The 55557-nt window shown below is 67.2% G+C and carries 52 protein-coding genes and 1 pseudogene (1 of these 53 only partly in view); 15 read left to right on the forward strand and 38 right to left on the reverse strand.

Going from position 1 to position 55557, the window contains the following annotated elements; all coding sequences use genetic code 11:
• Window positions 1-93 precede the first annotated feature (93 nt).
• Genes lipA through ACVOKU_RS14180 form a run of 3 tightly spaced genes read right to left on the reverse strand, consistent with a single transcriptional unit; the run spans window position 94 to window position 2099 of the window.
• Window positions 94-1104, reverse strand: coding sequence for a lipoyl synthase (gene lipA, locus ACVOKU_RS14170; RefSeq protein WP_346475747.1), 1011 nt, complete (start codon window positions 1102-1104; stop codon window positions 94-96).
• A gap of 18 nt (window positions 1105-1122) precedes the next feature.
• Window positions 1123-1833 carry a lipoyl(octanoyl) transferase LipB gene (lipB, locus tag ACVOKU_RS14175; protein WP_053519632.1) on the reverse strand — a complete coding sequence of 237 codons (711 nt, stop codon included), beginning with the start codon at window positions 1831-1833 and terminating at the stop codon, window positions 1123-1125.
• A complete protein-coding gene (locus tag ACVOKU_RS14180) occupies window positions 1821-2099 on the reverse strand; it encodes a YbeD family protein (RefSeq protein WP_053519645.1) in 279 nt (92 codons plus the stop codon). The genes lipB and ACVOKU_RS14180 overlap by 13 nt, the downstream gene beginning before the upstream one ends.
• A 274-nt stretch (window positions 2100-2373) precedes the next feature.
• Between ACVOKU_RS14180 and ACVOKU_RS14185 the strand changes: the two genes are divergently transcribed.
• Window positions 2374-3432 (forward strand): lipid A deacylase LpxR family protein, encoded by a 1059-nt coding sequence (locus ACVOKU_RS14185; RefSeq protein WP_481560231.1) that lies wholly within the window; start codon window positions 2374-2376, stop codon window positions 3430-3432.
• A gap of 95 nt (window positions 3433-3527) precedes the next feature.
• Here the strand turns inward: ACVOKU_RS14185 and ACVOKU_RS14190 are convergent, their stop codons facing one another.
• The 9 genes from ACVOKU_RS14190 to ACVOKU_RS14230 form a co-directional block, all read right to left on the reverse strand.
• Window positions 3528-4745 carry a D-alanyl-D-alanine carboxypeptidase family protein gene (locus ACVOKU_RS14190; protein WP_481560232.1) on the reverse strand — a complete coding sequence of 406 codons (1218 nt, stop codon included), beginning with the start codon at window positions 4743-4745 and terminating at the stop codon, window positions 3528-3530.
• Window positions 4746-4843: 98 nt separating this feature from the next.
• A complete protein-coding gene (locus ACVOKU_RS14195; RefSeq protein ID WP_481560233.1) occupies window positions 4844-6106 on the reverse strand; it encodes a septal ring lytic transglycosylase RlpA family protein in 1263 nt (420 codons plus the stop codon).
• Window positions 6103-7248 (reverse strand): lytic murein transglycosylase B, encoded by a 1146-nt coding sequence (gene mltB, locus ACVOKU_RS14200; RefSeq protein WP_053519636.1) that lies wholly within the window; start codon window positions 7246-7248, stop codon window positions 6103-6105. The genes ACVOKU_RS14195 and mltB overlap by 4 nt, the downstream gene beginning before the upstream one ends.
• Before the next feature lie 234 nt (window positions 7249-7482).
• On the reverse strand, window positions 7483-7671 hold the full coding sequence (locus tag ACVOKU_RS14205) for a hypothetical protein (protein WP_481560234.1): 189 nt from the start codon (window positions 7669-7671) through the stop codon (window positions 7483-7485).
• A 105-nt stretch (window positions 7672-7776) separates the two neighbouring features.
• Window positions 7777-8889 carry a rod shape-determining protein RodA gene (gene rodA / locus ACVOKU_RS14210; protein WP_481560235.1) on the reverse strand — a complete coding sequence of 371 codons (1113 nt, stop codon included), beginning with the start codon at window positions 8887-8889 and terminating at the stop codon, window positions 7777-7779.
• Complete coding sequence (gene mrdA / locus ACVOKU_RS14215; RefSeq protein WP_481560236.1) at window positions 8886-10964, reverse strand: penicillin-binding protein 2; 2079 nt, start codon at window positions 10962-10964, stop codon at window positions 8886-8888. The genes rodA and mrdA overlap by 4 nt, the downstream gene beginning before the upstream one ends.
• Window positions 10965-10967: 3 nt before the next feature.
• Complete coding sequence (mreD, locus tag ACVOKU_RS14220) at window positions 10968-11453, reverse strand: rod shape-determining protein MreD (protein WP_053519639.1); 486 nt, start codon at window positions 11451-11453, stop codon at window positions 10968-10970.
• Window positions 11450-12517, reverse strand: a complete 1068-nt coding sequence (gene mreC, locus ACVOKU_RS14225) for a rod shape-determining protein MreC (protein WP_481560237.1) — start codon at window positions 12515-12517, stop codon at window positions 11450-11452. The genes mreD and mreC overlap by 4 nt, the downstream gene beginning before the upstream one ends.
• 121 nt (window positions 12518-12638) lie before the next feature.
• Complete coding sequence (locus ACVOKU_RS14230; protein ID WP_005411077.1) at window positions 12639-13685, reverse strand: rod shape-determining protein; 1047 nt, start codon at window positions 13683-13685, stop codon at window positions 12639-12641.
• 283 nt (window positions 13686-13968) lie between these two features.
• Between ACVOKU_RS14230 and ACVOKU_RS14235 the strand changes: the two genes are divergently transcribed.
• The gene (locus ACVOKU_RS14235; protein ID WP_128989981.1) at window positions 13969-14907 is read left to right on the forward strand and encodes a carbohydrate kinase family protein; all 939 of its coding nucleotides are present in this window, start codon (window positions 13969-13971) and stop codon (window positions 14905-14907) included.
• 131 nt (window positions 14908-15038) lie between these two features.
• On the opposite strand, the gene ACVOKU_RS14240 is transcribed toward ACVOKU_RS14235, so the two are convergent.
• The 4 genes from ACVOKU_RS14240 to ubiE all read right to left on the reverse strand — a co-directional run bounded on the left by ACVOKU_RS14240 (window position 15039) and on the right by ubiE (window position 19407).
• Window positions 15039-15659: an HAD family hydrolase gene (locus ACVOKU_RS14240; RefSeq protein ID WP_481560275.1), complete on the reverse strand. Its 621-nt coding sequence runs from the start codon at window positions 15657-15659 to the stop codon at window positions 15039-15041.
• Window positions 15659-16390 carry a hypothetical protein gene (locus ACVOKU_RS14245; protein ID WP_481560238.1) on the reverse strand — a complete coding sequence of 244 codons (732 nt, stop codon included), beginning with the start codon at window positions 16388-16390 and terminating at the stop codon, window positions 15659-15661. The genes ACVOKU_RS14240 and ACVOKU_RS14245 overlap by 1 nt, the downstream gene beginning before the upstream one ends.
• Before the next feature lie 91 nt (window positions 16391-16481).
• Entirely contained in the window at window positions 16482-18410 is a 1929-nt protein-coding gene (locus ACVOKU_RS14250; RefSeq protein WP_111186200.1) for a M1 family metallopeptidase, read from the reverse strand.
• Window positions 18411-18645: 235 nt separating this feature from the next.
• Entirely contained in the window at window positions 18646-19407 is a 762-nt protein-coding gene (ubiE, locus tag ACVOKU_RS14255; RefSeq protein WP_053520441.1) for a bifunctional demethylmenaquinone methyltransferase/2-methoxy-6-polyprenyl-1,4-benzoquinol methylase UbiE, read from the reverse strand.
• An 80-nt stretch (window positions 19408-19487) separates the two neighbouring features.
• On the opposite strand from ubiE, the gene ACVOKU_RS14260 reads away from it, so the two are divergent.
• From ACVOKU_RS14260 to ACVOKU_RS14280, 5 genes are all read left to right on the forward strand, one after another.
• Window positions 19488-19940 (forward strand): nucleoside deaminase, encoded by a 453-nt coding sequence (locus ACVOKU_RS14260; RefSeq protein WP_128989975.1) that lies wholly within the window; start codon window positions 19488-19490, stop codon window positions 19938-19940.
• Window positions 19941-20138: 198 nt separating this feature from the next.
• On the forward strand, window positions 20139-20399 hold the full coding sequence (locus ACVOKU_RS14265; protein ID WP_481560239.1) for a hypothetical protein: 261 nt from the start codon (window positions 20139-20141) through the stop codon (window positions 20397-20399).
• Window positions 20400-20473: 74 nt separating this feature from the next.
• A complete protein-coding gene (locus ACVOKU_RS14270; protein ID WP_111186202.1) occupies window positions 20474-20800 on the forward strand; it encodes a hypothetical protein in 327 nt (108 codons plus the stop codon).
• Window positions 20801-20869: 69 nt separating this feature from the next.
• A complete protein-coding gene (locus tag ACVOKU_RS14275; RefSeq protein ID WP_111186203.1) occupies window positions 20870-21292 on the forward strand; it encodes a low affinity iron permease family protein in 423 nt (140 codons plus the stop codon).
• A 204-nt stretch (window positions 21293-21496) separates the two neighbouring features.
• Window positions 21497-21949, forward strand: a complete 453-nt coding sequence (locus tag ACVOKU_RS14280; RefSeq protein WP_481560240.1) for an REP-associated tyrosine transposase — start codon at window positions 21497-21499, stop codon at window positions 21947-21949.
• Window positions 21950-22149: 200 nt separating this feature from the next.
• On the opposite strand, the gene smeF is transcribed toward ACVOKU_RS14280, so the two are convergent.
• The 3 genes from smeF to smeD form a co-directional block, all read right to left on the reverse strand.
• Complete coding sequence (gene smeF, locus ACVOKU_RS14285; protein WP_481560241.1) at window positions 22150-23535, reverse strand: multidrug efflux RND transporter outer membrane subunit SmeF; 1386 nt, start codon at window positions 23533-23535, stop codon at window positions 22150-22152.
• A 97-nt stretch (window positions 23536-23632) separates the two neighbouring features.
• Window positions 23633-26755 (reverse strand): multidrug efflux RND transporter permease subunit SmeE, encoded by a 3123-nt coding sequence (smeE, locus tag ACVOKU_RS14290; protein ID WP_053520172.1) that lies wholly within the window; start codon window positions 26753-26755, stop codon window positions 23633-23635.
• 12 nt (window positions 26756-26767) lie between these two features.
• Window positions 26768-27949 (reverse strand): multidrug efflux RND transporter periplasmic adaptor subunit SmeD, encoded by a 1182-nt coding sequence (smeD, locus tag ACVOKU_RS14295; RefSeq protein WP_065175174.1) that lies wholly within the window; start codon window positions 27947-27949, stop codon window positions 26768-26770.
• Window positions 27950-28169: 220 nt separating this feature from the next.
• Here smeD and ACVOKU_RS14300 point away from each other — a divergent pair, with 220 nt between their 5' ends.
• Window positions 28170-28829 (forward strand): TetR family transcriptional regulator, encoded by a 660-nt coding sequence (locus ACVOKU_RS14300; RefSeq protein ID WP_481560242.1) that lies wholly within the window; start codon window positions 28170-28172, stop codon window positions 28827-28829.
• Window positions 28830-28885: 56 nt separating this feature from the next.
• On the opposite strand, the gene hslU is transcribed toward ACVOKU_RS14300, so the two are convergent.
• The 8 genes from hslU to ACVOKU_RS14340 all read right to left on the reverse strand — a co-directional run bounded on the left by hslU (window position 28886) and on the right by ACVOKU_RS14340 (window position 36368).
• The gene (gene hslU, locus ACVOKU_RS14305) at window positions 28886-30259 is read right to left on the reverse strand and encodes an ATP-dependent protease ATPase subunit HslU (RefSeq protein ID WP_053520175.1); all 1374 of its coding nucleotides are present in this window, start codon (window positions 30257-30259) and stop codon (window positions 28886-28888) included.
• Window positions 30260-30347: 88 nt separating this feature from the next.
• Complete coding sequence (gene hslV / locus ACVOKU_RS14310; protein WP_053520176.1) at window positions 30348-30899, reverse strand: ATP-dependent protease subunit HslV; 552 nt, start codon at window positions 30897-30899, stop codon at window positions 30348-30350.
• A gap of 182 nt (window positions 30900-31081) precedes the next feature.
• The gene (xerC, locus tag ACVOKU_RS14315; RefSeq protein ID WP_053520177.1) at window positions 31082-31954 is read right to left on the reverse strand and encodes a tyrosine recombinase XerC; all 873 of its coding nucleotides are present in this window, start codon (window positions 31952-31954) and stop codon (window positions 31082-31084) included.
• A 16-nt stretch (window positions 31955-31970) separates the two neighbouring features.
• Complete coding sequence (locus ACVOKU_RS14320; RefSeq protein ID WP_065175177.1) at window positions 31971-32645, reverse strand: DUF484 family protein; 675 nt, start codon at window positions 32643-32645, stop codon at window positions 31971-31973.
• The gene (gene dapF, locus ACVOKU_RS14325) at window positions 32642-33493 is read right to left on the reverse strand and encodes a diaminopimelate epimerase (RefSeq protein WP_481560243.1); all 852 of its coding nucleotides are present in this window, start codon (window positions 33491-33493) and stop codon (window positions 32642-32644) included. Before dapF ends, ACVOKU_RS14320 begins: the two co-directional genes overlap by 4 nt.
• Window positions 33486-33731, reverse strand: coding sequence for an LPS translocon maturation chaperone LptM (lptM, locus tag ACVOKU_RS14330; protein WP_481560244.1), 246 nt, complete (start codon window positions 33729-33731; stop codon window positions 33486-33488). The genes dapF and lptM overlap by 8 nt, the downstream gene beginning before the upstream one ends.
• Window positions 33732-33815: 84 nt before the next feature.
• Complete coding sequence (locus ACVOKU_RS14335) at window positions 33816-34238, reverse strand: YbaN family protein (protein WP_053520181.1); 423 nt, start codon at window positions 34236-34238, stop codon at window positions 33816-33818.
• A 54-nt stretch (window positions 34239-34292) separates the two neighbouring features.
• Window positions 34293-36368, reverse strand: a complete 2076-nt coding sequence (locus ACVOKU_RS14340) for a S9 family peptidase (RefSeq protein WP_481560245.1) — start codon at window positions 36366-36368, stop codon at window positions 34293-34295.
• Between ACVOKU_RS14340 and ACVOKU_RS14345 the strand changes: the two are divergent.
• Together ACVOKU_RS14345 and ACVOKU_RS14350 are read left to right on the forward strand one after the other, a co-directional pair.
• Window positions 36346-36411, forward strand: a pseudogene (locus tag ACVOKU_RS14345) (hypothetical protein); the annotation flags it as partial. The gene ACVOKU_RS14340 and the pseudogene ACVOKU_RS14345 overlap by 23 nt on opposite strands.
• Before the next feature lie 146 nt (window positions 36412-36557).
• Window positions 36558-37742, forward strand: a complete 1185-nt coding sequence (locus ACVOKU_RS14350) for a pyridoxal phosphate-dependent aminotransferase (RefSeq protein ID WP_481560246.1) — start codon at window positions 36558-36560, stop codon at window positions 37740-37742.
• Between the two features lie 74 nt (window positions 37743-37816).
• On the opposite strand, the gene ACVOKU_RS14355 is transcribed toward ACVOKU_RS14350, so the two are convergent.
• On the reverse strand, window positions 37817-39913 hold the full coding sequence (locus tag ACVOKU_RS14355; RefSeq protein ID WP_481560247.1) for a prolyl oligopeptidase family serine peptidase: 2097 nt from the start codon (window positions 39911-39913) through the stop codon (window positions 37817-37819).
• A 68-nt stretch (window positions 39914-39981) separates the two neighbouring features.
• Window positions 39982-40302 carry a hypothetical protein gene (locus ACVOKU_RS14360; RefSeq protein WP_481560248.1) on the reverse strand — a complete coding sequence of 107 codons (321 nt, stop codon included), beginning with the start codon at window positions 40300-40302 and terminating at the stop codon, window positions 39982-39984.
• Between the two features lie 128 nt (window positions 40303-40430).
• Here ACVOKU_RS14360 and ACVOKU_RS14365 point away from each other — a divergent pair, with 128 nt between their 5' ends.
• Window positions 40431-41033, forward strand: a complete 603-nt coding sequence (locus ACVOKU_RS14365; RefSeq protein ID WP_053519815.1) for a lipocalin family protein — start codon at window positions 40431-40433, stop codon at window positions 41031-41033.
• 84 nt (window positions 41034-41117) lie between these two features.
• Here ACVOKU_RS14365 and ACVOKU_RS14370 read toward each other — a convergent pair whose 3' ends face one another.
• From ACVOKU_RS14370 to ACVOKU_RS14380, 3 genes are all read right to left on the reverse strand, one after another.
• Window positions 41118-41807 carry a methionine ABC transporter permease gene (locus ACVOKU_RS14370; RefSeq protein WP_481560249.1) on the reverse strand — a complete coding sequence of 230 codons (690 nt, stop codon included), beginning with the start codon at window positions 41805-41807 and terminating at the stop codon, window positions 41118-41120.
• Window positions 41804-42811 (reverse strand): methionine ABC transporter ATP-binding protein, encoded by a 1008-nt coding sequence (locus ACVOKU_RS14375; protein ID WP_053519817.1) that lies wholly within the window; start codon window positions 42809-42811, stop codon window positions 41804-41806. The genes ACVOKU_RS14370 and ACVOKU_RS14375 overlap by 4 nt, the downstream gene beginning before the upstream one ends.
• Before the next feature lie 152 nt (window positions 42812-42963).
• The gene (locus ACVOKU_RS14380; RefSeq protein WP_065175182.1) at window positions 42964-43860 is read right to left on the reverse strand and encodes a DMT family transporter; all 897 of its coding nucleotides are present in this window, start codon (window positions 43858-43860) and stop codon (window positions 42964-42966) included.
• 119 nt (window positions 43861-43979) lie between these two features.
• Between ACVOKU_RS14380 and ACVOKU_RS14385 the strand changes: the two genes are divergently transcribed.
• Window positions 43980-44462, forward strand: coding sequence for a YajQ family cyclic di-GMP-binding protein (locus ACVOKU_RS14385; protein WP_053519819.1), 483 nt, complete (start codon window positions 43980-43982; stop codon window positions 44460-44462).
• Window positions 44463-44497: 35 nt separating this feature from the next.
• Here ACVOKU_RS14385 and ACVOKU_RS14390 read toward each other — a convergent pair whose 3' ends face one another.
• The 3 genes from ACVOKU_RS14390 to ACVOKU_RS14400 form a co-directional block, all read right to left on the reverse strand.
• Window positions 44498-45595 (reverse strand): helix-turn-helix domain-containing protein, encoded by a 1098-nt coding sequence (locus tag ACVOKU_RS14390; protein ID WP_481560250.1) that lies wholly within the window; start codon window positions 45593-45595, stop codon window positions 44498-44500.
• A gap of 116 nt (window positions 45596-45711) precedes the next feature.
• Complete coding sequence (locus ACVOKU_RS14395) at window positions 45712-46839, reverse strand: NAD(P)-dependent alcohol dehydrogenase (protein ID WP_481560251.1); 1128 nt, start codon at window positions 46837-46839, stop codon at window positions 45712-45714.
• Window positions 46840-46856: 17 nt separating this feature from the next.
• A complete protein-coding gene (locus ACVOKU_RS14400) occupies window positions 46857-48323 on the reverse strand; it encodes a benzaldehyde dehydrogenase (protein ID WP_481560252.1) in 1467 nt (488 codons plus the stop codon).
• A 193-nt stretch (window positions 48324-48516) separates the two neighbouring features.
• Between ACVOKU_RS14400 and ACVOKU_RS14405 the strand changes: the two genes are divergently transcribed.
• Entirely contained in the window at window positions 48517-49083 is a 567-nt protein-coding gene (locus ACVOKU_RS14405; RefSeq protein ID WP_164150708.1) for a DUF1415 domain-containing protein, read from the forward strand.
• The gene (locus ACVOKU_RS14410) at window positions 49080-49883 is read left to right on the forward strand and encodes an SDR family oxidoreductase (protein WP_481560253.1); all 804 of its coding nucleotides are present in this window, start codon (window positions 49080-49082) and stop codon (window positions 49881-49883) included. The genes ACVOKU_RS14405 and ACVOKU_RS14410 overlap by 4 nt, the downstream gene beginning before the upstream one ends.
• A gap of 83 nt (window positions 49884-49966) precedes the next feature.
• On the opposite strand, the gene ACVOKU_RS14415 is transcribed toward ACVOKU_RS14410, so the two are convergent.
• Window positions 49967-51997, reverse strand: a complete 2031-nt coding sequence (locus tag ACVOKU_RS14415) for a M3 family metallopeptidase (RefSeq protein WP_481560254.1) — start codon at window positions 51995-51997, stop codon at window positions 49967-49969.
• Between the two features lie 169 nt (window positions 51998-52166).
• On the opposite strand from ACVOKU_RS14415, the gene ACVOKU_RS14420 reads away from it, so the two are divergent.
• Window positions 52167-52571: a hypothetical protein gene (locus ACVOKU_RS14420; protein WP_481560255.1), complete on the forward strand. Its 405-nt coding sequence runs from the start codon at window positions 52167-52169 to the stop codon at window positions 52569-52571.
• Window positions 52572-53038: 467 nt separating this feature from the next.
• Here the strand turns inward: ACVOKU_RS14420 and ACVOKU_RS14425 are convergent, their stop codons facing one another.
• Both ACVOKU_RS14425 and ACVOKU_RS14430 read right to left on the reverse strand, forming a co-directional pair.
• The gene (locus tag ACVOKU_RS14425) at window positions 53039-54151 is read right to left on the reverse strand and encodes a PLP-dependent cysteine synthase family protein (protein ID WP_481560256.1); all 1113 of its coding nucleotides are present in this window, start codon (window positions 54149-54151) and stop codon (window positions 53039-53041) included.
• 97 nt (window positions 54152-54248) lie between these two features.
• On the reverse strand, window positions 54249-55557 hold the 3' portion of the coding sequence (locus ACVOKU_RS14430) for a 2Fe-2S iron-sulfur cluster-binding protein (RefSeq protein WP_481560257.1). Its footprint extends 503 nt past the window's final position; only the last 1309 of its 1812 coding nucleotides appear in the window; its start codon lies off the right edge, out of view; the stop codon is at window positions 54249-54251.

Consider the following 55557-nt stretch of genomic DNA (forward strand, 5'->3'; position numbering starts at 1 on the left):
CTCGGGGCTTCTCCCCCCCCAAGGGGCGCCCCCCGCCCCCGCCCGGTCGGCGCCGGCCCACCCCCCCCCCCGCCCTCCCCCCGGCGCTACCGGTCAGGAAACGCCGGCGCCCTTGGCCTGCACGTCGGCGTGGTACGAGGAGCGCACCATCGGGCCGGAGGCGACGTGGCTGAAGCCCAGCTCATAGCCGTAGTCTTCCAGCGCCTTGTAATCCTCGGGCGTCCAGTACTTCAGCACCGGGTGGTGGTGCGCGGTCGGCTGCAGGTACTGGCCGATGGTGATCATGTCCACGTCGTGGGCACGCAGGTCACGCATCGTCGCCTTGATCTGCTCGAAGTCCTCGCCCAGACCCAGCATGATGCCGCTCTTGGTCGGCACCTGCGGGTGCTGGGCCTTGAAGTTCTTCAGCAGCGTCAGCGACCACTGGTAGTCCGCGCCCGGGCGCACGTTGCGGTACAGGTCCGGCACGGTCTCGATGTTGTGGTTGAACACGTCCGGCGGGTTCTGCGCGAGGATGTCCAGCGCGCGCTCCATACGGCCCTTGCCGCGGAAGTCCGGGGTCAGCACTTCGATGCGGGTACCCGGCGACTTCTCACGGATGGCGGTGATGCAGTCGACGAAGTGCTGGGCACCGCCGTCGCGCAGGTCATCGCGGTCGACACTGGTCACCACCACATACTTCAGGCCCATGTCGGCCACCGTCTGGCCGAGGCTGGCCGGCTCGTTGGCATCCGGCGGCTTCGGCCGGCCGTGGGCGACGTCGCAGAACGAGCAGCGGCGGGTGCAGACCTCGCCCAGGATCATGAAGGTCGCCGTACCGTGGCCGAAGCACTCATGGATGTTCGGGCAGCTGGCTTCCTCGCAGACCGTCACCAGGCGGTTCTCGCGCAGCTTGGCCTTCAGGTTCTGGACCGCGTTGCCCGAAGGAATGCGCACGCGGATCCAGGAAGGCTTGCGCAGCACCGGCGCATCGGCGAACTGAACCGGCGAACGGTTGATCTTGTCCCCGCCCAGCTGCTTGACGCCGGCCTGCAACGGCGCGGCGGTCGGAAGGTCGCCCTGCACGATCTGCAGGGGAATGGTGCGGGCAGTGGTTTCAGTCATGGCAGTTCCGGGGAGCGGTCACGCGGCCGCAGAGAGATCAGGCAGTTCGGGCACGTGCTGCAGCCGCAGGCCGAACTGGCGGGCCAGCTGTTCCAGCAGCACCGTCTTGACGGCATCCATCCCGGACGGCCCGCCCAAGTCTACCACCGAGGTCACCTGCAGCCCCTGGTAACCACAGGGGTTGATGCGGTGGAAGGGTTCCAGATCCATGGCCACGTTGAAGGCCAGGCCGTGGAAGGTGCAGCCACGGCGCACGCGGATACCCAGTGCGGCAATCTTGGCATTGCCAACGTAGACGCCCGGGGCGCCTTCGCGGCGTTCGGCACCGATGTTCCATTCAGCCAGCGTATCGATGATGGCCTGCTCGATGCGGCACACGTAGTCGCGCACGCCGATGCCCAGGCGCGGCAGGCGCAGCAGCGGGTAGATCACGATCTGCCCCGGCCCGTGGTAGGTGACCTGGCCGCCGCGGTCCACGTGCAGCACCGGGATCGCCCCCGGCGCCAGCACATGCTCGTCCTTGCCGGCCTGGCCGAGGGTGAACACCGGATCGTGTTCGACCACCCACAGCTCGTCGGTCGTCTCGTCAGCGCGCTGATCGGTGAAGCGCTGCATCGCCCGCCAGACCGGCTCATAGGCCTGGCGGCCAAGGTCGCGCACCAGCGCCGGACGCGGCGGGCGGTTTTCCGGAGCGGCGTCGGCCGGGCAGCTGTCGGCTACAGCGTCCACTTCACTTCCGGGTGATCGCGCAGCGCCCGATGGGCGGCGTCGTACTGTTCGCGGGTCTCGGCCTTGAACACCAGCCGGACCGACACGTACTTGCCATTGGACGAATGCTTCCAGCTGATGCGCTCGTTCACGACGTCGAGGCCTTCGGCCTGCAGCAGTCGGGGAAGCTCATGCTCCAGGCCGCGGTTGGCCGGGCCCATGGCGCTGAGCTCGAACTGGCCGGGGAACTGGAAGCCGTGGTCGGGGTTGTCGGACTTGATTTCCATGGACCCATTATCGGGCCGCAGGGCAACAAACCCAAGAGTATTCATCCAGGCCGACACGGACACCGGCAGGTCGCTGCGTTGCACCTGAATTCCCATTCAGCATCCTGCCGCGCGGGGCGCGACAGGCCCCCGGCGCCGGTTGTCGCCACGAGACAATGTCGTTTTCGGAACAGACAAGTGACCGGGACGCGCTCGTACCGTCACGCGGGCCGGGGTACCGTGTCGTTGCATACAACGACAGACGACCACCCCTTTCCCCATGAGCATTCCATCCATGCGTAGCGTCGCAGCCCTCGGGCTGTCCGGCCTGCTGGCCGCCGCCCTCCCCCTTGCCGCGCAGGCCGCCGAACAATGCGGCCCCGATGCGATGCGCGAGCACCCACCGCAGATCAATTTCCGCGTTGACAACGACCTGTTCGGCGGCCGCCACCAGGACCAGGGGTATACCAACGGGGCCGAACTGACCTTCGTATCACCGAACCTCGTCGATTACACCGACGATCCCTGCCTGCCGCGGCTGGCGCGCTGGGTCAACGGCTATCTGGAGCGCCTGCACCCGGGCCGGTTCGAACAGCAGAACATGATCTTCAGCATCGCCCAAGGCATCTTCACCCCGACCGACTTCACCCGGAAGGACCTGATCAAGGATGACCGCCCCTACGCGGGCGTGCTGATCGCCAGCTTCGGCTACAACGCGCGCAGTGGTGATCGACTGCAGACCACCCAGCTGACGCTGGGCGTTGTCGGTCCGTGGGCCCAGGGCAAGCAGGTGCAGAACGCCGTGCATGAGGTGCTGGGCGACGAGAAATTCCAGGGCTGGGACAACCAGCTGCACAACGAGCCACTGTTGATGCTGACCCATGAGCGGATGCGGCGTTGGCCGGGCGATGCCAGCGTCAACGCGGGCGGCTGGGGCTGGGACGCGATCAGCCACTACGGCGGCTCGGTCGGCAACCTGGCGACCAAGGCCAACATCGGTGGCGAGGTGCGCTTCGGCTGGAAACTGCCGGATGACTTCGGCAGCACGCCGCTGCGTCCTGCCGGCGAGAACACCGCGCCGACCCGCGGTGGCAGGCCGAGCGGCTGGTCATGGCACCTGTTCGCCACCAGCGATGCTGCCTGGGTGATCCGCGACATCACCCTGGATGGCAACACCTTCCGCAACAGCCACAGCGTCGACAAGCGCCACATCGTGGCCTACGGCGGCTACGGAATCGCGGTGATGCGCGGGCGCTGGAAGTTCGCAGCGACGCGCTACCACAGCACCCGCGAGTTCAATGGCCAGCGCGAGGCGCCGGTGTTCGGCAGCTTCACCATCAGCCGCTCGCTCTAGCACAGTGCGGACGCCCGGTCCGCACGCCGGGTGCAACGGAAAAGGCCGGCATGCGCCGGCCGTTTCCTTTTCACGTCAGCGCATGGCGCCGCGGATCATTCCGATTCCCACCACATCCAGAAGCTGTCCCACAGGCGCTTGAAGAAACCGGCCTGCTCGACGGCAGCCACCGCCACCAGCGGCGCTTCGGCCACCACCTTGCCGTCCAGGCTCACCTTCACCGTGCCGATCTGCTGGCCGGCCGTGAACGGCGCTTCCAGGGTCTTGGGCACATCGATGCTCGGCTTCAGGTCGTTGTAGCGGCCACGCGGCACGCTGACCAGCATCGGCTGGGCCACGCCCAGCTGCACCTTGTCACTGGTGCCCTTCCACACCTTGTGCTCGGCGACGGCCTTGCCCGGCTCATACAGGCGGTGCGTTTCGAAGAAGCGGAAGCCCCAGTTCAACAGCGCCAGGCTGTCATCGGCGCGCTGCTTCTCGGAGGCGCCGCCCAGCACCACCGCGATCAGGCGCTGGTCGCCGCGCTGCGCCGAACTCATCAGGCAGTAGCCGGCCTCGGAGGTGTGCCCGGTCTTGATGCCATCGACACTGCCGTCGCGCCACAACAGCAGGTTGCGGTTGGGCTGCTTGATGTTGCCGACCTGGAATTCCTTGATCTTGTTGTACGCGTAGGTTTCCGGGTAATCACGCACCATCGCCCGGCCCAGCAGCGCCAGGTCATAGGCGGTGCTGTGGTGGCCCGGGGCGGTCAGGCCGTGGGCGTTGACGAAGTGCGAGTTCTTCATGCCGATCTTGGCGGCGTAGCTGTTCATCAGCGAGGCGAAGGCTTCCTCGCTGCCCGCCACGTGCTCGGCCAGAGCGATCGCGGCATCGTTGCCGGACTGGATGGCCATGCCCTTTTCCATGTCTTCCAGGCGCGCGGTCTGGTTCACCGGGAAGCCGCTGTAGCTGCCGTCGGTACCCGCACCGCCTTCGCGCCAGGCGCGCTCGCTCATCATCACCTGGTCATCCGCTCGGACCTTGCCGTTCTTGACCTCGGCGGCGATCACGTAGGAGGTCATCACCTTGGTGATGCTGGCCGGCGCCAGCTGCTCGTGGATGTTCTCGCCCGCCAGCACCTGGCCGGTGGCGTAGTCCATCAGGATCCAGGCCTTGGACACACTCGGCACCGGGGCCGGTGGCGTGGCCACGGTGGCCGGAGCCGCAGCGGCGGCAGGTGCAGGTGCGGCCGGGGTCGGCAGCGGCGTCTGGGCAGAAGCCAGGCCCACCACCAGGGTGGCGGCCAGGGCGGTGGCGGCGGAACGGAAATTCATTGGACAGCGGGCTCCAGGGACGGCCGGGAATGGAGGGGGAACAGAATGGCCATTGTAGGCCGGGGTGGCCCGGGCCGGCAGCACCGACCCGGGCGGGATCAATCCTTGACGATCTGCGGCGATCCAAGGCCCAGACCGGCGATGCGGCCGACAAGTTCCGCGGCACTGGCATGGTCGCTGGCGGGTACGCGCAGACGGAAGAGCGTGCGGCCACCGGCGGCGATGTCGCTGATGGTCGCGCCGACGATGCCGGCCGCATTGAGCTGGCCCATCGCACGATTGGCATTGTCGCGGTTGGAGAAGCTGGCCACCTGCACCATCACCGCACCCACCACCTGCTGCGACAGCGTGGGGCTGCTGGCCGGTGCCGCCGAAGCGCGCGGCGCCGTGGCGGCGACCCTCGCCGGCGCGGCGGCAGGTGCCGCAGTGCGGACGGCCACTGCACTCGGCGGCAGGCTGCTGACCGCCACGTCCGGCAGCGTGCTGACCACCGCCTGCGTGGTGGCCGGCTGGCCCCGGGTCGGCGCCGCATCGGCAGGCAGGCGTTTGACCAGGCGGTCGATGTCACTGTCGGCCGCCGGGCGCGTGGCGGCAGCACTGGCCATCGTCGTCGCCGCACCGGCAGCGGCGGCGGCTTCGGCGGCCCGGCGCTCGCGGCGCGACGGCTTCTGCGCCAGCAGATTGCCCTCACCCGGCTGCAGCGCGCGCACCTCCACGTTGCCGGTTCCGCGCTGGGTGATGCCCAGGCGTACCGCAGCGGCATAGCTCAGATCGACCACGCGGCCATCGTGGAACGGGCCCCGGTCATTGACCCGCACGATCACCGACTCGCCGTTGTCCAGATTGGTCACGCGGGCGAAGCTGGGCAGCGGCAGCGTCTTGTGCGCAGCGGTGAACTGGTACATGTCGTAGACCTCCCGGTTCGAGGTCAGGCGGCCATGGAACTTGGCGCCGTAGTAAGACGCCGTACCGCGCTCGACATAATCGCGGGTATCGTCGAGCACCTTGTACGACTTGCCCAGCACCACGTACGGCGATTTGTTGCCGATGGCCGAGCGGGTTTCAGCCGTCACTTCCGGCTCGGGAATGCAGGCCACGTTCGGAATGTAGGTCGGCGTGCTGTCTTTCACGCCCGGCCGGTACAGGCCGCCGGCGGTGTAGTTGCCCCGCGTGTTCGGGTCTTCCTTGGCTGCCGCATAGGGCGATCCCTCCGGACAATGCGCCGGGCGCGTGCCCCTGCCCTGCACCACCGTACCGGAAGGCGTTCCACCGTGGCCGGCGGTGGCCGGCTTCTTCGGCGCGCTGCTGCAGGCGGCCAGCGCGAGGACGATCAATCCAGGGACCAGCCATCTGATGTTCATGCCGGGGGCAGCTCCTGTCCGGCAATGGCCTGCGACAACTGGAACACGGCCATCGCATACATCTTCGAGAGGTTGTAGCGGGTGATCGCGTAGTAGTTCTGGAAGCCCAGCCAGTACTGCTTGCCGGTGCTGCCCTCGAGGGTAACCGGAGTGGCCGTCGCACCCGGCTGTACCGGTGCGGCAGGCTGATAGCCACGCTGGGCCAGATCGGCCAGCGACCAGGTCGGTGCCCACTCGGTCGGATTGAATTCCTCGCGCCCCGGAGCGAGTGTCGCCGGCACGGCCACCTGCCCGCCCCGGACCCAGCCTCCCTTCTTCACGAAGTAGTTGGCAATGGAGGAGAACACGTCGTCGTAGCTGTTGAACAGGTCACGGCGACCGTCGCCGTTGCCATCCACGGCATAGTCCAGGTAGCTGGACGGCATGAACTGCCCCATGCCCATCGCACCGGCATAGCTGCCCTTGAGCGTGGTGATGTCGAGTTTCTCCTCGCGGCCCAGTTCAAACAGCTTGGCCAGTTCATCACGGAAGAACAGCTCGCGGCGCACCTCGCGTTCCAGCTTCTCAGGATCGCCGCTGCGCGGGTAGTAGAAGGCCAGCGTGTACAACGCATCGAGCACGCGGTGATTGCCGGCATTTCTGCCATAGCTGGTTTCCACGCCGATGATCGCCACGATCACCTCGGCCGGAACACCGGTGCGCTGCTGCACGCGATCCAGCTCGGCGCGGTGTTCGGCGAGGAAGGCACGGCCCCCCTCGATGCGCGCCTTGCTGATGAACATCGGCCGGTATTCGTTCCAGGGTTTCACCCGCTCGGCCGGGCGCGACATCGCGGCGATGATCGGCTGGCGCACCTGCGCCTGGTCGAGCACGCGACGGATCTCGTCAGGCTGGAGTCCGTAACGCTTGGCGGTATCGGCGATGAAGGTGGCGCGCGCGGTCTCGAACGGAACCGGCGTGAGATCGACCGGCGGCGCGGTGGCGGCGGTGGCTTCCGGCGCGGCCTCGGCCGGTCCCTTGGGCTTGCTGGCCGGATGGCGCGGCGTGCTGCTGGCCTGCGGTGAAGACGGTGGAGATGTCGGCTGGGTCGCGCAGGCGACCAGGCCGAGGGTAAGCATGCAGGCCAGAGTGCGTCGAATCATCGTCGCAGGTTAGCAGGTCATGGATGAATTAAAACCCCTAACACCATGAATCACAACGATTTGCTTGCAAGCAGTCGAAATTGTGAAAACGATGTGAGCGTTCCATCGCATTCAGTTGAGAGGTTGCCGGTTGCGTCCCCATCCCCGCAGACGCAACCGGCGACCGGATCCGGTCGATACGCGCGCGGCTGCCGCTCCCCAGTGGCAGTGCCCCGCGCGCCTGTATCCGTTGGATCAGTACTGCTTCCCGCCCGACGCCCCCTCGCGCTGCAACGATAGACGGCGCGCCGTGCCGAACGGGCCGCCATTGTGCAGGCCGTTTACGACAAGTCCATTGATCAAAATCAACGCAGTGTAAAAGTGTGAACCAGATAACGTTTTTTTAGGGCTTTGGTCGGCGGACCTGCTGTTGCGCGTCTTCATGGGAACGCTTCCATGAAGGGCCTTGCGCAAGCATTGGAGGGCCGCCGCCTTGCGCGAAACCGCAGACGTGCCGCAACCCGCACCGGCCGCGCGCTCCCGGAGGTACTAGCCGTAGCCGCCGTGCACGGGATTATGGCTGCGCACCGCCATCACCAGCCCGAAGCTGGCCAGCAGCGAGACGGCCGACGTACCGCCATAGCTGATCAACGGCATCGGCACGCCCACCACCGGCAACAGACCCGAGATCATTCCGCCATTGACCAGCACGTAGACAAAGAACGCCAGGCCGGTGGCACCGGCCAGCAGCCGCGAATAGGAGTCGCGCGACTGGCTGGCAATCCACAGGCAGCGCCCGATCACCACCAGGTACAGCGCCAGCACGACGGCCACGCCGATCCAGCCGAATTCCTCGCTCAACACCGAGAACGCAAAGTCGGTGGTCTGCTCGGGAATGAAGTTCAGGTGCGACTGCGAGCCTTCGCCCCAGCCCTTGCCGTCGAACCCGCCGGAACCGATCGCGATCTTCGACTGGATGATGTTCCAGCCCGCGCCCAGTGCATCCATTTCCGGGTCGAGGAACATCATGATGCGGTCCTTCTGGTAGGGCCGCAGCAGCCAGAACCAGGCCACCGGCGCAACCGCGGCCACGCCGCCCACGCCCAGCCCCACCCACCACCATGGCAACCCGGCCAGCAGCAGCACGAACACGCCGCTGGCGGCGATCAGCACGCCCGTGCCGAAGTCCGGCTGCAGCATCACCAGACCGGTCGGCACGCCGATGATGACCAGCGACACCAGCACCGTATTGATGCGTGGTGGCAAGGGCACCCGGTGCAGGTACCAGGCCACCATCATCGGCAGGCTCACCTTCAGCAGTTCAGCCGGCTGCAGGTAGAAGAACTTCAGGTCCAGCCATTGCCGGCCGTATTTGCCGGTACCGAGCACGAACACCGCCAGCAACGGGATCATCGAGATCGCGTAGATCATCGGCGTCGCCGAACGGATGCGCAGGATCGGTACCCGCGAGATGGCCCACAGCGCAGCCATGCCCACGGCGAAGCGGGCGCCCTGCGCCATCACCAGGCTGTCGCCGCCTGCACTCTTCAGCGTGGCCAGGCCGATCATCATCAGCGCGCCCAGGGCAAGGCACAGCACCCAGTCCAGCGTGCTGAAGAAGCGCCGCAGCATGTCCCCGGCCCATCGCAGGAAGGCCTTCATCGCGTCGCCTCCGCAGCCGCCGGTGGACGCGGCGCGACAGGCAGTGCCGGTGCCGGCGCAGCGGGTGTTCCCGGCTGCGGCTGGGGCTGCGGGACCGCAGCGCCGATCAGCACCGGATGCTCACCGACCTGTGCGGCGGCAGCATCCCCCGCCTGGCGGGCGCCCACGTCCTCGTTGTCGAAAGCGGTCGCACCGATGGCGGTGGTGCCGCGTTCGCTGTCCAGCGGCTGGATGCCATCGGGCATCTTGCCCAGCAGCCAGGCATCGAACACCTTGCGTGCGATCGGCGCAGCTGCCGAGCCGCCGTAACCACCGCCTTCCACCGCGATCGCCAGTGCGATCACCGGCTGATCGGCCGGCGCGAAGCCGACGAACAGCGCACGGTGGCGCAGGTGCATCGGCAGGCTCTTGGGATTCACCGCTGCCGTGCCACGGCGGCTGACCACCTGCGCGGTGCCGGTCTTGCCGGCCATCACGTACGGCGCCCCGGCCGCCACCCGCCAGCCGCTGCCGCCGGGCTGCATGGTCGCCATCATGCCTTCGCGCACGGCCTGCACGTTGTTCGGATTGGGGCTGACCGGCTTGCTGTCGCGTGCCGGCACCCCGGTCCACTCGCTGTCGAACCCTTCGCGCTGCTGGATGACCAGGTGCGGCGTGCGCAGCTGCCCGCTGGCCAGACCGCTGACGCCCCGCGCCAGCTGCAGCGGGGTGACCTTCCAGTCGCCCTGGCCGATGCTGATGTTGACCGTATCGCCGGGGTACCACGCTTCCTTGCGGGTCTTCCGCTTGTACGCCGGTGACGGCAGGATGCCGCCGATCTCGCCGGTCAGGTCGATGCCGGTCGGCTGGCCGAAACCGTAATAGTCCATGTAATGGTCGAAACGCTCGATGCCCAGATCCAGTGCCAGCCGGTAGTAATAGGTATTGACCGAATTTGAGATCGACTTGCGCAGGTCGGTCCAGCCATGGCCGCCACGGTTGGCATCGCCCCAGCCGCGGCTGGTGCCGGGCAGGTAGAACATGCCGGTGGACAGGATCTTGTCTTCCGGGCGGCGCACACCGGCGTCCAGACCGGCCAGTGCGATCAGCGGCTTGAGCGTCGAGCCGGGGGCCACGCCGCCCAGTACAAGGCGGTTGAACTGCGGGCGCGACGGATTGTCGTTCAACGCTTTGAAGTCGGCGTGGGAGATGCCGTTGACGAACAGGTTCGGGTCGTACGACGGCAGGCTGACCATCGCCAGGACCTCGCCCGTGCGCGGGTCCATCGCGACCGCCGAGCCTTCCTGGTCGCCGAAGGCGGCAACCATCGCCCGCTGCAGGTCGGCGTCGATCGACAGGCGCAGGTCGACACCGGACTGCGCGGCAACGCGGCCGATGGTGCGGATCGCACGGCCCTGCACGTTGGTCTCAACCTGCTCGTAGCCGACCTTGCCGCGCAGCTGCTGCTCGTAATAGCGCTCCAGGCCCGACTTGCCGATGTGGGTCAACGCGGCATTGCCCTCGCCAAGGATCTCCAGATCCTTGTCATCGACACGACCGACGTAGCCGATGATGTGCGCGAACAGATCGCCGTACGGATAACGACGGGTCAGGTAGGGCTCCAGCTCGACACCCGGGAAGCGCCAGCGATCGACGGCGAAGCGTGCCATCTCATCGTCGGTCATGCGCAGCTTGAGCGTGACCGGCAGGAACTTCCGGCGCGCCTTGCGCGACTTGTTGAACGCCTCCAGCTCTTCCGGACTGATCTCGATGATCTTTGCCAGTCCTTCCAGCGTGGCATCCATGTCCTTGACCTTGTCCGGGGTCACGTCCAGGCGGAAAGCCGGCACGTTCTCGGCCAGCAGGCGGCCGTTGCGGTCGTAGATCATGCCGCGCCCCGGCACCACCGGCCGCGGCTTGATGCGGTTGGCTTCCGAACGGGTGGCGTAGATGTCGTGGTCCAGCACCTGCAGCTTGAAGTACCAGCCGCCCAGCCCGAGCAGGCAGACCAGCACCCCCAGGAAACCCAGCGCCGCACGACGGCGGAACTGCTCGGCTTCGGCGTGCGGGTTCTTGACCTGGCGGCGCGGAATCATGGCTCAACGCCCGCGTTTGCCGAAACGCACCGCGTCCAGCAGCACGAACACCAGCGGCCACAGGCCCATGCCCAGCAGCGGCGCCCACCAGTACGACCACGGCAGCGTCGGCTCATCCACCACGATGTGCACCAGCGCGCTGACGATGCGGTCGTTGAACAGCAGGCCACCAATGGCGAGCATCTGCTGGGACATCGGGAAGAAGCGGATGCGGGCGCGGAAGCGCTGCAGGATGAAGGCCAGCATCACCAGGCGCAGCGCTTGTTCACCCAGCACCCCGCCATACAGCAGGTCGGCGACCACGCCACTGGCGAATGCGATGCCGAGACCAACGCGCTCGGGCGTTTCGATCACCCAGTACGCCAGCACCAGCGCCAGCCAGTACGGGCGCAGCGGCTGTAGCAGGGCCGGCAACGGCAGCAGGCCCAGCAGCAGGGCCACCACCAGACTGGCCGGCAGCACCCAGGGATTGTCGCGCAGGCGGCTCATCGCTGGACCTCTGCGGCGGCGGCCGGTGCGGCTGCCGGCTGCGGATCCGGGGCGGACGAAGACGCCGGAGTGACGGCCGGTGCCGACGGCTGCCCGGCTCGGGTGTCTGCCGGAGTTGTTGACGGTGCTGCTGCCGGCGGTGCCGGGACCGGCACGGCTGCGGCATTGGCTGGCCCGCCCGGCGCGGTGTCCTCCAGCTGCAGGCGTACTTCCGGCGGGATGCGGATCGCTGCGCCCGGGCGCAGCAGCAGCACATCGCGGCCGCGGTCGAGCTGTGCGGCCGGCTTCAGCTCACCGACCAGGAAGGCATGGGTGTCATCCGGGCGCAGCGCGGTGATGGTGCCGACCGGGAAACCGGCCGGGAAACGGCCACCGAGACCGGAGGTGACGATCTCATCGCCCACTTCCACCCCGGCACTGAGCGGGATGTCGCGCAGTTCCAGCGTATCGCCGCGACCGTAGACGATCAGGCGGACACCGTTGCGGGCCACGGTCACCGGCACGGCATGGTCGGGGTCGGTCAGCAGCAGCACGGTGGAGGTGCCGCCGGTAACGCTGATCACTTGGCCCATCAGCCCACCGGCGTCGATCACCGCCTGGCCGACATGCACTCCCTCGCGGCTGCCTGCGTCGAGCACCAGACGCTGTTTCACCGGGTCCAGGTCGATATCGAGGATCGGCGCCAACTGCACGTCCAGGCCGCTGCGCTCGGCCACGTTCAACAGTTCGCGCAGCTGGGCATTGTCCAGCGCAGCGGTCTGCAGACGGGTCAGGCGGGCGTTGGCCAGCAGCAGTTGGTTGCGCAGCTCGCGGTTCTCGCTGACCAGCTGGCTGTGGCTGGCCGCGTTGTCCTTGACCTGGCTGCCCAGCTTGCCCGGCAGGCCTGCCAGGGCCCAGACCGGCTGCACCAGGGTGTTGGCCTGTTCGCGCAGGCGCGCCAGCCAGCCGGCCTGGTCGTCGAGGACGATCAGGGTGATGGCCAGCGCGAGATAGGCCAGCAGCCGCAGCGGGCTGGCGGCATCACCGGATCGGGAAGCAACGGGAGGACCGGCGTAGGGCGGCACGGCAACGATTCAACTGGCAGAAGGCGGAGGGGAAACACGCGGACGCCCCGCCGGTGCCGGCCCGCCAACGCGACGGGCCGCACCCCGGAGGGGCGCTGCGGGCAGGAACGGCCGGGACGGCTTATTCCGGCGCAAAGAACTCGTTGCCGTGCATGTCGACCAGCTCCAGCGCACGACCACCGCCGCGGGCCACGCAGGTCAGCGGATCGTCGGCCACCTGCACGTGCAGGCCGGTCTCCTCGGAGATCAGGCGATCCAGGTCGCGCAGCAGGGCGCCACCACCGGTCAGCACGATGCCGCGCTCGGCGACGTCGGCGCACAGTTCCGGCGGCGTCTGCTCCAGGGCCAGCTTGACCGCGCTGACGATGCCCGACAGCGGTTCGTGCAGGGCTTCGAGCACTTCGTTGGAGCTGATCTTGATCATCTTCGGCACGCCCTCGGCGAGGTTGCGGCCGGAAATCTCCAGCTCCTGCACCTCTGCCTGCGGGTAGGCACAGCCCAGCTCCACCTTGATGCGCTCGGCCGTGGCTTCACCGATCAGCATGCCGTGGTTGCGGCGCACGTAGTTGGTGATCGACTCGTCGAAGCGGTCGCCACCGATGCGGACGGAGGCCGAATAGACGATGCCGTTGAGGGAGATGACCGCCACTTCGGTGGTGCCACCGCCGATATCGATGACCATCGAGCCACGGGCTTCGGTGACCGGCATGCCGGCGCCGATCGCAGCGGCCATCGGCTCTTCGATCAGGTACACGTCACGGGCACCGGCTTCCTCGGCCGATTCCTTGATCGCACGACGCTCGACCTGGGTCGAGCCGGCCGGCACACAGACCAGCACGCGCGGACTCGGGCGCAGCACGCGGGACTTGTGCACCTTCTTGATGAAGTGCTTGAGCATCGCCTCGGTATAGGTGAAGTCGGCGATGACGCCATCCTTCATCGGGCGGATGGTGGTGATGTGGCCCGGGGTACGGCCCAGCATCTGCTTGGCCTCGGCGCCGACGGCTGCCACCGAGCGGGTGCCACCGATGGCACGGTCCTGGCGCACGGCCACGACCGACGGCTCGTTCAGCACGATCCCCTGCCCGCGCACGTAGATGAGGGTGTTGGCCGTGCCCAGGTCGATGGACAGGTCATTGGAGAACATGCCACGGAGTTTCTTGAACATCTGAGGAAGGAGTCCTGAGGGGTGTCGTGCCCGCCGCGGGATGGCGAAAAAATGGGCAGAAATCGAGGCCGACAAGCCTAGCAACCCGCCTGCCGCCGAGCAAGGAAAAATCCAGCTGAACCCGCGTCTTCACAGGCTTTGGGCCTGATCCGGCATCACCCGCTTCTGGCCCTGAGCGGCACCAGCGGGTAACCTTTGCGCCGTCGGGCGCCCAAGGGCGCCGTTTGCTTGCCCGTCGAAGCGGGCAGGCCCACCCCAAAATTCACCGCATAGGCTTACATCGATGTCCGCTCTGATCTGTGGTTCTCTTGCCTTCGACACCATCATGGTGTTTCCGGACCAGTTCAAGAATCACATCCTGCCGGACAAGGTGCACATCCTGAACGTGTCGTTCCTGGTCCCGCGGATGCGCCGCGAGTTCGGCGGCTGCGCCGGCAACATCGCCTACAACCTGCATCTGCTGGGCGGCCACCCGATCCCGATGGGCACGGTCGGCTCGGACTTCGGCCCGTACCGCGAGTACTTCGATGGCCTGGGCATCGACCTGTCGCGCGTGCGCGTGATCGATGAGCTGTTCACCCCGCAGGCCTTCATCACCACCGACCACGACAACAACCAGATCACCGCCTTCCACCCGGGCGCGATGATGCGTTCCTACGAGAACCACGTGCGTGGCGTGCCGGGCGTGACCCTGGGCCTGGTCGGCCCGGACGGCCGCGAAGGCATGATCCAGAACGCGCTGGAGTTCCACGAGGACGGCATCCCGTTCATCTTCGACCCGGGCCAGGCCATGCCGCTGTTCAACGGCCCGGAGCTGCGCCAGTTCATCGAGCAGGCCGACTACGTGGTGGTCAACGACTACGAGTCGAACCTGCTGCAGGAACGCACCGGCTGGGACGAAAAGGAAATCGTCAGCCGCGTGCAGGCCTACATCACCACCCGCGGCCCGAAGGGCGCGGTCATCCACACGCCGGACAAGAGCTACGACATCCCGCCGGCGCACGAGCGCCGTGTGGTCGATCCGACGGGCTGCGGCGATGCCTTCCGCGCCGGCCTGATCTACGGCATCCAGAAAGGCTACGACTGGCTGACCATCGGCCGCATGGGCAACCTGATGGGCGCACTGAAGGTCGAGCACCCGGGCACCCAGAACCAGCGCTTCACCTTCGATGAGTTCAACGAGCAGTTCAAGCAGCAGTTTGGTTACGCGCTGAACGCGTAAGCCTGCCGGCACTACCGGAACGTCCGACCGACACGTTGCCTGCTCTCTGTAGAGCCGAGCCCATGCTCGGCTTGCGCACGCCAGCGCGATCTGACCGCAGAGCAGCCGAGCATGGGCTCGGCTCTACACGGTCATGCGCCCTGCCAGGCCGCCAACAGCGCGCGGCAATCGGCGAAATGCCAGTCGGCCCGGCCAGGCCATGGGTTCTCCGGCAGATTGACCAGCACGGTGTGCGTGCCTGCGGCACGGCCGCACTCCAGGTCGTAGGCGTGGTCGCCCACCATCACCGCCTCCGTCGCTGCAACGCCCCAGCGCCGCAGGTGCTGCTGCAGGCCATCCGGCGAGGGCTTGGGCACCGCTTCATCACGGCCGACGATGTCGGCGTCGTCGAACAACGCCCCGACCCCGATCGCCTCCAGCGTCAGCTTCGCCAGCGCATGGTCGTTGCGGGTCAGGATGCCCAGCCGGCACCCGGCGGCCGCCAGCGCGCGCAGCAGCGTCACCGCGCCCGGCGCGGGCAGCGCGTCCTCGGCCAGCGCGCGCTCATGATCCAGCAACCACGCGCGCTTGGCCTGCGCCGGCGCGTCTGGCAGCGCCGCGATATGGTCGAGGATGTCCTCCTCGGCCGCGATCTGCAGCGCACGGCGGATCGCGGCGAAATCATGCACGGCCACAGTCAGCGTGCCGTCCATGTCGAACACCCAGTGCCGGATCGCGGGCAGCGCCTGCGCGGCCGTGGCCGCGCCCGGCATCACTGCCACCACGACGGCATGCGGCTGGCGTCGACGCCACCGGTCTCGAACACCGCCGTGCGGGTGCCGCCGGCCTTGACCGGGAACTCGATGCTGATCGACCTGCCCTTGCGGGCCAGCTTCCACAGCGCCTTCTGATCGGTGATGAACAGCGCAATCGCCTCATCGGTCTGCGGCCGCCAGGCGGCCATCGACACCGGCTTGCCGTCGTCCACGGTCACCTTCACCGTGCACTTCGGGCAGCGGAAATCGCCCGCCTGCAGCACCAGGTAGGCGTGCCGCTTCCACTCCGGATGATCGCGGAACACCAGCTGCACCGGCTTGGCGCCACTGCCATCCACGTCCACCCGCTCCTTGCTGTAGATCTGCGCCGACACCTGGGTGCCCTTGTTGCCGACCGGTATCTGGTTGTACTGCCACAGCGCCTGCATGCGGCGCAGGTCGCGCGCGGCATCGCCCTTGGCCTTGACCTCGTCGAAGCCTGCGGCGATGCGCTCGGCGGCGGCCGTGTCCTTGTACTCATCCAGCAGCGCGGCGCCATGCAGTCGCGCGCGCTCCCAGTCCTGCGCGGCGACGGCCATGTCGTACTGCCTGGCCACGTCCTCGGCCTTGGCTTCCTTCTGGGCCTGCACGGCAGCAGCAGCGGCCTCCTGCGCCTTGCGCTCTTCTTCGGGATTGCTGCAGGCGGCCAGGGCCAGGGTGCAGGCGGTGAGCAGGATCAGTCGTTTCATGGCAGAGGTCCTTCGTGTTTTTCGCATGCTTGCAAAGTCGAGCATGGCTCGACTCTACAAAAAAGCGCCGGGCAGTGCCCGGCGCTTGTTCTTACTTGGCTTCGGCCTTGGCCAGCATGTCCTGCACCGAGGCAGTGGTGATCGGATGGTAGCCCGGCTTGGCCTTCTCGAAGGCCTGCTTGGCCAACTCCAGCCCCTTCGGCGTTTTCACCAGTTCGGCGTAGATCGGCAGGATCAGCTTGCGACGGCCGACACGCTCGATGAATGCCGCCGCGGCCTCATTGGCCGGCTCGTAGCCGCTGCGGATGGCCAGCGGATACCAGCGCATGGCGATCTCGCCATTCGGCGTGCCCGTGAAGTGGAAGGCCTTGTCCAGCGTGGCCAGCGTGTCCAGCGGCTGGGTCGTGCCCAGGCCGTCGATGAAGCGCACCCACTCCTGGGTGCTCCAGTCAGCGATGACCTGGCTGCTGGGCACGGTGCCGGCGCTGGTGAAGGCGATGCGCGCGGTATCGACGCTGCTGAAGTTGCGCGACTGCGCCTTGGCCGCAAACGCCGGGATGCCCGGCTCGTCCAGCCATGCCTTCAGTTCGGCTTCCGTCACTGCCGACGGGTTCTTCGGCAGCAGGTTCTTCTTCAGGTACTCGACGAACTGGTCGGTATTCGCGCTCTGGAAGGCGTGGTCATCGAACCAGCCGCGCAGGAACGGATCGAAGGTCTCGCGGCCGAAGCGCTGTTCCAGGAACTCCAGGAACCAGGAACCCTTGACGTAAGCCACCTGGCTCAGGGCTTCATCGGGGTCACGCTCGTTCAGCGGCGGCAGCGCCAGCGCCTGGTCGGCGGGGCTCATGTCCTTCACTTCCGCCAGCAGATCGGTCTGGTCGATCTGCCGCTCCATTTCGGCCATCTCCTTGCCGTACAGCGCTTCGGTGATGCGGCCCTGGACGTAGGTGGTGAAGCCCTCGTTGAGCCAGATATCCTTCCAGCTCGCGTTGGTCACCAGGTTGCCCGACCAGCTGTGCGCCAGTTCGTGGGCGACCAGCGACACCAGCGACTTGTCGCCGACGATCACGGTCGGGGTGGCGAAGGTCAGGCGCGGGTTCTCCATGCCGCCGAACGGGAACGACGGCGGCAGCACCAGCATGTCGTAACGGCCCCAGCGGTACTCGCCGTACAGCTTCTCGGCGGCACCGATCATCTTCTCGGTGTCCTCGAATTCCTTGGCCGCCTTGCCGACCATGGTCGGTTCGGCCCAGACGCCGGAGCGGCCGGAGATCGGCTCGAACACCAGATCGCCGGCGGCGATCGCCAGCAGGTAGGACGGGATCGGCTGCGGCATCTTGAAGGTGTAGTCACCATCACGCGCGGCCTTGGGGTCGTTGTCGGCGCTCATCAGCACCATCACGTCCGGGCGCGAGACCACGTGCGCGCTGTAGGTGAAGCGCACGCTCGGGGTGTCCTGCAGCGGCACCCAGGAACGGGCATGGATGGCCTGCGACTGGCTGAACATGAAGGGCAGCTTCTTGCCTTCGGTCATCGAGGGCGCCAGCCACTGCAGGCCCGAGGCGGTCGGCGCGGTGTGGTAGGTCACCTCGACCTTGGCCGGCTGCTGCGGGGCCTCGATGGTCAGCTTGCTGCCGAACACCTTGTCGGCCGCCGCCAGCTCGAACTTCAGCGGGCTGCGCGCGCCGTCAGCGGCAACGGCTTCAACCTTGGACACGGTCAGTTCGCGGGTGTCGAGCACCAGCTGCGTGGCGTCCTTCTGCTTCCATTCCAGGGTGTAGGTCGCGGTACCGCCGATCTGCTTCTGGTCGAAGTCCAGCTTCAGGTCCAGCGCGATGTCCTTGATGACGACCTTGTCCGGCTCGGCGTACGAGCTTTCGTCGTGGCTGCGGTTCTCGGCGTTCACGGGAGCGGCGGGGGCCTTTTCGGCAGTCGGGGCGGCGGCGGGCGCGGCCGCCTCCTGGGAGCAGCCGGCGGCCAGGGCCACGGCCAACGGAAGGAGCATCAGCGGATTGCGCATGAATCGGGACCGTTACGGGGGAGCAAACCCCAATGGTACCTCCCTCCGGCCCCGCAGGCGTTGCGCGGTGCGGGGTAAGGCAGGGCGGCCGGCGTTGCCGGGTAGCGCCGGGCCAAGCCCGGCGAGCGCGCAGCGCGGCCTGCGTCGGACCTTGCGAGCGTCTGATCGAAGAGCCACCGGGCATGGCCCGGCGCTACCGACGGATGCCGGGCCAAGCCCGGCGGCCCTGGATGCCTTACAGCTTGTAGCCGGAGTGGATCGACACGATGCCGCCGGTCAGGTTCTTGTAGTGGCAGCGCTCGAAACCGGCCTCGCCCATCATGGCCTTCAGCTCGTCCTGCGGCGGATGCTTGCGGATGCTCTCGGCCAGGTACTGGTAGCTGTCCGAATCATTGGCGAACAGCTTGCCCAGCTTCGGCAGGATCTTGAACGAGTGGAAGTCGTAGATCGGCTTGAACCAGTCGGCGGTGACCTCGGAGAACTCCAGCACGCGCGCCTGGCCGCCGACCTTGAGCACGCGGTACATCTCGCGCAGGCCGGCATCCTTGTCGGTCACGTTGCGCAGGCCGAAGGCGATGGTGACCAGGTCGAAGCTGTTGTCCGGGAACGGCAGGGCCTCGGCATTGCACTGGACGTAGTCCAGGCCCAGCACCAGGCCGCGGTTGGTGAGGCGATCACGGCCCACCGACAGCATGCCGGCATTGATGTCGCCCAGAACCACCGAACCTTCGGCGCCGACGCGCTCCTTCAGCAGGGCGGCAATGTCGCCAGTGCCCCCCGCGAGGTCAAGCACGCGGTCACCCGGCTTCACCTGCGCGGTCGCCACGTAGTAACGCTTCCACGCCCGGTGCACGCCCAGGCTCATCAGGTCGTTCATCAGGTCGTAGTTGCGCGCGACCGAGGTGAACACCTGCCCGACCAGCTTCTGCTTGTCCTTGGCGGCGACGTCGCGGAACCCGAAATGGGTGGTACCGGATTTGTAGGGGGATTCGCTCATGCCCCGATTATCGCACCGCCAGGGCCGCTGCGGGGGAACGGCGCCTTATCATGGCAGCCCATGACCTTCCGGAGCCCCGCATGATCACCACACCTGATTACCAGGCCCTGCTGCAGACCGCCATCGCCGAAGCCCGCCAGGGCCTGGCCGAGGGCGGCGTGCCGATCGGCGCGGCGCTGTACCACAACGACGGTCGCCTGCTCGGCTGCGGCCACAACCGCCGGGTGCAGGAAGGCGATCCCTCGGTGCACGGCGAGACCGACGCCTTCCGCAAGGCCGGGCGCCAGCGCCGCTACCGGGACACGATCATGGTGACCACCCTGGCCCCGTGCTGGTACTGCTCGGGACTGGTGCGCCAGTTCAACATCGGCACCGTGGTGGTCGGCGAGTCCCGCACGTTCCAGGGCGGCATCGACTGGCTGCGCGGAAACGGCGTGAATGTGATCGACCTCGACAGCCAGGAATGCGTCGACCTGCTCGGGGGCTTCATTGCGCAATATCCCGAGATCTGGAACGAAGACATCGGCGAATGAGTGCCGTGGACTGACCCCAACCCGCGTTTAATGAATGCTTCATCCGCGGCAGGCCCTTGTGCAGTCAGCGTCTGCGGCGTTCGATGTGACGCGCTGCGCACTCCGTCGGCACGCATGCACACGCCGCGGTAACACCCCACCGCTCCAGCACGCCTACGGTGGGGGTTACCGGGGCCCCCTACCCCGGCGGAGCCAGCCATGTGCGCGCACGCCGCAAGCCCCACGCCCGATCCGATTCTTGACGCAATCCGCGCCCGCCTGCGGGACCAGTATCGGCTGCACCGGCGCGGTGCGCTGTTCTGGACCGCTTACCAGGGCATGCAGCTGGAACTGGTGCGCGACCATCCACGCGACCATGTCCGCCTGTGCAACGCGATGGCGGACATGGCTGAAGACCTCGGCGTGGTCGAGCACGCCCAACTGATCGGTGATCGCAACGCAGTTTCCACATTGCGATGACACCGCTTCCACCGGCGGGCGGGGCACACTGCGATGCCCCCCACTCCACCTCCACCCCAACCGATTGGATCGACATGCACACTGAAGTCCCTGCCATTCCCCCGGTCATCGACGTCGATGCGGAACTCGACCACTGGCGCCGCCAGCACGCCGACGGTGCGCTGCCTCACAATTCGTTCGGTTCCTACGTGCCCTGGATCAAGTTCGCCTGCGATTCGCTGATCACCCAGCCGCGCGCCAGCAACGCGCAGCGTGATGAGATGTTCCAGACCCAGTATGCGCTGCAGATCATGCCGCGGCTGAGCGAAGCACAGGCCCGCGAGTTCGTCGACCGCTGCTGGCAGCACGTCTACCAGGCCAGCCGCGTGCGCCTGCAGGACGCTCCGCGGCTGCGCGCCTGAGCAGGACTGCTGCACGCAGGCTGCACGGCCACACGCCGATCATCACGTCACCCCAGCGGGACGACGTCGATGAAAGCAAGAAACCTGTTCAATACCATCGCCAAGAAGGCCGCGGCCGCCACCGGCTCTCCGTGGACCTTTCTGGTCGCAGTAGCCATCGTGGTGGTGTGGGGCATCTCCGGCCCGGTGTTCGGTTTCAACGACACCTGGCAGCTGGTCATCAACACCGGCACCACCATCATCACCTTCCTGATGGTCTTCCTGATCCAGCACACGCAGAACGCCGATACTGCGGCGATGCAGATCAAGCTGGACGAACTGATCCGCGCCACCGCGGAAGCCAACAACGAACTGCTGGATCTGGAAGAACTGGACGAGCAGCGGCTGGAAGAGATCCGCGCCGAGTATGAGCGGATGGCACGCGAAGCCGGCGACGCGCTGGCCCGTGTGCGGGCCTGCCACACGGTGCGCCGTGATGACGAAGCGGTGTAGCCCTGACGACCTGCGAACACCTGATGGAAGGGCCGCCGGGTATGACCCGGCGCTACCGCAATCCCACCGACGGGTAGCGCCGGGCCATGCCCGGCGAGCGCGCAGCGCGGCTCCTCAAGGTGAAGCTGCAGCACGGCGGTTCCCCACCTGGTTCATCGGCAATCGCTGATGAACGCATGCATCTCTCCGGCACAGACTGGCTGCATGTCCAGTCGTCACCTAACGCGCGGCCGCGATTCGCGCATCGAAGGCTACTATGTGCTCACGACCGTCGTGCGGCAACGTCGGCGTGTTTTTGCGGATCCCCGTGGTGCTGCATGCCTTGTGGATTCGCTTCGCTACGTCGAACACATGGGACTCAGCCATTCATTCGCATGGGTCGTCATGCCCGATCATCTGCATTGGCTGGTGCAACTCCGTGATGGAACACTTGCGCGCCTGATGGGAACGCTGAAATCACGCAGCAGCAGGCTGTTGGGGCAGCAATTTGGCGTGCAGACGCCGCTATGGCAGCCGAGCTACTTCGATCATGCGGTGCGCACTGAAGATGCAATCAGGCGCCATGCGCTGTACATCCTTGGCAATCCCGTTCGTGCGGGGCTGGCGGTTCAGCTGGACGAGTATCCATTCGCCTGGTGCCGCTGGTCCCTGCGGTAGCACTGAGCCCTGCGAATATCTGACCGAAAAGCCGCCGGGTATGACCCGGCGCTACCGGAATCCCGCCGACAGGTAGCGCCGGGCCATGCCCGGCGAGCGCGCAGCGCGGCCTGCGTCAGGCCCTGCGAATGTCTGATCGAAGCGCCGGGTATGACCCGGCGCTACCGGAATCCACGCCGGGCCCTGCCCGGCGCGTCCCGTCAGCTGCGTTCGTGCCAGCCGCCGCCCAGCACCTTGTACAGGGTGATGCGGTTCGCCTGCTGGGCCAGCTGCGCCTGCAGCCGCGTCTGCTGCGCGCTGTAGGCCGTACGACGCGCGTCGAGCAGGCTGACGAAGCTGTCCAGGCCGGCGTCATAGCGCGCCTGCGACAGCCGGTTGGCCTGCTCGGCCGCGTCGACCAGACGCTGCTGCGCGCTGACCTGCTCATCCAGGCTGACATTCATCGCCAGCGCATCCGCCGCTTCGCGGAAGCCGTTCTGGATCGCCTTCTCGTACTGCGCCAATGCGATATCACGATCTGCATTGGCTATGTCGAGATTGGCACGCAGACGGCCGCCCTGGAAGATCGGCAGGGTGATCTTCGGCAGGAAGCTCCACACGCGCGTGCCGCTGTCGAAGAGGTTCGACAGTTCATTCGATCCGCTGCCGATGCTGCCTGTCAGCGAAATGCTCGGGAAGAACGCTGCGCGGGCAGCGCCGATGTTGGCGTTGGCGGCCAGCAACTGGTGTTCGGCCGCCATGATGTCCGGGCGCAGCAACAGCACGTCGCTGGGCAGGCCGGCCGGTGGTGGGGCCAGTGCCAGCAATTGCGGCTCGATGCCATCCGGCAGCAGAGCCGGGTCGACCTGGCCACCGGCCAGCAACGCCAGGGCATTGCGGTCCTGCGCGAGCTGGCCGCGCAGGCGTGCGGCATCGGTGCGCGCGGTTTCGACCAGGGTGCGGGTCTGGGTCAGTTCCAGTGCTGAACTGCCGCCCCGTTCATGGCGTGCTTCTGCCAGGCGCAGTGAATCCTCGTAGGTCTTCAATGTCGCTTCGGCGATCTTCAGCTGCTGGCTGTCGGCGCCGTAGGTCAGCCACGCCGTTGCCGTCTCGGCCACCAGGCTCAGCTGTGCATTACGGCGGTTGGCGGCGATGGCGAAGTACTGCTGCAGTGCTGCTTCGCTGAGGTTGCGCACGCGGCCGAACAGGTCCAGTTCGAATTCGGCCACACCGACGCCGGCAGTGAACTGCTCGGTGACTCCCGCATCCGTACCTGTGCGCTCCATCTGCCCGGTGATGGCCACACCCGGCACCCGGTCGGCGCGCTGCACCCGGTACTGGCCGCGTGCGCGCTCGACATTGAGCACGGCCACGCGCAGGTCGCGGTTGTTGTCCAGCGCCTGGCCGATCAGCTGCTGCAGGCGTGGATCGGTGAAGAAGTCACGCCAGCCCAGCGTGGCCACATCGGCAACCTGGCCCTGCGTGGCCTCTGCCGGCCACTGCGCAGGAATCGCCGGGGCAACGGCCGTGTCCTTCGGCGCGAGGGTGGAGCAGCCGGCGACCGTGAGCACGGCGGCCAGGGATACAGCAAGAGAAGAGACTTTCATGGCGACACCTTGGGGGTCACGGTGGTAGCGCCGGGCCGTTCCCGGCAGCTACGCGGTAAGGCATCCGCCGGGCATGGCCCGGCGCTGCCGGATTCCATCACTCGGCGGTCCTGCGTTTGAACACGCGCTGCACCACCACGAAGAACAGCGGCACGAAGAACACGCCCAGCGCGGTGCCGACGATCATGCCGCCCAGCACGCCGATGCCGATGGCCTGCTTGGCGCCGGAACCGGCACCGGTGGAGATCGCCAGCGGCACCACGCCCATGCCGAATGCAAGCGAGGTCATCACGATGGGACGCAGGCGATCGCGCACGGCATGCATGATCGATTCGATCAGGCCGGCCCCCTTCTCCAGGTTCTCCTTGGCGAACTCGACGATCAGGATCGCGTTCTTGCTGGTCAGGCCCACCGTGGTCAGCATCGCCACCTGGAAGTAGATGTCGCGCTCCAGCCCCTTGAAGGTATTGGCCAGCACCGCGCCGAGGATACCCAGCGGGGCGGCCAGCAGCACGGCGGTCGGAACACTCCAGCTTTCGTACATCGCGGCCAGGCACAGGAACACGATCATCAGCGACAGCGTGTACAGCAGCGGGGTCTGCGAGCCGGCCTGACGTTCCTGGTAGGACATCGCGGTCCACTCGATGCCGAAGCCCGCCGGCAGCTGCTTGGCCAGCTGCTCGATCTCGGCCATGGCGTCACCGGAGGCGACCCCCGGGGCCGGTTCGCCCTGGATTTCCATTGCCGACACGCCGTTGTAGCGCTCCAGGCGCGGCGAGCCGTAATCCCAGTGCTTGCTGGCGAAGGCGCTGAACGGAACCATCTCGCCCTTATCGTTCTTCACCGACCAGAGATCGAAGTCCTCCGGCACCATGCGGAACGGCTGGTCGGCCTGCACGAACACGCGCTTGACGCGGCCACGATCGACGAAATCATCGATGTAGGCGCTGCCCCATGCGGTGGCCAGGGTGGTATTGACCTGGGCGATCGACAGCCCCAGCGACGTTGCCTTGGCCACGTCGATGTCGATGCGGAACTGCGGCGTGTCTTCCTGGCCGTTCGGGCGGACGTTGGCCAGCTTCTTGCTGCCGGCCGCCAGGCCGAGCAGCTGGTCACGCGCGGCCACCAGCGCATCGTGGCCCTGGCCGCTGTTGTCCTTCAGGAAGAAGGTGTAGCCCGACGCGGTGCCCAGCTCGGGGATCGCCGGCGGCGGGAAGGCGAAGATGAAGGCGTCCTTGATCCCACCCAGCGCAGCCATGGCACGGCCGGTGATCGGCATCACGCCGTTGTCGGCATCACGCTCGCTCCAGTCCTTCAGCTTGACGAAGGCCATGCCCGCGTTCTGGCCCATGCCGGCGAAGCTGAAGCCCTGCACCGAGAACACCGACTCGACCGCCGCTTTCTCGTTCTCCAGGAAGTGGTTCTCCAGTGCCGCGATCGACTCCAGGGTACGTTCCTGGGTGGCGCCGACCGGGGCCTGCACCAGCGCCATCAGCACGCCCTGGTCTTCATTGGGCAGGAACGAGCTGGGCAGGCGCACGAACAGAACCGCCATCAGCACGAACAGCGCGGCGACGATGCCCATGAAGCGCCACGGGCGGTTCAGGATGCCGCGTACACCACGCTGGTAGCTTTCGCTGGTACGGTCGAAACCCCGGTTGAAGCCGTTGAAGAAGCGACCGGCCAGGCCGCGGTGGGCGACATGATGCTCGCCCTTCTTCAGCGGCTTGAGCAGGGTGGCGCACAGCGCCGGGGTCAGTACGATCGCGACCAGCACCGACAGGGCCATCGCCGAAACGATCGTGGCCGAGAACTGCCGGTAGATCACGCCGGTGGAGCCACTCATGAAGGCCATCGGCACGAAGACCGCCGACAGCACCAGGCCGATGCCGACCAGTGCACCGGTGATCTGGCCCATCGACTTGCGGGTGGCCTCCAACGGCGACAGGCCCTCCTCGGACATGATGCGCTCGACGTTCTCCACCACCACGATGGCGTCGTCCACCAGCAGGCCGATCGCCAGCACCATCGCGAACATGGTCAGCATGTTCACCGAGAAGCCCAGCATCGCCAGTACGCCGAAGGTGCCCAGCAGCACCACCGGCACGGCGATGGTCGGGATCAGGGTGGCGCGGAAGTTCTGCAGGAACAGGTACATCACCACGAACACCAGCACGATCGCTTCGATCAGGGTCTGCACGACGCCCTTGATCGACACGCGTACGAACGGCGTGGTGTCGTACGGAATCTCGGCCTTCAGGCCGGCCGGGAAGAAGTTCTTCAGGTCGTCCAGCGCAGCATCCACGCCGGCGGCAGTGTCGAGCGCATTGGCGCCGGTGGCCAGGGTGACGGCCAGGCCGCTGGCCGGCTGGCCGTTGTAGCGGGTGACGAAGTCGTAGGACTCCGCGCCCAGCTCGACGCGGGCGACATCCCCCAGGCGCAGTTCGGCACCGTCCTGCGCACCGCGCACGACGATGTTGCGGAACTGCTCCGGCGTCTGCAGGCGCGACTGCGCATTGATCGTGGCGTTGAGCTGCTGGCCCTTCACCGAGGGCGCGCCGCCCAGCTGGCCGATCGCCACCTGTGCGTTCTGTGCCTGGATCGCTGCGGTCACTTCCGGCACCGACAGGCCATAGGTATGCAGCTTGTTCGGGTCCAGCCAGATGCGCATGGCGTACTTGCCGCCGAAGACCTGGATGTTGCCCACGCCCGGGACCCGGCTCAGGCGATCGACGACATTGGAGCCGACGTAATCGGCGATGTCATTGGCATCCATGCTGCCGTCTTCGGAGACGAACGCAATCACGTTCAGAAAGCCCGAGCTGGACTTGGCCACGTTGATGCCCTGCCGCTGCACTTCCTGCGGCAGCAGCGGCATGGCCAGCTGCAGCTTGTTCTGTACCTGCACCTGCGCGATGTCCGGATTGGTACCGCTTTCGAAGGTCAGGGTGATGGTCGCCTGGCCGTTGGCCGAGCTGTTGGAGGAGAAGTAGATCAGGCCATCAAGGCCCTTCATGTTCTGCTCGATGATCTGCGTCACCGAGTCTTCGACCACCTTGGCCGAGGCACCCGGGTAGGTGGCGCTGATTTCCACCGCCGGCGGAGCGACGTTGGGATACATCGAGACCGGCAGCTTGAACAGGGCCAGGCCGCCGGCGAGCATGATGATGATGGCGATGACCCACGCGAAGATGGGTCGATCGATGAAAAAGCGTGCCATGGAATTCTCCGCTTACTTCGCGTCGCCGGCCGGAGCCGCAGGCGGGGCAGCGGCCGGCTTGGCCGGTGCGGCGCCCTTTTCGGTGGCGTTGACCGGCATGCCGGGGCCGATCTTCTGCAGGCCTTCGACGATGACCTTGTCGCCGGGCTTCAGGCCATCCTCGACCAGCCACTTGTCGCCGATGGTGCGGCTGACCTTGACCGGGCGGACTTCGACCTTGCTGTCCTTGCCGACCACCATCGCCGTGGTGTCACCCTTGGCATCGCGGGCGATGCCCTGCATCGGTACCAGCACCGCGTCGCTGCGCACGCCGCCACCGATCACCGCGCGCACGTACATGCCCGGCATCAGCAGGCCATCGGGGTTTTCCACCTTGACCCGCAGGCCGAAGCTGCCGGTGGCCGGATCGACGCTGACTTCGGAGAACTCCAGCGTGCCCTTGTGCTCGAAAGCGCTGCCGTCTTCCAGCAGGATGCTGACCGGCGTCTGCTGGTTGTCCTGCAGGCGGCCGGCGGCCAGCTCGCGGCGCAGTTGCAGCAGCTCGGCCGAAGACTGGGTGAGGTCGACATAGATCGGATCCAGCTGCTGCACCGTGGCCAGCGCGTCGGCCTGGCCGGCGTTCACCAGCGCACCCTGGGTGACGCTGGACTTGCCGATGCGGCCGCTGATGGGCGCGGTGATGCGCGCGTAGCCCAGCGTGACGTTGGCCGAATCCAGCGAAGCCCGTGCGGCGCCGACATCGGCCTCGGCCTGCTTCTGCGCGGCTACGGCGTTTTCCAGATCCTGCTGGCTGACCGCATCAACCTTGGCCAGCTCGGTGATGCGCTTGGCACTCAGGCGCGCGGCGTTGGCCGTGGCTTCGGCGCGGGCCAGCTGTGCGCGGGCACTGTTGGCCTGGGCGCGGTAGCTGGCGTCATCCAGCTGGTACAGCGGCTCGCCGGCCTTGACCATGCCGCCCTCGGTAAACAAGCGCTTGGCCACGATGCCGCTGACCTGCGGACGTACTTCGGCCACCAGGAAGGCATTGGTCCGGCCCGGCAACTCGCGGGTCAGGCCCACGGTCTCGGACTTCAGCGTGACCACGCTGACCTGGCCGGGCCCCTGTTCGGGGGCCTGGGGTTCGCCGCCACAGGCGGCCACGGTCGTGGCGATGGCCAGCGACAGCGCAAAGGGACGGATTCGGCTCAGCAACATGGGGAAGGCTCTTGGAAGGAAAAATCTCAGCAGGCGCTGATACGTCGGACACTTCCCGGGAACGGGTTGAGGCCTCTCGAACAACGCCACCCAGGCAGGCATGGGTGCCGGAACCGGACAGCCACGCATACGACGGGAACGATGGAGGCGAAATATACATACATGCTTGTTTGTTTGTAAACAGGTACAATTCAGCCACGTTTCACCCGTACTCGTACCCATGGCCCGCAAGACCAAAGAGGACACCCAGGCAACCCGGGAAGGCATCCTTGACGCCGCCGAAGCCTGTTTCCATGAACATGGCGTGGCCCGTACCACGCTGGAGATGATCGGTGCCCGCGCCGGCTATACCCGCGGCGCCGTGTACTGGCACTTCAAGAACAAGGGCGAGGTGCTGGCCGCGATCATCGAACGGGTGCACCTGCCTTTCATGCAGGAGCTGGAGCGCACCTCCACCGAGCAGCGCGATACGCCGGTGCACGATCTGCGCGCAGTGATGATCCATTCCTTCATCGAGCTGGCCGAAGACGAGCGCCTGCGCAAGACCATGGAGATCATGCTGCGCAGCGATGCTTCGGCCGATACCAAGGTGCTGACCGAACTCCAGCAGGCCGGTTTCCGCGATGCGCTGGACCGGATGGAGCGTGCGCTGCGACGCGCGCAGGCGCTGGGCCAGCTGCGCGAAGGTGCCGACCCGAAGATCGCCGCGCGCATGCTGCACGCGACCGTGCTGGGGGTGCTGCATGGCGCGATGGTCGAGCCGGATCTGATGGATCTCAAGCGCGACGGCATGCTCGCGCTGGACATGACCCTGGCCGCCTACGTGAAGGAAGGCGTGTTCGAGCCGGGCACCGTACCTGCGCCGTTGCCGGAGGCCTGAGCGCACAGGGGTCGGATCCCTCAAACAAGAAGGCCGCCTTTCGGCGGCCTTCTGCGTTACAGGATGTAGCGGCTCAGGTCCGGATCCTGCACCAGTTCACCCAGATGCGCATCGACGTAGGCGCTGTCGATGGCCAGGGTCTCGCCATCGCGGTCAGGCGCTTCGTAGCTGAGCGAATCCAGCAGGCGCTCCAGTACCGTATGCAGGCGGCGGGCACCGATGTTCTCCTGGCGCTCGTTCACCTGGAAGGCGATCTCGGCCAGGCGGTCGATGGCGTCGGCAGTGAAGCTGACCTTGACGCCTTCGGTGGCCAGCAGCGCTTCGTACTGCTTGGTCAGCGCCGCCTTCGGCTCGGTCAGGATGCGCACGAAATCACCCTTGCTCAGCGCGCCCAGTTCCACGCGGATCGGGAAACGACCCTGCAGCTCCGGAATCAGATCGCTCGGCTTGGCCAGATGGAAGGCACCGGAAGCGATGAACAGGATATGGTCGGTCTTGATCGTGCCGTACTTGGTCGACACGTTCGAGCCTTCCACCAGCGGCAGCAGATCGCGCTGCACGCCTTCGCGCGAGACGTCGCCACCCCCCACGTTGTCACCGCGCTTGGCAACCTTGTCGATCTCGTCGATGAAGACGATGCCATGCTGCTCGCAGGCTTCGATCGCCGCAGTGCGGATATCGTCCTCGTTGACCAGCTTGCCGGCTTCTTCCTCCAGCAGCAGCGGGCGTGCCGCCTTGATGGTCAAGGTGCGCTTGTGCGCCTTGGCACCACCGCCGAGATTGGCGAACATGGACTTCAGCTGCTGGCCCATCTCCTCCATGCCCGGCGGCGTCATGATGTCCATGCTGACGTTGGCGGCCAGATCCAGTTCAATCTCGCGCTCGTCCAGCTCGCCATTGCGCAGCATCTTGCGGAACTTGATGCGGGTTTCGTTGTCCTGTGCCGACGGCTCGTTGCGCGCCACTTCCGGGTCGAAACCGATGCCACCGCTGCGGCGTGGCAGCAGCGCGTCGAGGATGCGGTCTTCAGCACGTTCTTCGGCCTGGGTGCGCACGCGCACCTTGGCCTGCTCGCGGTACAGCTTGACCGCCGTATCGGCCAGATCGCGGATGATCTGTTCGACGTCCTTGCCGACGTAGCCGACCTCGGTGAAACGGGTCGCTTCGACCTTCACGAACGGCGCATTGGCCAGCGTGGCCAGGCGACGCGCGATCTCGGTCTTGCCGACGCCGGTCGGGCCGATCATCAGGATGTTCTTCGGCATGACCTCGTTGCGCAGCTCGGCCGGCAGCTGCATGCGGCGCCAGCGGTTGCGCAGGGCGATGGCCACGGCGCGCTTGGCGTCATGCTGGCCAACGATGTGCCGATCCAGCTCCTGCACGATCTCGCGCGGCGTCATGGTGGCGGAGGAAACTTCGATCTTCGACATGGATGGGCTCACGAATGCGTTGTCGATGACACCGGAACCAGACGGCCCGGCCGGTAGCGCCGGGCCATGCCCGGCGGATCAGGGAGCGTCACAGCTCCTCGACCACCACGTTGCGGTTGGTGTAGATGCAGATGTCGCCCGCGATGTTGATCGCTTCACTGGCGATGGTGCGCGCATCCAGCGCCGTGTGCGCCATCAGCGCGCGGGCCGCCGACAGCGCGTAGGAACCGCCGGAACCGATGGCGATGATGCCGTCTTCCGGCTCGATCACGTCGCCGGTACCGCTGATGATCAGCGAGGTTTCCTTGTCGGCCACGGCCAGCAGTGCTTCCAGCTTGCCCAGGCGACGCTCGGTGCGCCAGTCCTTGGCCAGCTCGACGGCGGCACGCTGCAGCTGGCCGTGCTTTTCCAGCTTGGCCTCGAACAGCTCGAACAGGGTGAAGGCATCGGCGGCCGCGCCGGCGAAACCGGCCAGCACCTGGCCATCGCGACCCAGCCGGCGCACCTTGCGCGCATTGCCCTTCATCACGGTGTGGCCGAGCGTGACCTGGCCGTCGCCGGCAATGGCCACATGCTCGCCGCGACGCACGCAGACGATGGTGGTGGCGTGGAAAACGTTGGGGTTCTGACTGGGGTCCATGCGGCCTCCGATAGCTGTTCCCGGGACATGGGGACAGCGCCGGGGCCGATCAAGCCTGCGCGGATGGCTGCCGTTCAGGGCTCGGGCGCCAGCGGCCGCTGCATCCGCCGGGCATGGCCCGGCGCTACCACCGCATCAGGGCATGGCCCGGCGCTACCACTGCCGCAGGGCGTGGATTGGCGCTACCGGCGGCGCTTGGCGCGCGGATGCGCAGCGTCGTAGACCTTGGCCAGGTGCTGGAAATCCAGATGGGTGTAGATCTGCGTGGTGGCGATGTCGGCGTGCCCCAGCAGTTCCTGCACGCCGCGCAGGTCGCCGGACGACTCGAGGATGTGGCTGGCGAAGCTGTGCCGCAGCATGTGCGGATGCACGTGCTTGAACAGCCCTTGCCGCTGCGCCAGCTGGCGGATGCGGATCTGCACCGCGCGCTGGCTGATCGGCCCGTTGCGGCCCGGAAACACCGGGGTGGCCGGGGCGCCGCCGCTTTCGCTGCGCCAGGCGAGCAGTGCCTCGCGCGCCGGCTTGCCGAACGGTACCCGACGCTGGCGGTTGCCTTTGCCCATCACGTTGACCAGTCCGCTGGCAAAATCCAGGTCACGCCAGGTCAATGCGCAGACCTCGCTCAGGCGCAGGCCGGAGGAATAGAACAGCTCCAGCAGCGCGCGGTCGCGTCGCCCCAGCTCGCCTTCCGGTTCCAGTTCGACCAGTTGCACTGCTTCATCGGCGTCGAGCACCTGCGGCAGCCTGCGCGGCGCTCGCGGTGCCTTCAGCGTTGCTGCTGGACTGACCTCGATGCGGCCATGCCGGAGCAGCCACGCATAGAAGCTGCGGCAGGCAGACAGCCGCCGCTGCAGGCTCTTGGCCGACAGGCCCCGGCGATGTTCATCGGCGACGAACTGTCGCACGGCGTCCGCATCCAGCGCCTCCACCGGCACGCCCCGCGGCTCGGCCCATGCCGCCAGCGCATCCAGGTCGCGACGGTAGGCGTCCAGCGTATGCGCCGACATCCGCCGTTCCACCTGCAGGTGCTGCAGGAACGCCATGACCGCGCTCATCGCCGCCGCGCTCCGCTCAGTCCTGGAAGCGCTTGAGGCCGGTGGCCAGGGCCTCGCCCATCATGCGCAGGAACAGCGTGCCCATGCCCGGATAGAAGCGGTTCGGGTCATGGCTGCCGACCGCGATCAGGCCTACACCCGGCAGCGGCAGCAGGGCGGTGGTCTGCACCTCCTCACTGCGCGCGCCATACAGCACCGCGTTCTTTTCCGGCTGCAGGCGGCCGCAGATCGGCTCACCGTCTTTCAGGCAATCACGGAAGGGGCCCAGGCGTGGATCGTCGGCCGCGATGACCTGCAGCCATTCAGCCTGTTCCAGCCCGGCCACCGGCACGTGCACGACCAGCCGCACCAGATCACCCGCAAAATCCTCCTGCAGCGAGGCGGCCATCGCACGCAGGGTATCGGCGGCACTGCCCTGCTTCATCAGTGCCAGCGTCAGCTGGTGGGTGCGCACCGCCAGCCGTTCGTTGACCTGGGCGGTCGCGCCCAGATCGGCCAACCGTCGCGCCAGCTCGCGGTTCTTTTCCCGCAGCAGCTCCAGCTGGTAGCTGGCCAGCGATGCAGTCGGGCCATCATCGCGCGGCACCACCAGGGTCAGCGCCAGGTCCGGAAACTGCTTGAGGAAGGCCGGATGGCGCCGCAACCAGGCAGCGACTTCGTGGGCCCCGAGCTTGTCGACGGTCTCAGTCATGCGATCCACTCCCCTTCGAAGACGAATGCGGTGGGGCCGGCCATCACCACGGGCTGCCCCTCGCCCGGCCACTGGATGCGCAGTTCGCCGCCGGGCAGGCTGATGCGTGCATCGCGCTGCAGGCGACCGCGCTGCATGAGGGTGACTGCGGCTGCACAGGCGCCGCTGCCGCAGGCGAGGGTCTCGCCGACGCCCCGCTCGAACACGCGCAACCGCGCATGGTCCGGCGCGATGACCTGGGTGAAACCCACGTTCACCGACTTCGGGAACGAGGCATGCTGCTGCAGCAGCGCGCCGACGCGCTCGACCGGCGCCGCATCGATCAGGCCCACCTCGATCACGGCATGCGGATTGCCCATCGACACCGCAGCAAACCGCACGCTCTCGCCCTGCAGCGGCAGCAGATACTCCTCGCGCGGGTGGGCAAAGCCGACCAGCGGCACGCTGGCAGGTTCGAATGCGGGTACGCCCATGGTCACCGCATACTGGCCCTGGCCCAGCACCTGCACCGCATGGCTGGCCAGTGGGCTGTCGATGACGAATGCATCGCCCTGGGCACTGCCCTCGCGCACCAGCCAGGCCGCGATGCAGCGCGCGCCGTTGCCGCACTGCTCGGAATTGGAGCCATCGGCGTTCCAGATCCGGTACGAGGCGACCGAGCCTTCGACGCGCGGGGCCTCGATGGTCAGGATCTGGTCGCAGCCCACGCCGGTGTGGCGGTCGGCCAGGCGCGCGGCCAGCTGTGGCGTGGGCGGCGCGGTGCCGTCGCGCAGGTCGATCACTACGAAATCGTTACCCGCGCCGTGCATCTTGCTGAAACGCAGCGCGATGGAACCGGTCTTACTCATTCCCGTCGTCCACCTGCTTCACCGGGTCCGGGGTCACCGACGGACTGCCGTCACCCGTGTCCTGGGTGGCAGGCGGGGTTGCTTCGCCGTCGGCATCGGTGGCCGGCTCGACGGTCTCTTCCACCGGCACCGGCTTCTGCGGCAGCACCAGCGGGCCCTTGTTGCCGCAGGCGGACAGGAACAGCAGCGAGGCCGCTGCCAGCGGAATCAGGATGGCGTTTCGATGGGGAATCTTCATGCCCCGAGTATAGCCACTGCCGGCTGAGCGGTTGGTGGAGGGTACGGCCCCCATGGCAGCGCCGGGCCATGCCCGGCGGAAGGGTCAGTCCTGCGGCGGCAGCGGCCGCGTCCACAGCCAGATCGCCACCACGGTCATGCTGCCGATGGAGAACCACTTCACCCAGGCGATCGGCACGCACCACAGCATGATCCCGGCGCAGACCGCCATGGTGATCGTGGCCATCCATTTGCCGTAGCGGCTGACCGCGCCATGCGCCTGCCAGTTGCTGATGGCCGGCCCGAAGCGCGGATGCTGCAGCAGCCAGGCATGCAGCCGCTCGGAGCCGCGCGAGGCGGCCCATGCCGAGATCAGGATGAATACGGTTGTCGGCAGCCCCGGCACGAAGATGCCGACAATGCCGGTACCGAGACTGACATAGGCGAGCAGCCACCATGCCCAGCGGAAACGCACCGGCCGGCGGGTCGGGGCTGCGTCCTGGGCGGCAGGCGGTTCAGGCAGGCTCATGACCGCAAGGATAACGGTTCGGGGTGCCCGGCAACGCCCGGCACCCCGCCGCGATCACGGTGCTGCGATACCCAGCTGCTGCAGCACGAAGGCATACGATTCGGACAGCTCGCGGTAACGCTGGAAGCGACCCGACTTGCCGCCATGGCCGGCCTCCATGTTGGTGCGGAACAGGATCGGGTAATGGCCAGTGTTGTCGTCGCGCAGCCTGGCCACCCACTTGGCCGGTTCCCAGTACTGCACCTGCGAATCCCACAGGCCGGTACCGACGAACAGCGCCGGATAATCCTGCTTCCTGACATTGTCGTAGGGCGAGTAGGAGAGCATGTAGTCGTAGTACTGCTTCTGCTCCGGGTTGCCCCACTCGTCGTACTCGTTGGTGGTCAGCGGGATGGTCGGATCCAGCATGGTGGTGACCACGTCCACGAACGGCACCTGCGCCACCATCACCCGGTAGTCCTGCGGCGCCTGGTTGGCCACCGCCCCCATCAGCAGGCCACCGGCACTGCCACCGGACGCGGCCACGCGATCCTTCGCCGCCCAGCCCTGCGCCACCAGTCCACGGGTAACGTCGATGAAGTCGTTGAAGGTGTTCTGCTTGTGCAGCAGCTTGCCGTTCTCGTACCAGTCGCGGCCCATCTCCTGGCCACCGCGGATGTGGGCGATGGCATACACCACGCCGCGATCGAGCAGGCTCACTGCCGTCTGGTTGAAGTACGGGTCCATCGACATGCCGTAGCTGCCGTAGGCGTACTGGAACAGCGCGCCCTTGCCGTCCTTCTGGTAGCCCTTGCGGTAGACCAGCGACACCGGCACCTTCACGCCATCGCGCGCGGTGATCCAGACGCGTTCGGTTTCGTACTTCGATGCGTCATAGCCGATCACCGGCTGCACCTTCAGCTGGCGGCGCTCGCCGGTGGCGGTGTTCAGCTCGAACACGGTGGTCGGGGTGGTCATCGAGGTGTAGACGTAGCGAAGCCACGGCGTATCGGCCTCGGTGTTGTCGCCCAGGCCCATGGAATACGCCGGCTCATCGGCCTTCACGTAGTCGCTGCGGCCATCCTTGAACAGCAGGCGGATGCGCTCCAGGCCTTCAGAGCGCTCGGCAATGGCGGTGAAGCCATCAAACAGCTCGAAGCCTTCGATGAACACCGCATCGTCATGCGCGATCCAGTCCTTCCACTGCACACGCGAGGTGGCATCGGTCGGTGCGGTGACCAGTTTGAAGTTCTTTGCACTGTCGTTGGTACGTATCACCCAGCGGCCATCGTAGTGGTCGGCGTCGTACTCGACGTCGCGCTGGCGTGGCGCCAGCACGGTGAACGTGGTCGGGTCGCTGGCCGGCGCGTAGCGCTCTTCCGACGACACAGTACTGTGCACGCCGATGGTGATGAAGCGGTCGTCGCGGGTGCGGCCGATGCCCATGTAGAAGCTGTCGTCCTTCTCTTCGTAGACGACGGTGTCGGCGCTGGCCGGGGTGCCCAGCACGTGCTTTTTCACGCGCACGGTCAGCAGCGTTTCCGGATCGTTCTCGACGTACAGCACGGTGCGGTTGTCGTCGGCCCAGACCAGGTCGCCGGAACTGCCGGTGATCACGTCGGGCAGCACCTGCCCGGTCCGCAGGTCCTTGAAGCGGATCGTGTACTGGCGACGGCCCACGTCATCGTCGGCCCAGGCCAGCAGCTGGTTGTCCTGGCTGACTTCCATCGAGCCGACATTGAAGTAGCCCTTGCCGGCGGCCATTGCGTTGACGTCCAGCAGCACTTCTTCGGCGGCATCCATGCTGCCCTTGCGGCGTGCGTGGATCGGGTAGTCCTGCCCGGTCTCGAAGCGGCTGTAGTACCAGTAGCCGCGCTCGCGCGCCGGCACGCTGGAATCATCCTGCTTGATGCGGCCGACGATTTCCTTGTACAGCGCGTCTTCCAGCGGCTTCAACGGCGCCAGCACCTGGTCGGCATAGGCGTTCTCGGCCTGCAGGTAGGCCAGCATGTCCTTGTTCGCGCGCTTGTCGTCACGCAGCCAGTAATAGTCGTCGTTGCGGGTCGCGCCGAACGGGGCCTTGACCTCGTGCGGATGCCGGGCGGCGTCCGGCGGAACAGGCAGGGGGGCGGCGGTAGCGGTGCTGGTCATCAGGCTGGCGAGCAACAGGCAGAGGGTGGACTTCATGAGATAAGGCTCCAGGCGCTTCAATGCAATGGTCTTCGACGGGATCGGTTCCCTTTCCCCTAACAGCGATCTGACCCCAATCCCGTCGGCACCACAACCCTGCAGGTCGTCACGGTGCGGGTCCGCTGGCAGCGGTCGGCGTACCATGGGCGCATGAGTACCCTGCCCCACCCGCCGGTCTACAGCCGGCGCAGCCATGAAATCGCTCCTTTCCACGTGATGTCCCTGCTGGCCCGCGCGCAGGCGCTGGAACAGGCCGGCCACGATGTCATCCACCTGGAGATCGGCGAACCGGACTTCACCACGGCCGGGCCGGTGGTGCGTGCCGGCCAGGCGGCCCTGGCCGCCGGGCACACGCGCTACACCGCCGCACGCGGCCTGCCTGCGCTGCGCCAGGCGATCAGCGGTTTCTATCGCAGCCGTTACCGGCTGGATGTGGATCCGGAACGCATCCTGGTCACTCCTGGCGGCTCCGGCGCGCTGCTGCTGGCCAGCAGCCTGCTGGTCGACCCGGGCCGGCACTGGCTGCTGGCCGATCCCGGCTATCCCTGCAACCGGCATTTCCTGCGCCTGGTGGAAGGTGCCGCACAGCTGGTCCCGGTCGGTCCACAGACCGCTTACCAGCTCACACCCTCGCTGGTGCAACAGCACTGGAACACGGACAGCGTCGGCGCACTCGTCGCCTCGCCGGCCAACCCCACCGGCACGGTGCTGTCGGCCGATGAACTTGCGGCGCTGTCACGCGCACTGCACGCACGCGGCGGGCACCTGGTGGTGGACGAGATCTATCACGGCCTGACCTACGGCGTGGACGCCGCCAGCGTATTGCAGGTCGATGACAGCGCGTTCGTACTGAACAGTTTCTCGAAGTACTTCGGCATGACCGGCTGGCGCCTGGGCTGGCTGGTGGCGCCGCCCGCAGCGGTGCCCGAACTGGAGAAGCTGGCGCAGAACCTGTACATCAGTGCGTCGAGCATCGCCCAGCATGCAGCCCTGGCCTGTTTCACCGATGAATCGATGGCGATCTTCGAACAGCGACGGGAGGCCTTCCGCCGGCGTCGCGATTTCCTGTTGCCGGCGCTGCGTGAGCTGGGCTTCCGCATCGAGGTGGAGCCGCAGGGCGCGTTCTATCTGTACGCCGATGTCAGTGCGTTCACCGATGATGCCCAGGCGTTCTGCGCGCACTTCCTGGAAACCGAGCATGTGGCCTTTACCCCGGGCCTGGATTTCGGCTTCCACCGCGCCAACCAGCATGTGCGCCTGGCCTATACCCAGGAGATCCCGCGGCTGCAGGAAGCGGTGGAGCGCATCGCGCGCGGGCTGCAACATTTCCGGTAGCGCCGGGCCATGCCCGGCGAGCGCGCAGCGCCGCCCATGAAAAACGCCGCCCGGGGGCGGCGTTCTTCATTTCGTCATTTACCGCCCAGGCGCTCCCACAGGAAGCTGTAGGCCAGGGCCGCCATGTGCGCGGCCTGCGCGTTGTTGGCTGCGCCGCCATGACCACCTTCGATGTTCTCGTAGTAGGTCACATCCTTGCCGGCGTCGATCATCTTCGCCGCCATCTTGCGGGCATGGGCCGGATGCACGCGGTCATCACGGGTGGAGGTGGTGAACAGCACCGGCGGGTAGTTCTTCTTCGCGTCGAACAGGTGGTACGGCGAGAAGGTCTTGATGAACTCCCAGTCGCTGGTATCGGGGTTGCCGTACTCGGCCATCCACGACGCGCCGGCCAGCAGATGGCTGTAGCGCTTCATGTCCAGCAGCGGAACCTGCACCACCACCGCACCGAACAGCTCCGGGTACTGCGTCAGCATGTTGCCGGTCAGCAGGCCGCCGTTGCTGCCGCCCTGCACGCCCAGGTGCCTGGCACTGGTGATCCTGCGCTTGACCAGATCCTGTGCCACCGCGGCCATGTCCTCGTAGGCCTTGTGACGATTCTGCTTCAGCGCCGCCTGGTGCCAGCGTGGGCCGTACTCACCGCCACCACGGATGTTGGCGACCACGTACACACCGCCCTTCTCCAGCCAGGCGCGGCCCATGCCACCGGAATAGCCGGGTGTCAGCGAAATCTCGAAACCGCCGTAGCCGTACAGCAGGGTCGGATTGGAGCCGTCCAGCTTCATGTCCTTGGCATGCACCACGAAGTACGGCACGCGGGTGCCATCCTTGCTGGTGGCGAAGTGCTGCTCGATCACCTTGCCCTCGGCATTGAAGAAGGCCGGCATGGTCTTCAGCGTTTCCGGTGCCTTGCCGATCTCGGCCAAAGCCAGGGTGGTCGGCGTCAGATAGTCGGTGGCAGTCAGCCAGACCGCATCGCTGTCGTCGCTGTCCACTGCGCCCACGGCCAGAGTGCCGAATGCCGGCGCGCCGACAAATGCGCTCTTCTGCCAGCCATTGGCGCCCGGGGTCAGCACGGACAGGCGATTCTTCACATCGTCCAGCACGTTCAGGACGAGGTGGTTCTTGGTCCAGGTCGCACCGGCCAGCGAGGTGGTCGCGGTCGGGGTGAACAGGACCTCGAAGTCACGCTTGCCGGCCAGGAAGTCATCGAGCCGGGTCGCCAGCAGCGAGCCGGACGCGTACGTCTTGCCACCCACGGTCCAGGCGTCGCGCAGCTCCAGGGTCAGCCACTGCTTGTGCAGGCCCTTCTCGGCGGAGTTCGGCGCATCGATCTTGGTCAGCGTGCCATCGTCGCCGCGCAGGTAGACCTCATTGTTGTAGAACGCCAGCGTGCGGCTGACCAGGTTGCGCTCGAAGCCCGGGGTGTCATCGTGCATCGCCGCGATGTACATGTCCTCCGGCTTGCCTTCGTACACCACGCTGGCCGACGACATCGGCGTCCCACGCTTCCACAGCTTGGCCACGCGCGGGTAACCGGAGGTGGTCATGGTGCCGGCACCGAAATCGGTGTAGACGAACACGGTATCGCGATCGATCCAGTTCAGGCCGCCCTTCGACTCGGGACGGAAGAAGCCATCCTCGATCCAGCGCTTCGTCGACAGATCGAACTCGCGGGTGACATCGGCATCCGCGCCGCCGCGTGACAGCGCGATCAGGCAGCGGCTGTAGTCCGGGCGCAGGCAGTCGGCGCCGTGCCAGACCCAGTTCTCGCCCTCGGCCTTGTTCAGTGCGTCCAGGTCAAGCACGGTTTCCCACTGTGGCGAGGCCTTGCGGTACTCGGCCAGGGTGGTGCGCCGCCACAGGCCACGTTCGTGCTGCTTGTCCTTCCAGAAGTTGTAGTAGTAGTCGCCGATCTTCTGCACGCCGGGAATCTTGGCATCCGAATCGAGCACCTCACGGATGCTGGCCTCCATCTGCCTGAAGGCCGGAGTCTGCGCCAGGCGCGCCTCGGCCTTGGCGTTCTGTTCCTTGACCCAGGACAGCGGCTTGTCGCCGGTGACGTCCTCCAGCCAGGCATAACGGTCGGTATCTTCAGCAGCCACGGCGGTCCCCACCGAGGCAGCGGTCATCATGCCGGCCAGCAGGCAGGCGGAAGCGAGTCGTGACATTGCAGCTCCAGGCAGTCATAAGCCGTGGAACGCTAGCACGGATCCGGACACCGCCCCCGTGTCGAAGGTCAGGCCGCCGCCGACGCGCCGCGCCGGCCGCGCGCGCCGGCTGCGCTCCGGCGGCGCGCCTGTCCACCGGTACGACGCGACGACCGCCGCCGCAGCGACGGCAATGGGCAGCGCAGCAACGCCCACCAGGCCACCAGCGGCATGCCGATCAGCCACAGGGGCAGCCAACCCAGCCAGGCATTGCTGCCACGGGCGGCCGGCCACACCAGGACCAGTGCGACGCCGGCCAGTGCCAGGTGCTGTACACCCCGCAGCAGGCGCGGATCGGCGCGTTCGCTGACGCGTTCAGTCGAGGGGCGGCGTGTGAGGCGTGCGCTCATGCGGGTTTCTCCGGTGGACAATGCAACACAGCTTGGGCAAGGGCCTTCTCATACGCTGCGACACCATTGACGGACCGCGTGCACACAGTCGACCATGCGCGTGCAAGCCCACTGGAGCCCGCTCCCGCATGACTTCGATCCGCCCGCTCTGCGCCGTGCTGCTGGCCCTGTCCCTGGCGGGCCCGGCGCTGGCTGCCAGCGATCCGCCGTCGCCGCGTGCCGCGGCGCCCCGCGCCCCCGATCCGAACGCGCCGATCGACCTGCAACGTTTCATGGGCACCTGGTACGTGATCGGCCGCGTGCCGAACTTCGTCGAGCGCGGTCACGTTGCCAGCGTCAACGAGTACGCGCTGCGCGACGACCACAAGGTTGCCATCACCTACCGCTACCGCAACGGTTTCAGCGAACCGCAACAGGAGATCCGCGCGCGTGCCAGCGTCGACCCGGACAGCGGCAACCATGGCTGGCGGACCTGGTTCTACCGCGTGGTGCCGACCCATTCGCGCGTTCTGGAAGTGGCGCCGGATTACTCCTGGGCACTGATCGGCTATCCGGGCCGCGAGATGGCGTGGATCTTTGCCCGCCGGCCTGACATGGACAAGACGCTGTACAAGGAGCTGGCCGAGCGCCTGCGCGACGAGTACGGAGTGAATACCGACAAGCTCAAGCGGGTGCCGCAGCGCCCGGACCAGGTCGGCAAACTGGGCTACGAAGTGCCAAACGCACGGTGAGATGGCCCCGCCGGGCATGGCCCGGCGCTACGGGAACGTCCGCGTGGCAGGGTAGCGCCGGGCCCAGCCCGGCGGACGGACCACTTACCAGCGGGTGTAATGTGCGACCAGCCGGTCGCCGAGCATCTGCAGCAGCTGCACCAGCACCAGCAGCAGCACCACGGTCACCAGGGCGACGTCGGTGTGCGAACGCTGGTAGCCATCACGGAACGCCAGATCGCCCAGGCCGCCCGAGCCGATCGCACCGCCCATGGCGGTGAAGCCGATCAGCGCAACGGTCGTGACCGTGGCACCTGCGATCAGGCCCGGCCGCGCTTCCGGCAGCAGCACACGGGTGACCAGCTGCCATGTGGTTGCGCCCATCGCCTGGGTCGCCTCGATCACCCCACGGTCCACTTCGCGCAGCGCGGTTTCCACCAGCCGCGCATAGAACGGTGCGGCACCGATCACCAGGGGCACGATCGCGCCGCGAACACCCAGCGACGTTCCCATCATGAACAGCGTCACCGGAATCAGCACGATCATCAGGATGATGAAGGGCACCGAGCGCAGCAGGTTGACCACCAGCGCCAGCACGCCATAGGCGAACGGACGACGCTTCATCTGCGGCGCACCGAACAGGTACAGCAGCACGCCCAGCGGCAGCCCGATGGCCAGGGTCAGGGGCAGCGAACCGGCCAGCATCAGCAGAGTGTCGATGGTGGCCTGGCCGATATCGGCCCACTTGCCGGCGTCCAGGTGGCGGAAGAATCCGTCCGCAGCAGCAATGATCATCGACGCAGTTCCTCGACATGCACGCCAGCGGCCACGAACGCGGCCTGCGCGGCGGCGTGATCGCCACCGACCAGGGCCACGACCAGTTGGCCATACGGCGTGTCCTTGATCCGGTCGATACGCCCGGACAGGATGTTGTAATCGACCCCGGTCTGGCGCGCGATGCTGCCCAGCAGGGGTTCGTAGGTATCGCCACCGAGGAAGGTCAGGCGCACGATGCGCCCACTCACGGCGTCGAAATCACGGTGCAGCGTTCCTTCGTCCACATGCTCCGATTCGCTGACGAAACGGCGGGTGGTGGGATGCTGCGGATGCAGGAACACCTGGGTGACCGGACCGGTCTCCACCAGCTGGCCGGCATCGAGCACCGCCACCCGGTCGCAGACGCGGCGGATCACATCCATCTCGTGGGTGATCAGCACGATGGTCAGGCCCAGCTCGCGGTTGATCTTCGACAGCAGCGCCAGCACCGACGCGGTGGTCTGCGGGTCGAGAGCACTGGTGGCCTCGTCGCACAGCAGGATCTGCGGACGGGTGGCCAGGGCACGGGCGATGCCCACGCGCTGCTTCTGGCCTCCGGACAGCTGCGCCGGGTACTTCTGTGCGTGTGCCTGCAGGCCGACGGTCTGCAGCAGTTCGGCCACCCGGCTGTCGATCTCCGCCTTCGGTGTACCGGCCAGCTCCAGCGGGAAGGCGACGTTGCCCGCCACCGTGCGCGAGGACAGCAGGTTGAAGTGCTGGAAGATCATGCCGATTCGCCGACGCAGCGAGCGCAGGCCGTCGGCATCCAGCGTGGTGATGTCCTCGCCGCCGATCAGCAGTCGGCCACCGGAAGGCTCTTCCAGGCGGTTGATCATGCGGATCAGCGTCGATTTGCCGGCACCGGAATGACCGATGATGCCGAAGACCTCGCCGGCCTCGATGGTCAGGTCCAGCGGTTGCAGCGCGCTGACCGCGCGGCCGGCAACGGCATAGGATTTGTGCAGGCGCTGGAACTCGATCACGGGAGCGGCTCACCGGCAGGCGACAGAAGGGGGCGTGCAGCCTACCAGCGCCGGCGGTCGCGCGCCCGCGCCATGGACCAGAATGTTATTCCTTTTGGTTCTAAGACGCCTCCTCCGGCAGGGGCTCTGACCCCGCTCCCGGCCAAACCGGTTCAGGGATGATCCAGCGGCTTCGGCGGCTGCTGGCGGTTCACCCGCTCGCGGTGCAGCAGGTACAGGCCCGACGCCACGATGATCGCCGCCCCCACCCAGGTGTAGCCGTCCGGCAACTGCCCCCAGAAAGCCAGATCCCATCCGATCACCCAGACCAGGCCGCTGTACTCCAGGGGCGCGATCATGGATGCCTCGCCCAGCTGGAAGGCCTTGGTCAAGGCGATCTGACCCAGCGCACCGGCCAGCCCCATGCCTGCGATCAGCGGCGCGTGCGCCAGCAGCAGCGGCCTCCAGCCGGGAATCGCCAGCAGGCCCGCGCCGATCGCCATGATGACCAGGAACCAGACCACCATCGACTGCGAGGTGTCGGTACGGGTCAGCAGGCTGACCGTGATCGCGGCAACGGCGTAGGCGGTGGCCGCGGCCAGCACCATCAGGCCCGGCACCGAGATGAACCCATCCACGCCGGGCCGCAGCACCACCAGCACGCCGACCAGGCCGATGCCGATGGCCACCCAGCGACGCGGTCCGACCCGTTCGCCCAGCAGCGGCACCGACAGGGCCGCGATCAGCAGCGGCGCGACGAAGTAGATGGTGTAGGCGGTGGACAGTGGCAGATCGCGCAACGCGAACACGAAGCAGCCGATCATCGCCATGCCCAGCGCGCCACGCAGCAGATGCAGGCCCCAGCGACGTGGCACCAGAGACCGCGGGCCCGCGCTGACCAGCACCCAGACCAGCACGAACGGCAACGACGCCGCGCCGCGCAGGAAGGTCACCTGCAGGGTGGGATAGCTGGCCGCCAGCTGCTTCATGCCGGCGTCCATCAGGGAGAAGCAGGCGACCGCGGCGACCATCCAGGCCACCGCGCGCGAGGGGGAGCGTTGCACGTTCATGGCCCATTATCGCCGAGCCAGCGGCGGGATGCCGTTGCTGCGACGCCCGGCACCACGGGAAGCGGGCACGCTGGCCGGCGCGATAGAATGCCCGCACTGAATTCTGTGGAGCATCGCCCATGCCTTCCTTCGACGTCGTCTCCGAAGTCGACACCCACGAGCTGACCAACGCCATCGACCAGGCCAACCGCGAACTGAGCACCCGCTTCGATTTCAAGGGCGTGGACGCCAAGTTCGAGCGTGATGGCGATGTCATCAACCAGTTCGCGCCGACCGAGTTCCAGCTCAAGCAGATGAACGACATCCTGCGTGCGCGTCTGGCAGCGCGCGGCATCGACGTGCTGAGCCTGGAGTTCGGCGACATCGAGACCAATCTGGCGCAGGCGCGGCAGAAGATCACCGTCAAGCAGGGCATCGAGCAGAAGGTGGCCAAGAAGATCGCCGCCGCACTGAAGGACGCCAAGCTGAAGGTGGAAAGCCAGATCAATGGCGACAAGCTGCGCGTGCAGGGCAAGAAGCGCGACGATCTGCAGGACGCGATCGCAGTACTGAAGGCCGGCAAGTTCGAGCTGCCGCTGCAGTTCAACAATTTCCGCGACTGACTGCTCCGCCGGGCGTGGCCCGGCACCGCGCTCGATCAATCACGCAGCAGCTTGTACAGCGTGGTGCGCGAGATGCCCAGCTGGCGTGCGGCCAGACTGAGATTGCCGTCCGCCGCCTGCGCCGCCCGGCGCGCCGCTTCACGCTGCTGATCGCGCAGCGCCGGCGCCGCCATCGTCGCCGGTGAAGACCGTCGCACGCTGTTGCCAGCGACCTTGCGCGGCGCCTGCAGATGCTGCAGGTAGATCGCACTGCCCTCGCCCAACCGGACCCGATGCGGCGCCCCCGGCTGCAGCAGGCGCCGCCGCTGTGCGGCACTGGCACCGGCAAACACCGCTGCAAGATCCAGCAACGGCAGTGGCCCGCGCCGCGGCAGGCCCAACAGACGCCGGGCCACACGGTTGGCGGCGCGCAGCTGGCCATCCTCCTGCACCGCCAGCAGCCCCTGCAAGGGTGACGCCAGCCAGCGCGGATCATGCTGCAGCGCCAGCAGGTGCACATCGGCAAGCGTGTGGAACAGGCGATTCTCGCTGGCCAGTGCGGCCTGTCGGAAATAGCCCTGCAGCAGCGAAGGATCGCGCTCGCCCAGCCCGGTGATATCGATCACCCCGCATACCTGCCCGTCGAGATCGTGCAGGGGTTCACTGAGGCAGAACACCGGAGCAAAACGCTGCAGGTAATGTTCATTGCCGCGCACCAGCGCAGGCAGGTCGTCGGCCAGGCTGACCGCCGGCGCGGTGGTGCCGATCTCGCTTTCGCCCAGCCGCCGCCCGACCTGGATCGGCCGCAGCAGGGGCGAGTCTTCCAGGCCATGCGCCTGCTGCGCGATCACCATGCCCTCGCGGTTGGCGCAGAACATCGTCCAGCCACGTCCCCCGAAAGCGGCCCACAGCTGTTCCAGCTCCGGTTGCACGCAGCGCGCCAGGCGACGGTCGTCGCGCTGGGGCAGATGCCGGCCATCGCTCTGCAACGGCAGGTAGACCGGTTCCTGCCCGGGCTGCAGGCCAGCCGCGCGCGAGCGCATCCACGACTGCTGCAACGGCTGCGGCAACACGTTCAATGAGCGCGCATCGCCCTCGGCAAAGGCCGCGCGTACCGCTACCAGCTGCTGTTGCCCTACGGAGGTTGCGATCATGGGCGCAGCGTACACCCGCCAGCGGCAACACCACGTTACGCTCCGATGAGGTATTGGCCTGCGGTTGCCGCCCATCCGGCAGGTGCAGGGCGAAGCCCTGCAGCCCTGCCCTCAGATCACGCCGCGATACGCAGGATCGGCTTCAGGGTGATGCCCCGGGTGCTGTCCTCGGCCGCCTGGTTGATCTGCTCCAGCGGGTAGAACTTCACCAGCCTGTCGAACGGGAAGCGGCCCTGCTGGAACAGCGTGACCAGCTGCGGAATGAACACCTGCGGCACACTGTCACCTTCCACGATGCCACGGATGCTGCGGCCACCCAGCAGCAGGTTGTTCACGTCGAAACTGGCGGTCGTGCCCAGCTTCGGTGCACCGACCACGCCCATCATGCCCAAGCCCCCCAAGGCCTCGATACCCGCAGAGAGCACCTCCGGGCGACCGGTCGATTCCAGCGCGAAATCAGCGCCACCGCCGGTGATGGCGCGCACGGCCTCGACCACATCGGTCTCGCGGCTGTTGACCACGTGGGTGGCGCCCAGCTCCAGCGCGAGTGCCAGCCGCGACGGCACCACATCGATGGCGATGATGGTCGTGGCACCGGCGACCTTGGCCGCCATCACCGCACTCAGACCGACTGCGCCGGCACCGTAGCTGGCAAAACTGCTGCCCGAGCGTACCTTCAGCGAATTGAGTACCGCGCCGGCACCGGTCTGGATACCGCAGCCCAGCGGGCCCAGCAGTTCCAGAGGCGCATCGTCGGGCACCTTGATCGCATTGATCTCGCGCGCCAGCGCATAGGTGGCAAACGAAGACTGCGCGAAGAAATGGTCGTGCAACGGCTGACCCTGCGCATCGGTGATGGCGGTATGGCCGTGGCCATCATCGCCACCAAAGTTCAGCGCGAAGAAATCCCTGCAGTAGGCGCCATGACCGCCCCGGCACGGATTGCAGTGGCCGCAGGCGCCATAGGTCAGCACCACGTGATCCCCTGCTTTCAGTTCCTTTACGTTGGGGCCGACCGCCTCCACGACGCCGGCGCCTTCGTGACCCAGCACCGCGGGCAACGGCACCGGGTAGTACTGATCGCGCACGATCAGGTCGGTGTGGCACAGGCCGGTGGCTACCACCTTCACCAGGACCTCATCCTCCTGCGGGCCGCGCAGCCGGGCCTGCTCGATGACGAAGGGTTGTTCCTTGCCGCGGACCACTGCAGCGGTGATCTCGCGTGTTGTCGTATTGTCGTTCATCGTGATGGCTCCTTCGATCAGATCGGATAAGCGGGCGCCTCGCCCTTGACGGTCAACCACTGCCACTGCGTGAACTCCTCCCAGTTGGCGGGGCCGCCGATACTGGTGCCATTGCCGGATGCTCCGACGCCGCCAAAGGGATTGATCACCTCGTCGTTCACGGTCTGATCGTTAATGTGCAGCAGCCCGGTGCGCAGGCGCTCACCGAGCTTCAGTGCGCGGCCGACATTGCTGGAAACGATGGCCATCGACAGGCCGTACTCGCTGTCGTTGGCCAGGCGCACGGCATCGTCGTCATCGTCGAACGGCACCACCACCGCCACCGGCGCGAAGATTTCTTCGTTGAACGCCGGATTGTCAGCGGCGACGTTGCCAAGCACGGTCGGCGCGAAGAACAGATCGCGATGGATACCTCCGGCCTCCAGCGAGGCACCGGCCTGCACTGCCTGCGCGACCACGCGCGTGGCGTGGTCGCGCTGGCCGGCATTGATCAGCGGACCGATCGCCACGTCTTCGCGCGCCGGATCGCCCACCTTCAATGAATTGGCCTTGGCCACCAGCTTCTGCAGGAACGCGGCGTGGATCTTCCGCTGCACCAGCACGCGGCCGGTCGCCATGCAGATCTGGCCCTGATGCAGGTAGACCCCCCACGCGGTGTTGGCCACCGCCAGGTCGAGGTCGGCATCGTCGAGGATGATCAGCGAGTTCTTGCCGCCCAGCTCCAACGAGACCTTCTTCAGATGCTTGCCCGCCGCTTCTCCGACCTTGCGCCCGGCGGCGGTGGAGCCGGTGAACTGGATCATCGCCACGTGCGGATCGCTGGTCAGCGCAGCGCCGGCCGCGCCATCACCGGGCAGCATGTGCAGAACGCCTGCCGGCAGGCCGGCCTGCTCGAACAGGCGTGCGATCACCGCCCCGCCGCACACCGCTGTGCGCGGGTCAGGTTTGAGTACCACCGCGTTGCCCAGTGCGATGGCCGGCGCCACCGCGCGCATGGCCAGATACAGCGGGAAGTTGAAAGGCGAGATGACCCCTACCACGCCCAGCGGTCGGCGCCGCGCCAGATTCAGCCGGCCCGGCTCGGAAGGCAGAATCTCGCCGGTGCTGCGCGACGGCAGCGCCGCAGCCTCGTGCAATGCCTTGATGGTCACCTTGGCTTCGAAACCGGCCTTCAGGCGGGTGGAGCCGCTTTCGCGTACCAGCCATTCGACCAGGGTGTCGATGTGTTCTTCGGCCAGGCGTGCCGCTTTGCGCAGCACTTCAGCGCGCTGTTCGTACGGCGCCGCCGCCCACGCCTGCTGCGCCTGCGCAGCGGCCGCCGCCGAGCGCGCCACCTGCGCCGGGTCGGCCAGGCCGATCTGGCCGAGCGTGTTACCGGTGGCCGGCTCGATCACCGGCTGCCGTTGCGCGGCCGCCTGCCACCGGCCATCGAAGAGGGCGCCGGCCCAAAGGGCGTCCGGCAGCCACGGAGAAGATGCAGTCATGGGTGTCCTCCTGTGTCGTGCGTCCATTCCACGCCTACCGCCCGCAGCAGGCAATCGGCCATCTGCCGGTGGCCTGCAAAGGCTTGAATCGGCGGGGATTTGCAGCATGGCGACTGTCCAGTTCCTGCACAGTGAACAGCGCAGCGGCGGCACACTGCCTACAATGGCGACCTCGCCCGCCGATGTGCCCGCCATGACCGATACCGCCCTGCCCACCGACGACCCGATCGCCGCCACCCGCCTGTGGCTGGAGCGCATCGTCATCGGCCTGAACCTGTGTCCGTTCGCCAAGGCCGTATATGTAAAGGACCAGGTCCGCTTCGTGCTCAGTGATGCCACGACCCCCGAAGCACTGGTCGAACAGCTGGCCGAAGAACTGGTGCTGCTGCGGGACACGCCGGCCGAGCAGATCGACACCACCCTGATCGTGCACCCGCAGGTGCTGACGGATTTCCTGGACTACAACGACTTCCTCGACAACGCCGACGCGGCGATCGAGGCGCTCGATCTGCAGGGCATCCTGCAGGTGGCCAGCTTCCATCCGGACTACCAGTTCGAAGGCGTGGCCGCCAACGACGCCAGCAATTACACCAACCGCGCGCCCTATCCCACGCTGCACCTGCTGCGCGAGGACAGCGTGGCACGCGCGGTGGACGCCTTCCCCGATCCGGACGTGATCGTCGAGCGCAACATCCAGACGCTGGACCGCATCGGCGTGGACGGCTGGCATCGCCGCCTGCGTGGCGAAGACCTGTCATGAGCGCGGCTCCGCCGATCGCTGCCTGGCCTGCCGCGCCGCTGGCGGGCAAGGTGGTGCTGGTCACCGGTGGCGCCAATGGCATCGGCCGCGGCATCGCCCAGGCCGTGCTCGGTGCCGGCGGCCGCGTGCTGATCGGTGATCTGGATACGGAAGCCGGCCACGCCTGCCTGGCCGAATGGCAGCGCGATGACGATGCGGCGTTCCAGCCCCTGGACATCACCGACGAAGCCAGCGTGCGCGCGTTCATCGCCACGGCGGTGCAGCGGTTTGGCGGCATCGATGGCCTGGTCAACAATGCCGGCATCGCCGGTGCGCACGGTACGCCGCTGCAGGACATGGCGTGGGACGAATGGCAGCGCCGCCTGTCATCGCTGCATGGCGCGTTCCTGTGCAGCCGGCATGCCCTGCCGGCACTGTCATCCGGTGGCGCCGGCGCCATCATCAACATCGCCTCGACCCGCGCCCGGCAGTCCGAAGCCCATAGCGAAGCCTATGCCGCGGCCAAGGGCGGACTGGTGGCCTTCACCCACGCGCTGGCAATCAGCACCGGACCGGCGGTACGGGTGAACAGCATCAGTCCGGGCTGGATCGGCACCAGCGAGTGGCAGGCGCCCTCCCGGCGCCATGCGCCCGAGTATTCGGCCATCGACCACGCACAGCATCCGGTCGGCCGCGTCGGCCGCCCGGAAGACATCGGCGCGCTGGCGGTGTATCTGTTGTCGCCGCTGTCCGGATTCACCACCGGCCAGGATTTCATCGTCGACGGCGGCATGACCCGCAGGATGATCTACGCCGAATAGAGCACCGCTTTCCGGTGGGTGCGGACCTTGGTCCGCACCATTGCCAGGAAGTGCCAACCAAGGTTGGCACCTACCAGAGCGGCTTACGCCATGCCCGAATGGCGCAGCAGCGCATCGATCTGCGGCGCACGGCCACGGAAGGCCTTGAAGTTCTCGGCCGCTGGACGGCTGCCCCCGCGCGAGAGGATCTCGTCGCGGAAACGTGCACCGGTCGCGGCCAATGCCTGCGGTGCTTCCTCGAACGCCGCATAGGCATCGGCACTGAGCACCTCGGCCCATTTGTAACTGTAGTAGCCGGCCGCATAGCCACCGGCGAAGATGTGGCTGAACTGATGCGGGAAGCGGTTCCAGGCTGGCGGATGATTCACCGCCACTTCGCCGCGCACGCGCTCCAGCAGTGCCAGCACGCTGTCCTGCGTGGGCTCGAACTGGCTGTGCAGCAGCATGTCGAACAGGCCGAACTCCAGCTGGCGGACAGTCGCCATGCCGCTGTGGAAATTGCGCGCGGCCAGCATGCGCTCATACAGCGCACGTGGCAGCGGTTCACCCGTGTCCACGTGCGCGGTCATGCCCTGCAGGTGGTCCCATTCCCAGCAGAAGTTCTCCATGAACTGGCTGGGGAGCTCCACCGCGTCCCATTCCACGCCATTGATGCCGGCCACACCCAGCTCACCGATCCGGGTCAGCAGCTGGTGCAGGCCATGGCCCATTTCATGGAACAGCGTGGTCACTTCATTGTGGCTGAACGTAGCCGGCCTGCCGTTGGCACCGCGACCGAAGTTGCACACCAGATACACCAGCGGCGTCTGCACACTGCCATCGGCACGCTCGCGCCGGTTGCGGCAATCGTCCATCCACGCACCGCCGCGCTTGCCCTCGCGGGCGTACAGATCCAGATAGAACTGGCCTACCAGCGCGCCCTGCGCATCGACCAGGCGGAAGAAGCGTACGTCCTCGTGCCAGACCGGCGCGCTGTCCTCCTGCACGCGCAGTCCATACAGCTGCTCGATCACCGAGAACAATCCACCCAGCACCTTCGGCTCGGTGAAGTACTGTTTCACCTCCTGCTCGGAATAGCTGTAGCGCGCCTGCTTCAGGCGATCAGCCGCGAACGCCAGGTCCCAGGCCTGCAGGCTGTCGATGCCCAGGTGTTCACGCGCGAACTGCTCCAGCTCGGCACGGTCCCTGGCCGCGAACGGCTTGGCGCGCGCCGCCAGGTCACGCAGGAAGCCCAGCACTTCGGCCGGGTCCTGCGCCATCTTGGTGGCCACCGAGTAGTCGGCGTAGGAATCAAAGCCGAGCAGTGCGGCCAGTTCGGCACGCAGGGCCAGGATGCGGTCGATGTTGCCGCTGTTGTCCAGCGCGTCATCGCCGAATTCGGAAGCGCGCTGCGCGCTGGCCCGGTACAGGATCTCGCGCAGGTCACGGTCTTCGGCCCAGGTCTGTACCGGCAGGTAACACGGCATCTGCAGCGTCAGCTTCCAACCGTCCCTGCCATCGTTCGCCGCTGCCGCACGCGCGGCAGCCTTCACGTCGTCCGGCACGCCGGCCAGGCGTGCTTCGTCTTCCACGATCAACGACCACGCATCGGTGGCGTCCAGCACGTTCTGCGAGAACTTCGCGGACAGCGCCGACAGTTCTTCCTTGATCGCGGCGAACCGCTGCTGGGCGTCCGGCGCCAGCTCCGCGCCCCCCAGGCGGAAGTCGCGCAACGTATTGTCCAGCACCTTGCGCCGGGCCTCATCGAAGGTCCCCGCCTCCGGGCCGGTGGCCAGTGCCTGGTACTGGCGGTACAGCGCCAGGTTCTGGCCCAGCGCACTGGCGAAGCGGGTCACCCGCGGCAGGTTGCTGTTGTAGGCCTCGCGCAGTTCCGGCGTATTGACCACGCCCTGCAGGTGGCCGACCAGGCCCCAGGCGCGCCACAGCCGCTCGGTGGCATCTTCCAGCGGGACCACGAAGGTGTCCCAGCGGACCGGCTGCACCTGCTCGGCTGCGTTGACGGCGGCCTCGGCCTCGGCCAGCAGCACGTCCAGCGCCGGCGCCACGTGCTCGGGGCGGATCGCCTCGAAGCGCGGCAGGCCGGAGAAATCGAGCAGGGGGTTGGCAGCGGTCACGGCAGATCTCCAGTTACGGGCCCGAGGGGCGGGCAGCCCAGTGGATATGGCGCTGGCCGGGGCCGCAGACAAGGGGTGCGCGCCGATCATTCACGTCGGCCTTACGGTATCGCGCGGAAGCTCTGGCTGCGGGGGAGTCCGCAGCGGAACATGCCGATAGAGGCCCCACATGGAAGGTCTGGCTCAGGTTGCAACCGCGTTGCCGGCCCGGTCGCTGGCGCTGTCTGCCAGCGCGGAGGAGTTGTCCTGGATCGCCACATTGTGCGATCCCGGCGATGATGCCCGGCGCCATCTGCAGGAGCTGCAGGTGCTCATGCAGCAGGGCGGCATCCTCAACGATGAGCAGGAGTGGTACCCGTTCGAGGTGATCGAACGCGGTGCCCGCCACCTGCACCCGGGGCACGAGCGTGAGTTCGTGATCTGCGTGCTGCTGTGGCTGCAGGCGCTGGCCCAGGACCGCATCAGCAGCCTGGACCCACGGCTGCACCTGGATGATCGCGCGATGGACATCGAGGCGCTGCCTGATGCGCTGCGCGATGCGGTGCTCGACGCGTTCACTGCGGCGGGGTGCTGATCGGGCTCTGATACGCCGCTGCGCTCGCCGGGCATGGCCCGGCGCTACCGCGGTTGACGGGCCCTGATGCGCCGCTGCGCTCGCCGGGCGTGGCCCGGCGCTACCGGGATCGACGGGCTCTGATGCGCCGCTGCGCTCGCCTGGCATGGCCCGGCGCTACGGCGGTGGACGGGCCCTGATGCGCCGCTGCGCTCGCCGGGCGTGGCCCGGCGCTACCGCGATCGACCGCTCTGATACGCCGCTGCGCTCGCCGGGCGTGGCCCGGCGCTACCGGGATCGACGGGCTCTGATACGCCGCTGCGCTCGCCGGGCATGGCCCGGCGCTACCGCGGTTGACGGGCCCTGATGCGCCGCTGCGCTCGCCGGGCGTGGCCCCGCGCTAACGCGATCGACCGCTCTGATACGCCGCTACCGCGATCGACGGGCTCTGGTAGCGCCGGGCCATGCCCGGCGGAGGCACCGCAGGCTTACAGCGCTTCCAGGCTGCAGCACGGCAGCGCAGGCAGACCCTGACCAGCCACGGCCGCGGCCAGCTGCGCATCGGCAGCGTCCACATCAATGCCCTGTCGTGCGTACCACGCCGGGTCGTAATAGCTCTGCGCGTAGCGCTCGCCACTGTCGCACAGGATGCTGACGATGCTGCCGTGGCGGCCGGCTTCGCGCATCCACTGCGCCGCCTGCAGCACACCGATGAAGTTGGTGCCGGTGGAGCCTCCCACGCGCCGACCGAGCTGCCGGCTGACGTGGCGCATGGCCGCCAGGCTCAATGCATCCGGCACCTTCACCATCGCATCGACGCTGGTCGGAATGAAGCTCGGCTCCACCCGCGGTCGGCCGATGCCTTCCACACGGGAGCCACCGCTGCAGGTCAGGTCACGCCACTGCTGCTCGCCCGCCACCGCCGCCTGGTAGCCCTCGAAGAACACCGAGATCTCCGGATCCGCGCAGAGGATGCGGGTGTCATGCCGCCGGTAGCTGACGTAGCGGCCCAGCGTGGCCGCGGTGCCGCCGGTGCCTGGGCTGCACACGATCCACTCGGGTACCGGGCTGGGCTCTTCGGCCATCTGCTTGAAGATGGACTCGGCGATGTTGTTGTTGGCGCGCCAGTCGGTGGCCCGTTCGGCGTAGGTGAACTGGTCCATGAAGTGACCGCCGGTTTCGCGCGCCAGCCGTTCCGATTCGCAGTTGAGATCACAGGCGCGCTCGACCAGGTGGCAGCGCCCACCCTGGAATTCGATGGCCGCGATCTTTTCCGGCGAGGTCGTGGCCGGAATCACCGCGATGAAGGGCAACCCCAGCAGGCGTGCGAAATACGCTTCGGACACGGCGGTCGAGCCGCTCGACGCCTCGATCACCGGTCGCCCTTCGCGCAGCCAGCCATTGGCCAGCGCGTACAGGAACAGCGAACGCGCCAAGCGGTGCTTCAGGCTGCCGGTGGGGTGGCTGGATTCATCCTTCAGGTAGACATCGATGCCTTCGAACCCGGGCAGCGCCATCGGGATCAGGTGGGTATCGGCGGACCGGTTGAAATCGGCTTCGATCTTGCGGATGGCCGCAGCCACCCAGGCGCGCTGGGACATGGAACGCCACTTCGGTGAGTACAGCTGCGCATTCTACTCCGCCCGCACCGCTGCAACGGGCGCCGCGGCCGCCCTGCACGGCCACGGCGCCTCCACTTCAGATCTTGAAATCGTCGTATGCGATCCGCTCTTCCGCCACCCCCAGCCGGTGCAGCAGCTGCCGGGTTGCGGCCAGCATCGGTGGTGGCCCGCACAGGTAGAACTCGCAGCCGGAAAGATCCGGATGCCGCTGCAGCAGATCCTCATGGATGGCGTCATGCACGCGCCGGCCGGTTCCCTGCCCGGACCAGACGGGATGCCAGCTGAAGTTCGCGTGCGCTGCCTGCAGGGCCTGCATCTGCGCCATGTAGGGGCAATCGCGGTCGCTGCGGGCACCGTACCAGTAGTGGATGCGCTCCTGCCCTCCCTCGGAAAGCCGCTGCTCGATCATCGCCCGCAGCGGCGCCATGCCGGCGCCGGCTCCGATGAAGATCTTTTCCCGGGACACGCCGCTGAGCGCGAAGTCACCGAACGGTCCGCTGTAGCGGACGCGATCGCCGGGGCGCAACGCGTACAGATAGCTGGACCCTTTGCCCGGCGGATGCCGCTTGCCCTGCTGCCAGCCGGGGCTGAACCGGGCCAGCAGCACCAGGCGCCCCGCTTCGGCGGCAACCGGCATCGCCAGCGAGTACGAACGACGCACCGCCGCCTTGTTGTGCAGTGTTTCCGGCAGGGCCAACGGTGCCCAGTCCTGCCGGTGTTCGTCCGGATGCCAGAGCGCGGAACGGGGCAGCTCGTATTCGGGCACATGCAGCTGCAGGTAGCAGCCGGGTTGATAGAGTGCGTCGGCGGCGTGGTCCGGACGCAGGTGGATCTCGCGCAGGAACGGGGTCACCGCTTCGATCCGCTCGACCGTTGCCTCATGCTCGGTCCACAGGCTGGCACCGCCGGCTACCTCGATCTCCATATCCGCCCCCACCTGCAGGTTGCAGGCGAGCCGGCAGCCGACCTTCAGACGCGATCCTGCCAGGTGCGCCCGATCTGCGGCGGAAGGCGTTCCAGCCGGTCCGCGGACCCGGACTTCGCACAGTCCACAGCTCTGCCCGCCGCCGCAGTTGGAGGGCAGGTTCACGCCTTCGCGGGCCAGCGCCAGGTAGACACTGTCCCCCTGCGCCGCGGCCACGGTGCGCAGGTGGGTGCCTCCCGGGGCGAACACTGCCAACTGCCGGCGGCTGCGCCATCGATGTGGAACGAACTCATGCAGGCGGACGCTCGCCAGCAGCAGCCACGCGCCGGTCAAGGCCATCCACAGCCCCCCCAGCCCCATCCCCACCACCAGCGGATTGTTGAAGTTGGCCCGCGCGGCGTAGTCCATGATGTGCAGCATCCAGAACACATCGAACAGCCGCCACGTTGCGGTGCGATGC

The organism is Stenotrophomonas sp. STEN147 (genome assembly GCF_056757995.1).

What these genes read in the sequence shown, in the direction of transcription:
- hslU (WP_053520175.1), bottom strand. Translation starts at nt 30,259, where the DNA reads ATGTCGAAGATCGAAGTTTCCTCCGCCACCATGACGCCGCGCGAGATC.
- ACVOKU_RS14180 (WP_053519645.1), bottom strand. Translation starts at nt 2,099, where the DNA reads ATGGAAATCAAGTCCGACAACCCCGACCACGGCTTCCAGTTCCCCGGC.
- ACVOKU_RS14240 (WP_481560275.1), bottom strand. Translation starts at nt 15,659, where the DNA reads ATGCCGGGCGCGGCCACGGCCGCGCAGGCGCTGCCCGCGATCCGGCAC.
- ACVOKU_RS14385 (WP_053519819.1), top strand. Translation starts at nt 43,980, where the DNA reads ATGCCTTCCTTCGACGTCGTCTCCGAAGTCGACACCCACGAGCTGACC.
- rodA (WP_481560235.1), bottom strand. Translation starts at nt 8,889, where the DNA reads ATGAAGGCCTTCCTGCGATGGGCCGGGGACATGCTGCGGCGCTTCTTC.
- ACVOKU_RS14340 (WP_481560245.1), bottom strand. Translation starts at nt 36,368, where the DNA reads ATGACCAGCACCGCTACCGCCGCCCCCCTGCCTGTTCCGCCGGACGCC.
- ACVOKU_RS14320 (WP_065175177.1), bottom strand. Translation starts at nt 32,645, where the DNA reads ATGACTGAGACCGTCGACAAGCTCGGGGCCCACGAAGTCGCTGCCTGG.
- ACVOKU_RS14260 (WP_128989975.1), top strand. Translation starts at nt 19,488, where the DNA reads ATGATCACCACACCTGATTACCAGGCCCTGCTGCAGACCGCCATCGCC.
- smeD (WP_065175174.1), bottom strand. Translation starts at nt 27,949, where the DNA reads ATGTTGCTGAGCCGAATCCGTCCCTTTGCGCTGTCGCTGGCCATCGCC.
- ACVOKU_RS14190 (WP_481560232.1), bottom strand. Translation starts at nt 4,745, where the DNA reads ATGAATTTCCGTTCCGCCGCCACCGCCCTGGCCGCCACCCTGGTGGTG.
- ACVOKU_RS14195 (WP_481560233.1), bottom strand. Translation starts at nt 6,106, where the DNA reads ATGAACATCAGATGGCTGGTCCCTGGATTGATCGTCCTCGCGCTGGCC.
- ACVOKU_RS14380 (WP_065175182.1), bottom strand. Translation starts at nt 43,860, where the DNA reads ATGAACGTGCAACGCTCCCCCTCGCGCGCGGTGGCCTGGATGGTCGCC.
- ACVOKU_RS14365 (WP_053519815.1), top strand. Translation starts at nt 40,431, where the DNA reads ATGACTTCGATCCGCCCGCTCTGCGCCGTGCTGCTGGCCCTGTCCCTG.
- xerC (WP_053520177.1), bottom strand. Translation starts at nt 31,954, where the DNA reads ATGAGCGCGGTCATGGCGTTCCTGCAGCACCTGCAGGTGGAACGGCGG.
- ACVOKU_RS14410 (WP_481560253.1), top strand. Translation starts at nt 49,080, where the DNA reads ATGAGCGCGGCTCCGCCGATCGCTGCCTGGCCTGCCGCGCCGCTGGCG.
- ACVOKU_RS14355 (WP_481560247.1), bottom strand. Translation starts at nt 39,913, where the DNA reads ATGTCACGACTCGCTTCCGCCTGCCTGCTGGCCGGCATGATGACCGCT.
- ACVOKU_RS14400 (WP_481560252.1), bottom strand. Translation starts at nt 48,323, where the DNA reads ATGACTGCATCTTCTCCGTGGCTGCCGGACGCCCTTTGGGCCGGCGCC.
- ACVOKU_RS14300 (WP_481560242.1), top strand. Translation starts at nt 28,170, where the DNA reads ATGGCCCGCAAGACCAAAGAGGACACCCAGGCAACCCGGGAAGGCATC.
- ACVOKU_RS14420 (WP_481560255.1), top strand. Translation starts at nt 52,167, where the DNA reads ATGGAAGGTCTGGCTCAGGTTGCAACCGCGTTGCCGGCCCGGTCGCTG.
- ubiE (WP_053520441.1), bottom strand. Translation starts at nt 19,407, where the DNA reads ATGAGCGAATCCCCCTACAAATCCGGTACCACCCATTTCGGGTTCCGC.
- mreD (WP_053519639.1), bottom strand. Translation starts at nt 11,453, where the DNA reads ATGAGCCGCCTGCGCGACAATCCCTGGGTGCTGCCGGCCAGTCTGGTG.
- ACVOKU_RS14245 (WP_481560238.1), bottom strand. Translation starts at nt 16,390, where the DNA reads ATGAAACGACTGATCCTGCTCACCGCCTGCACCCTGGCCCTGGCCGCC.
- ACVOKU_RS14395 (WP_481560251.1), bottom strand. Translation starts at nt 46,839, where the DNA reads ATGAACGACAATACGACAACACGCGAGATCACCGCTGCAGTGGTCCGC.
- lipA (WP_346475747.1), bottom strand. Translation starts at nt 1,104, where the DNA reads ATGACTGAAACCACTGCCCGCACCATTCCCCTGCAGATCGTGCAGGGC.
- ACVOKU_RS14280 (WP_481560240.1), top strand. Translation starts at nt 21,497, where the DNA reads ATGTCCAGTCGTCACCTAACGCGCGGCCGCGATTCGCGCATCGAAGGC.
- ACVOKU_RS14270 (WP_111186202.1), top strand. Translation starts at nt 20,474, where the DNA reads ATGCACACTGAAGTCCCTGCCATTCCCCCGGTCATCGACGTCGATGCG.
- ACVOKU_RS14360 (WP_481560248.1), bottom strand. Translation starts at nt 40,302, where the DNA reads ATGAGCGCACGCCTCACACGCCGCCCCTCGACTGAACGCGTCAGCGAA.
- mrdA (WP_481560236.1), bottom strand. Translation starts at nt 10,964, where the DNA reads ATGATTCCGCGCCGCCAGGTCAAGAACCCGCACGCCGAAGCCGAGCAG.
- ACVOKU_RS14335 (WP_053520181.1), bottom strand. Translation starts at nt 34,238, where the DNA reads ATGAGCCTGCCTGAACCGCCTGCCGCCCAGGACGCAGCCCCGACCCGC.
- ACVOKU_RS14205 (WP_481560234.1), bottom strand. Translation starts at nt 7,671, where the DNA reads ATGAAGACGCGCAACAGCAGGTCCGCCGACCAAAGCCCTAAAAAAACG.
- dapF (WP_481560243.1), bottom strand. Translation starts at nt 33,493, where the DNA reads ATGAGTAAGACCGGTTCCATCGCGCTGCGTTTCAGCAAGATGCACGGC.
- ACVOKU_RS14370 (WP_481560249.1), bottom strand. Translation starts at nt 41,807, where the DNA reads ATGATCATTGCTGCTGCGGACGGATTCTTCCGCCACCTGGACGCCGGC.
- ACVOKU_RS14390 (WP_481560250.1), bottom strand. Translation starts at nt 45,595, where the DNA reads ATGATCGCAACCTCCGTAGGGCAACAGCAGCTGGTAGCGGTACGCGCG.
- smeE (WP_053520172.1), bottom strand. Translation starts at nt 26,755, where the DNA reads ATGGCACGCTTTTTCATCGATCGACCCATCTTCGCGTGGGTCATCGCC.
- ACVOKU_RS14185 (WP_481560231.1), top strand. Translation starts at nt 2,374, where the DNA reads ATGCGTAGCGTCGCAGCCCTCGGGCTGTCCGGCCTGCTGGCCGCCGCC.
- smeF (WP_481560241.1), bottom strand. Translation starts at nt 23,535, where the DNA reads ATGAAAGTCTCTTCTCTTGCTGTATCCCTGGCCGCCGTGCTCACGGTC.
- lptM (WP_481560244.1), bottom strand. Translation starts at nt 33,731, where the DNA reads ATGAAGATTCCCCATCGAAACGCCATCCTGATTCCGCTGGCAGCGGCC.
- ACVOKU_RS14425 (WP_481560256.1), bottom strand. Translation starts at nt 54,151, where the DNA reads ATGTCCCAGCGCGCCTGGGTGGCTGCGGCCATCCGCAAGATCGAAGCC.
- ACVOKU_RS14350 (WP_481560246.1), top strand. Translation starts at nt 36,558, where the DNA reads ATGAGTACCCTGCCCCACCCGCCGGTCTACAGCCGGCGCAGCCATGAA.
- mltB (WP_053519636.1), bottom strand. Translation starts at nt 7,248, where the DNA reads ATGATTCGACGCACTCTGGCCTGCATGCTTACCCTCGGCCTGGTCGCC.
- ACVOKU_RS14265 (WP_481560239.1), top strand. Translation starts at nt 20,139, where the DNA reads ATGTGCGCGCACGCCGCAAGCCCCACGCCCGATCCGATTCTTGACGCA.
- ACVOKU_RS14275 (WP_111186203.1), top strand. Translation starts at nt 20,870, where the DNA reads ATGAAAGCAAGAAACCTGTTCAATACCATCGCCAAGAAGGCCGCGGCC.
- ACVOKU_RS14405 (WP_164150708.1), top strand. Translation starts at nt 48,517, where the DNA reads ATGACCGATACCGCCCTGCCCACCGACGACCCGATCGCCGCCACCCGC.
- ACVOKU_RS14235 (WP_128989981.1), top strand. Translation starts at nt 13,969, where the DNA reads ATGTCCGCTCTGATCTGTGGTTCTCTTGCCTTCGACACCATCATGGTG.
- ACVOKU_RS14230 (WP_005411077.1), bottom strand. Translation starts at nt 13,685, where the DNA reads ATGTTCAAGAAACTCCGTGGCATGTTCTCCAATGACCTGTCCATCGAC.
- hslV (WP_053520176.1), bottom strand. Translation starts at nt 30,899, where the DNA reads ATGGACCCCAGTCAGAACCCCAACGTTTTCCACGCCACCACCATCGTC.
- ACVOKU_RS14250 (WP_111186200.1), bottom strand. Translation starts at nt 18,410, where the DNA reads ATGCGCAATCCGCTGATGCTCCTTCCGTTGGCCGTGGCCCTGGCCGCC.